Origin of the sequence: Methylobacterium sp. WL119 (assembly GCF_008039875.1) — a bacterium.
Lineage (GTDB): Bacteria > Pseudomonadota > Alphaproteobacteria > Rhizobiales > Beijerinckiaceae > Methylobacterium.
Genome location: NZ_VRUU01000047.1, coordinates 1 through 41,303, shown reverse-complemented (window position 1 = coordinate 41,303; position 41,303 = coordinate 1). Strand labels below are relative to the sequence as shown.

Genomic DNA, 41,303 nt, shown 5'->3' with positions numbered 1-41,303 from the left:
CTGGGGCGACTTTACGAAGTCGGCCAGCTCGACTGGAGCCGGGCCAGCCTGGACAGCGCGTCTGTCCCGGCGAAAAAAGGGGCTCTGCCACAGGCCCGAACCCGACGGATCGCGGCAAACCGGGCACCAAGCGCCACCTCGTCGTCGATGCCCGCGGCACGCCCCTCGGCCTGACCTTCACGGGGGCCAACCGCCACGACAGCGTGATGATGGCCCCGACCCTCGATGCGATCCCGCCCGTGGGCAGCGGCCGGCGCGGTCGCCCACGCCGCCGTCCCCACAAGCTTCATGCCGACAAGGCCTACGACGCCCGTGCCCGTCGCCAGGAGTGCCGCGCCCGTGGGATCGTCCCTCGCATCGCTCGGCGCGGGATCGACAGCAGCGAGAAGCTTGGGCGTCACCGTTGGGTAGTCGAGCGCACCCATGCCTGGTTCAACCGTTTCCGACGCCTGCCCGTACGCTACGAGCGTCGCGCCGACATCTACAAGGCCTTCACCAACCTCGCCGCCAGTCTCATCACCCTCAACCAAATCAGGCGGTTCTGTTAGGCGCTCTTACACCCGCCGGCTTGTTGAGTTGCCGGTCTCTTTGGTCCAGCTGCGCCTTCTGGCAGCAACAGACCCCTACGCTTCAGTCCGGTTCGAGGGCGCACGCACCGCCTACGGCGCAGCGCTGGCCGCCGACAAGACACAGGAAGCCCTAGCTGGCGCGGAACGCGACCGACCGCTCGCCAGCGCCCGGGCGTGGATCCCGTATGCGACCCTCGTTGGAACGATGCTGGCGATGCTGGCTGGTTTGGTCGCGCTGGTGGGCGCGGCGGCAGCAGGTCAGTGGGCACGGCGCTCGCGCGACGCCTTGCTCGCCAGCTTTGGCCTCGTGCATCGCGTGTTGCCGGTGCTACTCGGTCTGCAGATCATCGGCCTCAGTCTCGCTGTGCTGAGCACGACCCTGTTCGAGGCTGGGGGCCTGTGGTTCGTTGGGCGATTTTCGGCCGGCGAGGCGAAGTTGCTGTTTGGCGCGCTTATCATCGCCGTCCTGGCGGTTTGGGCCGCGATCGGTGCCGTACGCGGTCTGCGCGGCGTGTTCGCTCTGTTCACCCCCGAGCCCATCGATGTGAACGGTCAGGCTTTAGATGAGCGGGAGGCCCCTGGCCTATGGCGCCTCGTGCGCGAGCTCGCCGGGCGCCAGCACGCTCTCCCGCCGGACGCGGTGATCGTCGGCCTGACCGGCGGCTTCTTCGTCACAGAGGGCGCCGTACGCTTGGCCATGGACGGGACGATCCTGACTGGTCGCACCCTCTACCTGCCTGCCCCTTACCTTGGTGTGCTCGACGGGCGCGAGCTTTCCGCGGTGATCGGACATGAACTCGCGCACTTCGCGGGTGAGGACACCGCCTACAGTCGTCGGTTCACCCCGATCTACGCCGGTCTGCAACGAGCGCTGGCTGCGCTCGGCGGTTCCGGGGTCGGCGACATCCTCACGCGACCTGCAGCGTATGTCAGCCACCGCAGCCTCGGCACGTTCGATGCGGCGGTGGCCCGCTGGAGCCGGGTGCGCGAGTTCGAAGCCGACCGGCGCGGTGCCCTCGTCTCAGGCACGTCACCCGCCGCCTCTGCCCTGCTGCGCGTCGGCGCTCTCGGACCGGTGATGGGCGCGACCCTTGAAGCTGCTTTCAACGCACCGGACGCAGTGGGCAATGACTTGGTCGCAAACGTGCTCGACGCGATCCCCGCCGCCGGCTTCCTGGACCCGACGAGCCATCTCGACGAAAGGCAGGAACATCCAACCGATACACACCCGCCGGACCGGCAGCGCATCGCGGCGCTCGGCGTCGCCCTTGATGCCGACCTTATGCGCCGTGCCGCCCGGCCGCTTGGAGCGGAGGATCGCGCTTGGCCGGACGTTCTGGTGGCAAACTGGCCCAGCTTGTGCCGCACGATCAGCGCGGACTTCCTCGCCCGGGCGCGAGAGCATCAGGGTGCCGAACGAGCCTACCTGGAGGAGGCCGTAGCGGCCGTGCCAGCCGAAGAGACGCTGGTGCACGAGAACGGTGCGCCGATAGTCTGGACGATGGGCGTACTCGCTCTACTGTTTGCCGGGACCGGTGCCATCCTGCTCCTGTACCCTCGCGCGCTTGGCATTGTGCACGATACCCTAGCCCAGCAGATCCTGGCCGCTGTGGTCACCTCTGGCGTCATCGGGGCGGGGATTTACGCAGCTCTCGTCCATCGACGTAGCCGCTCGCCTCTCCTTGTGCTGACGCCCGAGGCGCTGCGCTCACCTCTGCTCGACGGCGCAATCGCCTGGCAGGACATCGCAGACTTCCAGGTTACCTACGGTAAGCGCCTCATCCTGACGCTGGCGCTTGCACCGAACGTCCTCCTGCCACGGCCGAACGGGGTGCTCTCGCGGGCCAAGGTGAGCCGACGCCGACGTCAGGTGGTGGTGCAATCCTTTGGTGCGCGCGGCTTGAAGCCTGATGTCTACGCGGCACTCATTGGGCGCTACCTCGCTGCCGCACACGCTCGTGCCCGCCTATCAGCAGCGAACACGAGGATCTAATCGCTTGCCGGCCGGGTGCACCGTGGAGGAGCGGCCGGAAGGATTGAACCGGACGGCCCTCGAACTGAACAAACGATAGATCACGGTGTCGACGGTGAGCGCCGAACTGCGGGTCGCTGTAACGCAGTGAGAAAACGACCGTTTTCTCGACGCATATCGCTTCATACGGCGGCGTCCGAGAAGGGTGGTTTTGAGATTGTTCGGTATCGTGGACGAGGCTGGAATAGCAGACGTTCCTAGGTGGCAGGATCAGTCCAGCAAATGACCGGCTGCGGTGTCGTATCTAGAGCATGGTGCCTACGTTGCCGGCCACCCGTCCCGGCCCGATCTGGACCTGAAAGGCGACAGGCTTCACAAACCAGCATCGGTGTGAGGTAGGCCTTCCTCCGTTGGGAAGAGGCCTTCGAAGGGAAACGCTGGCTTGTCTGGACGTGATTTAGCAGTCCTCTCGCGGGAGGAGCTGGAAGCCGAGGTGCGGCGACTGCGTGAGAGGGTCCGCAGCGGCAGCATGGATGCCGCCCGCCAGAACGCGGTGTTCGAAAGCGCTCTCGATTTCGCGATCGTCGTGACGGATCGCGACGGTACCATCACCGGCTGGAACAGCGGCTCCGAGCACGTGATGGGCTGGACCGCCGACGAGATGCGCAGCCAGGATGCCGGACGTTTCTTCACGCCTGAGGACCGAGCCAACGGTCGGGTCGCCTATGAGATGGCCACGTCTCTCAAAGAAGGCCGCGCCCAGGACGAACGCTGGCACCTAAAGAAGGGTGAGGAACGGTTCTGGGCCTCGGGCGAGATGATGCCACTGCGCGACGAGAACGAGACGCACATTGGCTTCGTCAAGATCATTCGGGACCGCACAGCCGAGCACCTGACCGGGGTGGCGTTGCGGGACGGCGAGGTGCGGCGCAAGGCGCTGCTGGACCTCAGTGACCAACTCGTCGAGCACGATGACGACACCGCCAGCTTGAGCGACGTGGCCAGCCGCATCCTCGGGCAGGTCCTTGGCGTGCAACTCGTCGGCTACGGGCTAGTAGACCCGGACGCCGAAACCATCACCGTCGAACGGGACTGGACCAGCGGTGGGGCCGTCTCCATCGCTGGGACGCTCCAGTTCCGGTCCTTCGGCAGCTACATCGACGACCTGAAGCGCGGGGAAATGGTCGTCATCGACGACGCCCGCAACGACCCGCGCACGGCAGGCCAGGCCGCGGCGCTGGAAGCCGTCAACGCGCGGGCGCTGGTCAACACCCCGGTGTTCGAACACGGACGCTTCGTGGCTTTGCTGTTCGTTTGCAGCGCCACCCCACGAACGTGGACCGAGGACGAACTTGGGTTCATCCGCGAGGTCGCCGCCCGGACCCGTACCGCCACCGCACGGCGGATGGCGGAGAGCGATCTGCGCACCAGCGAAACCCAGCTCCGGCTGGTCACCGACGCATTGCCGTTTCTAGTCTCGTTCGTGGACCGCACGCTGACCTACCAGTTCGCCAACGCGGCTTACCGGGACTGGTTTGGCCGGACGCCGGAGGAGGTCGTGGGGCGAACCATCCCCGAGATCGCCGGGGCGGATGGCTATGCAGTGCGTCGCGCGCAGATCGAGCGAGCCCTGGCGGGCGAGTCCGTACAGATGGACCTGGATTGGCCCCGACAGAACGGGGGGCGGCGGATCGCTGATATTCGCTATCTGCCCCGGTATGACGCCAGTGGTGCCGTCGATGGGTTCTACATGTTCGTCCAGGACGTGACCGCTCTACGCGACGCCTCGACCGTTCTGGCTCAGCGCGCTGACACACTCACGCAAGAGGTCGCCAAGCGGACCGCGGAGCGGGACGAAGTCTGGCGCCTCGCCACAGACCTGTTGTCCGTACTGCACATCGACGGTCGCATGGTCGCCTGCAACCCAGCCTGGACGACGGCGCTGGGATGGTCCGAGGCCGAACTAGTTGGTCGCTCGGTTTTCGACCTGATCCACCCCGACGACCAGGAACACTCCACCGTCGGACTAGCTGGGCTGGCGCGGGGAGAGACGGTCACCGGGTTCGAGAACCGCTACCAGCACAAGGATGGCAGCTATCGCTGGCTCTCCTGGAACGCCGTGCCAACCGGTGATCGGATCTTCTCCACGACGCGTGATGTGACGGCGGCCAAGGAGCAAGCGCTTGCCTTGGAAGCTACCGCTGAGGCCCTGCGCCAGTCGCAAAAGATGGAGGCGGTGGGCCAGCTCACCGGTGGTGTGGCGCACGACTTCAACAACCTGCTCACCATCATCCGCTCGTCCGTGGACTTCCTACGCCGTCCGAACCTGCCGGAAGAACGTCGCAAGCGGTACATGGATGCCGTGTCGGACACGGTGGAACGCGCCGCCAAGCTGACCGGCCAGCTCCTGGCCTTCGCACGACGCCAGGCGCTGACGCCGGAGGTACTCAACGTCGGCGATCGGCTGCGGGCCGTCGCCGACATGCTCGACACGGTGACCGGTGCCCGGGTCAGAGTTGTCACCCAGCTGCCGGATCACGCCTGTTTCATCAAGGCCGACCTGAGCCAGTTCGAGACCGCATTGGTCAACATGGCGGTCAACGCCCGCGACGCAATGGATGGGGAAGGGACACTGACCCTACGGCTGGGTTGTGGCGCAGCCATGCCAGTGATCCGAAACCACGCTGGCGCTGATGGCCCCTTCGCCAAGATCGAACTCAGCGATACGGGCAGCGGCATCGCCGAGGCGGACATGGGACGGATCTTCGAGCCGTTCTTCACGACCAAGGAGGTCGGCAAGGGCACAGGCCTAGGCCTGTCCCAGGTGTTCGGCTTCGCCAAGCAGTCGGGCGGCGATGTCGAGGTGCAGAGCGTGGTCGGCGCGGGTACCACGTTCACGCTGTACCTGCCGGAGGTCGCGGAGGAGGCCGAGCACGAAACTCCTGACGAGGCGAGCGGCCCAGCCCCCGGGGGTAATGGCCAGAAGGTACTTGTGGTCGAGGACAACATCGAGGTCGGCACGTTCGCGACCCAAATCCTCGAAGACCTGGGCTATCGGACGGAGTGGGCGGCCAACGCTGAGAGCGCGCTGATCCGCCTTGGTACCGACGGCGACGGGTTCGAGGTAGTGTTCTCGGACGTCGTGATGCCTGGCATGGGCGGGATCGCCCTGGCCGAGGAGTTGCGCCGCCGCCTACCTCGACTGCCGGTGGTGCTAGCCTCCGGCTACAGCCATGTGCTGGCCGAGAACGGCGAACACGGGTTCGAGCTGCTGCACAAACCCTACTCGGCAGATCAGCTTTCCCGTGTTCTACGACGCATTACGACTGGTAAACGCCGCCATCGCTAGCACTCATCACGTAGGTTGTGACGCAGAGGTGCCGAATGGTCATCGAATGACCGCTTTCGGAATGCGCCGACGACGGTCTGAACGGTTGCCATGGGTCGGAGACGGAACATTCGCTTCAAGGTAAAGGGTCAGGGTCCGATCCCCACCGTGAGCCGAATTCGCTACATATAGTCATATGCGTCGGAAAACGATCATTTTGTTGGCAGTCAGGCTGGCAGCTTCTGCCTCAACTTAGCCGAGTGCCCGGTAGTACGATGACACGACGCGGTTGTTCACTCGGCGGCGCGAGCGACACCTTCAGCCTCTAAAATCGATTATCGCCTTTCTGCAAAGATGCGATCCGCGGTGCGCAGCGCGACTGCCTGAATGGTGAGGGACGGATTCACTCCGCCCACCGTCGGGAAGACCGAACCATCGCAGACGTACAGGTTCGGGATGTCCCAGGACCGGCAATCGGCATCGACCACGGAGGTGCGAGGGTTGGCACCCATGCGAGCCGTGCCGTTGAGGTGGCAGGTGTCATCGCCCTGGTCCCAGACCTCGCGGCCGCCTGCGGCCGACAGGGCCTCCCGCATGAACTTGAGGGCGTGCCGGTTGAGCGCCTTGTCGTTCTCACACCAGGAATAGGTGATGCGGGCCACCGGCAGCCCGTACTGATCCTTCACGTCGGCGAGCGTCACCCGGTTACGCTCCTGCGGCATGTACTCGGAGACGACCTTCAGACCGGCGACGTGGTTGTAGCGCTGCATCTCGGAGACGAGTGCCTCGCCCCACAAGCCGTGCGCGGAGGCCTGAGTGTTGGCCCAGAGCTGCGGCAGCGGACCCTGGCTCATGTAGGAGTAGCCGCCGAAGAAGTCCTTCGCGAAGGGACCATAGCCCTTGTCGTCGTAGTTCCAGTGCTCGCTGATCGCCAGTGAGGGCGGCCCCTTGTAGCTGCGGATCTCCTCGTCGAGGACGCCCCAGACCGCTTGGTTACCCTGAACCATCAGGTTCTTCCCGACGAGGCCCGAGGAGTTGGCAAGGCCGTCCGGGAACTCCTGGTTCGCCGAGTTCAGGAGCAGGCGTGGAGTCTCGATGGCGTAGCCCGCCACCACGACGTTCTTCGCGCGCTGGAACCGCCACTTCCCTTCACGGAAGTAGTGGACGCCGGTGGCGCGCCCGTTTTTCGTCTCGATCCGCCCCACCATCGCGAGGTCGCGGATCTCGGCACCGGCTTTCAGGGCGCGGGGAAGGTAGCTCACGAGCACGCTCTGCTTGGCGTTGGTCGAGCAGCCGAGCGTACAGAAGCCGCGGTAGACACACGGGGGTGCATCTCCGTGCGGGGCCGACACGGTGGCGAGCGGCGTCGGCGTCCAGTCGATGCCCATCGCTTCCGCCCCCCGCGCCAACACCTTGCCGGCCGCGTTCACCTCGTGAGCGCGGCGGTGGTAGCGGCGTCGGTGTGGCCCCCAGGGATAGCTGCCTTGTCGGATTTCAACAAGTTACCGGCCTTTTCCGATTGCGCGGCGCGGGCTTTGGCATTCCGGGCATGCGCCTTGTCCTCGACCGGGAAACGCTGCTCGTCGGGTAGGGCAAAATCCTTCTTCGGAAGGGCTGTGCGGTCTTTGGTGGTCAGCTTCGACGTCGCTTGCTCCTATGGCCGCACAACTCCCTTCTACCGAGTCAGTTCTATGGAGACCGCAGGCTTCAGATGGCGATCACAGGCATGCCCTCGGATCCTCCTAGACGGTCGCATCTCGCCTGTTGGGAGGGCGGTCATGGAAATGCGCTACCGCTTCTGCAGTTCGGAAACACGTCGTCCATGCACCCTCCCCGGACTTGCGCGCTGAGTTGCTGGAGCGTCCGCTTCGGAGAAGGCGCCAAAGTGGGCTGAATGGCCAGGTTGGGTCGTATCCGGGACGGCTGCTTAGGGAGGAAATTTGCCGCCTACCTATATCCTAAAAAATCGTAGGATACCCGACATACGAATCAATGGGATTAATATCTTTTATATGCGAGTGATCGTTAAATTTAGTACTAATAGGCAAATACAGAGTCTGTCACGATGCAGACGAGACGTGCGACCGCAATGGGTCGCACGTCTCGTCTGCTTTTCATGCGGAAGCGGCGACCGTGTCAGCCACCTTCGCTTTGCGTGCACCAAGCTCCTCCGGCCGACCGGTGGTCGTATCGGTGACTGTCTGATGTTCCATCTCGGCGTTCAACTCCGCTCCGAGCAGGACGATGGTCGTAGAAATCCAGATCCAGGTCATGAAGCCGATGATGGCTCCGAGGGACCCGTAGGTTTCATTGTAGTTGCCGAAGCTTGACACATACCATGAGAACAGCGCTGACACGACAATCCAGAGAACACCAGCAACGCCACTTCCCCACGTGACCCAACGCCACTTAGCAGCTTCCCGACTCGGACCGTATCGGTACAAAAGCGCCAGGCTGCCTAGGACAACGAGGAGTAGGATCGGCCATCGTGCCAAGGCGATGACCCACTCCATCGAACCCAAATTCAACAAGGCTAGCGCAGCCGGTATCACAACGATACCAACAAGAGCTAGAACCACAAATAAAAGTGCCCCGGCTGTGAAAGTCAAAGATCTCAGGTTTAACCAGAAGAAGTTGCGCTTCTCTTTCTCGTCGTAGACAATGTTTAGTGCATCGAAGATTGCCTTCATGCCGCCGTTGGCGCTCCAGATCGACACGACGATGCCGAAGGCCGCGGTGAAACCGAGGGTGCCGCCTCCTTTTGCTGCGATGCGCTTGACCTGCTCGCCGATGATATCGAGGGCACCGCCCGGCATGACGCTTTGAAGAGAGGCCAACTGTTCATTGATGGTCGTAGGGTCGGCCACAAGGCCGTAGATCGAGACAAAGGCGCCAATGGCCGGGAACAACGCCAGGATGGCGTAGAATGTAACTCCTGCCGCAACCAGCAGCACACGGTCGTTTCCGAACTCTTGGAACAGGCGCTTGCCAATATCGAGCCAACCTTTGGCCGGGATCTCGGATGGGGTGGACGCCTTACGGCCTCGGTCAACCTCTGTATCTGCGACCTGGGAAGCGGCCGCTCCTTCGTGGGTTCTTGAGCCTTCCTCGGCGCCTAGCTGACTCGATGCGCCTTCTGGGCGCGAACTGAGTCGGCGATGTGGTAGAGCCACCAATCCAAGAAGCGCGGTTCCAAGAAAGAGGGTCCAGACTATTGGGGAGGTCTCAGTCCGTGGCTGCGGGGTCAGCTGTTGGATAGGGTCAGTCATGGGGCATCTCGGGAAGTAGGCTCAAAAAGGGGGGCCTCGGGTCGAGGCAGCGTACGCACATCTGCGTCAGTCTTGCGACCCATTCCATGCGCTCAGACAATTTTTCCAGCCGCTGTGATCAGAAGCAGGTCGATTGTGGACGATATTAGGTCATGAGGGAGCGCCAGATCATCGCAAAGCCAGTGAGGATCATCGCGACCAAGATCAGGCTTGCGGATGGGGGCGTACGCAGGTGCCTTAGCCGTGCGATGAAGATGCCAATGAGAAGGTTTAGAACGACCACCAGGCAGACTTGCTCGATGGTCATGCGAGAATCCTTCCAATACTTTTAACTCGACGCAATGGGTATATGATTGAGAGAAAGAAGTGCTTTAGCCGCAGTGTTTTCGCTATTTCATCGAATTAGCGAGCTGCAATTAAATGCGTTTCTCTGGGTGGGGAGTCAGCGCATTGCCATTATTTGGGCTTAGGCGCCGTACTTGGTCCAGCTAGAACAGGTGCTGACTGGACGGAAAGCTGCTGCCGAATATCCCAAGCTTGACCAGTGTCGCGGCGAGCTCATATCGCCTCGTCCCAGGGCTGTTTTCGACGCTGGCCATTTCTGCGTCGTGGACTGTCATTGTCTCGGTCACGGGGAATTTTTCGATGTCGTAGCTGGAGGCTTCGAGGCAATGGCAGTGCTCGGTACGGCGAACCGATCCGGATCGCGTATGGCTCGGTAGGCAGCGCCTCCAATGGGACCCTTGCCCTTGAGGAGCATCACGGTGCCGAGGCACATCATGAGGACTGGCACCGGGTTGCGGCGGACAGCCTCCAGCGCGCCGTCGTAGAGGACGGCCCCGGTCGCGTCGTGGCGGATGCTGCCGAGCATGTCCTCGACGATGCCGGTGGGGGTGAGGCGCTGCGTAAGACTGTCCAGCGTCCGGCCCAGGCGGCCGCGGCTTGCCTCGATCTCGTGCTCCAGTGCGTCGGCATCACTCATCATGCGTCTGCGTGCTCCTTGATAACGTTGGCGTCCTGCCGAAGCTGGCGGCCTGTCCGAGTCGGCATGAGCCCCTTGAGCGAGAACCGGCTCCTGGCGGTCAGCGCCAGGACGACGCCGAGAACGAGGAAGACGACACCGACGATCAGGGCGGAGAGCGCCTCCGAGCCGACGACAGCGGCGAGCCACTTCATCAAAGCGTCGACCAGGACCAGGAAGCCGACGATTGCGAACACCGCTGCGCCAGCCATCGCCGCGAGGCCGATGACCACGCTTCGCAGGCTGTCGATTATTTCCTGGCGGAACAGGGCGATCTCGCCCCGGACGACGTCGCCTGCACCCCGGAGCGCTTCGGCGAGCAAACTGGGAATGCCATGAGGAGACGTGGGTGGCGGGACGGCGCTCAAGGGTACCCGCCCCACGCCTGCCTGGGTTCACCGGGGGATTTGCCAGCACCTCCTTCGCCGGACCGGATGACGTGGAAAGCGCCGTACCCGAGCGCCCCAACCACCAGGGCCGTCGCCAACGGGTGGCCTAGTGCGCCCCCCTCGGCGTCGCGGTAAAGCTCACGCCAGCCTCGGCGTATGATACGGTCCGAGAACGCGTCGAGGTTGTCGGCGACGGCGTGGACGAACGGCTTTACCTGTGTTTGTCCATTGAGTTGGCTACCGCCCGAACGCAGCGCGCCGGCGAGCTCGGAGAGGAAGCCTGCAGCCTCGATCTTGTGCCGGTCGGCATAGCCGCTGGCTTGGTCGCGCACGGCATCGGCCAAGCCAGCCGGTGAGCGTGGCGCCTGCATCGGGCCATCGGCGAGGGGCGGACCCGCAAGTCGGGTGGGATCGCTCATGGTGCTGCTCCTGACCTGCGGGACGATGTGGGGACGGGCCTAGCGGCGGCCGTGAACGACCATGGCGAGGAGGTAGCCGAGCGCGCCCGCCATCGCGGCCATCATCAGCGGGGACTCCTTGGCGTAGGTCGTCACCGTATCGGCGCCCTGGCGGTAGGCGCGCTCGGCGTCGGGGAAGGCGTCGCGACCCTGCTTCATGGCACCCTGCGCAAGGTCGGAGGCCTGGTCAGCCACGTCGCGCACCGCGTCCTTGGCCTGCCCGTACAGGTTCTCGACGTTGCCCTTGGCCTCGTTGGCCGCACCCTTGGCCTGGGTCTCGCGGTCTCTGGTCACGTCGCCGACAGCGCCCTGGACCTTGCCGCCGAGTTCCCTAGCGGCGCAGGTGATGCGGTTCTCGTCCATGTTCGTTCTCCTCGGTCGGGGCCGGACGCGCGAGATGCGCGTCCGGGGATTGGGTCGGATCGGTTACTTTTTGGCGCTCTTGCCGTGGGCCTTGGTCGAGCTCTCGTGCGCCTTCTCGGAGTGGCCATGGGCCTCCTTCGAGTGCTTGGCGGCGGCGGTCTCGTCGCCCTTCTCGTGGTGCTCGGCGGCGGTCTTGTGCGACTTGGCAGCGGCCTCGTGGTGCTTGGCAGCCTCAGCGTGCGCGGTCTTGGCCATGGTGGGTTCCTCGGGTGGCACCGTCACGGTGCTCGTTGCGGTCATCTCGACCGGCGCGTCCGGACGGGAGGGATCCCGACCGGCATGCGGGATGTCCTCAGGTGCAACGCCTCAATGGGCGGGCAGCCTGCCGTCGGGGGTGTAGCGGTCCACCGCCGAAGGAAGCTCTGATGAGAGCCAGGAAAGAAGCTCGTTGCGGGAGAAGCCGGCCTGTCTCGAATGAGTATCGAGCTTGTCCAAACTAATCGATAGTTAGTGGTTGGCTTCGGTGCTGCCGACCATCAGAAAGGCAAGCGTTGTCGTCAGGAGCCAAGGACGAACACCTCTGTGCTGATCCAATTGGAACGGCAAAGCTCGTTTTGTCCTGGGTAGGCGCAATAAGAGCTACCAGTGTGCGTGCTCCTGCTCGGTCGGCATCCGGCCTTGCGGGGTGAGCTGGTCGATCACACCTGGCAACAGGTGGGAGAGCTGCGACAGCAGGTCGGAGCTTCCCATGCCCGTCTGCTGTGAGAGCTGCCCCACCGTTTCCGGACCGAGCGCCGCTCCGAGATCGTGCGGAGCGATTGGCTGGTTCTGTCCTTGGCCGATCCACGAGTTGATTGCCCCACCATGGCCGGCCTGGGTAAACTGCTCGACCAGGGCACCGAGACCTCCGGCTCCGCCACCGAGCAGACCCCCGAGGCCACTCCCGAGACCGCCGCCTGCGTTGCCCAGCATGCCGCCGAGGCCGCCGCCTCCAGCCCGTGCGGCCAGAAGGCTCATCAGGACGCCTACAAGGGGACTGGCGCCGGCGCCCTGCTGCTGACTGGCGTTGCCACCGACCACACTGCCGATGATACTGTCGAGTAGGCCCATGATCTGGACTCCTGAAGCGGCCTTTCGACCAGGTTGATCGGATTAGTCGATGCCGAGGCTGCGCTGGCGCGCGGATCCCGATGATCAGACCGGGTGATTGTAGACACGCACCCGGCGAGCACCGGACGTCCGTGTATCCGGGCTAGCCACGGGAGCGCCGACCGCATCGTTCTCGCGCACGATCGAGCCTGCGGCTGCGTCCGAACCGATCAAGGTCGAAGTATCGCTTTGCGACGCGCCAGCCGTCTTGCTGCTCCAGCCCTCGCTTTCCCAACCCTGCGTACGCGCGTCGAGATCGACAGCGCCATGCTCCTCCAGGATGCGCATGGTTACAGCGGCGTGGGCCTCATCCACCTTCGCGGTCAGTAGCGAACCACCCCGGCGCACGCCTTCAGCGTAGGCATGCGCATCGGTCTCGCTCACGCCGGCGCTGGTCAACGAACCGGTCAAACCACCTGCCGCGGCACCGAGGCCGGCACCGGTCAACGTTGCAACGAGCCAGCCCGCAGCCACGACCGGACCGACGCCCGGGATGGCCATCAGCCCGAGGCCAGCGAGGAGACCGGCACCGCCACCCAGGATCGTTCCAAGCGTTGCACCGGTCCCTGCACCGTTGGCGGCATGGTCCACCGGATCGCTGGTTCCAGTGGTGGTCGTCTCCGTCTTGTTGCCGACGAGACTGATGTCGGAGTGCGGCACACCGGCCGCCTCCAGCTTCGTCACGGCCGCGGCAGCGTCGTCGTAGCGATCGTACAGGGCCGAGAGGGTCTGTGTGGGCATGGAAGCACTCCGAAGGGTTTGAACCGGATGAATCGAACGCGGAAACCGGCTAGCGCACCGCGACGTTGCCTTTGAAGTCGAGGCCGACGCTGGCCGGCTTGCTGCCCATCAGCGCATCGCCGCGCCAGATGCCGTCGCCGTCCATCTTGAGGTTCTTGACCTCGTGGTAGCCGGCCTGATCGAGACGCCGGCGGGCCTCACCCTCGGTGAAGCTGTTGGCGCCCCGCTCCAGTTTGACGTTCGCTCCCGTCCCACTGGCCCTTGTCGTGTTGGCGTGATCCGTGTTCGGCCGTGTCACGGCGTTCTGACCACCGGAGGTCGCACTAGAGACCCCACCTGCTGCCGGCTGCCCGGTGACGGTTGTCTGTGCCGATGCGGGTGCTGCCGCGAGCAGCGGCAAGAGGAGAAGAAGCGAGCGGTTCAGGAACATGGCGGCGCCTGTTTGACGGGTTGCAGTCGAGAACGGGCCGACCCGAACTCGGATCTCGGCATCATGCGCTGCCTGGTGCATCAAAGCTCCAGGCAGCGCTTTTCGGATGGATCAGACCGGCTTGCGAGTGCCGGGCGCGGCGTCCGTCGTGGTGGTGCCGGTCGTGCCAGTGCGACTGACGTTGCCGCGCTCGTCCTCGACCTCGACCTCGGTATGGCGCACCTTATCGGTCACGGTCTCGACGCGCTGAGCCGCATCCTTGCGGATGCCGACCTCGCCAACGACCCGGGCTTCCTTAGACACCACTGCCTCTTCGCGCATCTCGGTGGCCTCGATGACCTTGTCCTCGAACAGGGCCATGTCGCCAGGCGTCACCGCTCGGTCGACCACACGTCGATCGACGTGCACGGTCTCGTCATGCAAGGTGACGTTCTCGCTTACCGCCTTCTCAACGGCGTAGGAGCGCACCCGCACCCGGCCGCTGTCGACCATGCGCTTGCCGACGTTGAGCCGCTCCTCAACAACCGGGATGTAGTCCGACTCGCCCGTGGTCGTGCCGGCGGCCTTCAGCGCCGCGGCGCCCGTAGCCGTCGTTCCGGTCGCCGTCGTACCCGAGGTCGAGCTAGCTGCCGTTGCTCCACTGGCCGAGTAGCCGCTCCAGCCTTCCTGGCGCCAAGCGCTTTCACGCTGGTCGAGATCAATCGAACCGTTCTGCTCCAGGATGTCGTAGGCTGTGTCGGACTGCGTCGGCTCGACACTCACGGTCAGCAGCGTGCCGCCTCGGCTCAGACCCTCGCTGTAGGCGTAGCGATCCTCCTCGGGCATGAAGAAGTCTTTGAGCGAGCCCCAGAACCCGCCCTCGTCCTTGCGGTAGTCGTAAGAGCCGCTGGTGCGCGCCGTCTGCGCTCCCTGCACCAGCTTAATCGCCGATTGCGGGATGCCGGCGGCGACGAGCTTGGCTTGAGCGGCCTGTGCCTCGGTGGGGCGATCAAAGAGTGCGGTGATCGTCTGCGTCATAATGTTTGCTCCTGAGCTGATAGGGGATTGATCTGCTCGCTGGCGTGGCCTTCCGGATCCACGCGTTCGACCACGGCGTGCTGCTTGCGCAGTGTCACCGGGACCTCGACGTCTTCGTCCGCTGTGGTCTGGCGAACATGCACCTCCTCCCGTAGGACGAGGCGCTTCTCGACGACGAGGATCTCTTCCAGGACCGGGATGATGGTCACCCCGTTCTCCTCCCGGACCAACGGGGGCGTCTCGCCCTCGGCCAGGGTCCGGTTGATCGGCACCCGAGTAACCCCAACCATGTCGCTGCGCAGGGTCTCGCGCAGGACCTGATCGACCGCCTCGGTTCGGGTCGAGACCCGCACCCGCCCGGTCTCCACCGCCCGCTTGTCGATGCGGGCGGTCTCGGCGATCAGCGGAAGCGTCACGCTCTCGCCGACGGCGACCTCCGCCGCCTGCTTGTCCTGCGTCCCGGGGAGACGCGGCTCGGTGGCGGCGGGGTCGCTCACCGTCAGACCCGACGCTGGGTCGTGACGACGGGGGCGGTGCGGGTAAGCACCGGGTCGACGGCGGCACCACGCCCGGCGAAGAAGGCCGACAGTGCACCGAGGACCAATGCCAGGGCGCCGTAGAGCGCTCCCTGCGAGCCGACCCGTGCGGTGGCATCCGCCGCCTGCTTGGCCTGCTCCTTGGTCTGGGCGACCGTGTCGTTGAACTGCTTCACATACTGGGTGACCTGGGTCCGGGCCTGATCGACCGGGATGCCCTGAGCCTTGGCCAGTGCCTGGGCGGCCTTCTCCTGCGCGTCCTTCTGTTGGGCGGCGTCACCGGTCACGGCAGCGCGCATCGCGCTGACGGCGGCATTCTTCAGGGCCTCCGGATCGTTGCCGGTCGTGCCACGGATCTGGCCCTCGATGTTCGAGAACGGGTTGTTCATGCCCTGCAGCGACGGGGCAGCCGCCTGTGCCGCAGTCTTCACTGAACCACCGACCAGGTTGCCGGCACCGCCAAGCGTGCTCGACACCGCGCTCGACGCGCCGCTGACGATGCCGCCCACCGCCGAGGACAGCAGGTACACGACGACCAGCGTCGAGACCGCCCAGGCGAGCAGCCCATGGTAGGCAGTGGTGGTGTTGGCGGGCTTGCCCGAGAGGCGCCCGGCGAGCCAGCCGCCGGCGGTGGCTGCGAGAATGCCGGAGATCACGAACCAGATGCCGGCGCCGGACGAGAGCGACCCGGCGGTGGGCGTGCCAGTGCCGGCCGGGTCGATCGTCGAGAGGCCGATGCCGAGCCCGACCATGTTCAGGATGATCTGGGCGACGAGCGCAATCACCGCACCGGCGATGACCGCTCCCCAAGAGACCGAGTGCAGCGCCATCGTGCGCATGTCCTCGGCCGGGGTGGCCAAGCTGGCGGTCGGGAAGTCGTGGTCAAGAGTCGAACGGGTGGTGTCGGGGGACAACGCCATAGTTGGTATGCTTCCGTTTTGTGAGATCGGGTCGGTCTTTGGCCTGTATCGGCGAAGAGGGTTCGCCTGGATCAGAGCACCCGTCGGCGGCCCATCAGGGTGTGGTAGATCCACAGCACCACCACGGCGCCGACGACGGCGACGAGGAGGCTGTAAAGGTTCACGCCGGACACCCCGGGCTGGCCGAACTGGTTGAACAAGAAGCCGCCGACGACGGCGCCGACGATGCCGAGCAGGATGTCAACGACGAGCCCCTGGCCGGTGTTGTTGACGATCTTGCTGCCGATGAAGCCGGCGATCAGGCCGAGCACGATCCAGGCGAGGAGGGACATGGTTCAGTTCCACTTCATGCAGTTGGGTCGGGAGGCCTGCCTCTGCAGATGTGCTGACGGTGTGCAGAAGATGAGTGCAGCCCGCGCGCCTACTCGCCGCCCAGCATCACCTGTGGGTCGAGCGCTTCGGTCTTGGCTCAGGGGTCGACGACGTGTGTGCAGCTTCGATGGCGGCGATCTCAGCGGCGGCTTCCGCCTGGATTGCCTCGTCGCCCTCGACGATGCCGATGGCTTCCTTGATCAGCGCCCGGATATGGTCGGGAGAGAGCACCTTCCGACGCCCAGCCAAGCAGATCTCCTCATATCAACCCAGGGGGATGATCTTCCGAGATGCTCGCATGAGCAGAGCTACCACTGCGTAATAAGGAATTCTACTCGAAGTTCCGACAATTTACATAAAGTACATTTGTACCAAACCGACTTGGTAGTTCCGTCACGGTTTCCCCCGCTTCAGCGTAGGTGCCGGGTGTTCGGGCCGATCCCACGCTCCTGCGCCCACACCACAACGGCGCTGCGGCGGTTGACCCCGAGCTTGCGATAGAGCGCTGAGACGTGATTGCGCACCGTGTTCGGCGACAGCTTCAGCTCGGCCCCGATCTCCTGATCGGTGGCCCCCTGACAGATCCGCGTGAGCATGTCCCGCTCCCGGATCGTTAGGTTCTCGATCCCGACCGACGGCCGGCCGGAACGGGTCGGGTTGCGTAGAGTCGCCAGCTTGTCGATCACCCCATGGCTGAACCACGACGCGTCGGCCATCACCGCCTCGATCGCGGTGATCAGTTCGCGTTCCGAGCGCTTGCGGGCGGTAATGTCCTGCAGGACGCACAGCACGCAGGCCTCACCGTTGATGATCACCTTCTCGGCCGAGATGAAGCAGTCGATCTCGGCGCCTGCCGCATCCTGCAACACGGCCTCGAAGCCTCGGACGCTGCCGAGCCGCTTGAGATCGCGTGAGAACTTGCGCTGCTCGGCGCGATCGACCCAGAGCGCAAGGTCCGTGAGCGATTGGCCATCCGCGGCCTCGGGGGCATGCCCGAACGCGGTGACGAAGGCTTGGTTGACGCTGGTGATCTCCAACCCGTCCGCACTCATCAGCGCGCTCGGCACGGGCGAGAGATCGAATGCCTTGGCGAAGCGCTCCTCGCTGTGGCGCAGCGACATCTCGGCTTTACGGCGATCCTCCAGGTCAGCGAAGGTGAACAGCATGCACAGCTCGATGCCGCCCGGGCCCGGCATCTCGATGGCGTGTCCGGCCACGATCACATAGCGGCCCTTCCCGCAAGGCGTGGCAAGTTGCGCCTCCATCTGCGGAATCGTGTGGCCCGCGTGCAGGCGATGGATCGCCATCTCGCGACGCTCGGCCTCGCGCAGCAGATCGATTTCGCAGAACGTCCGACCGAGCACGTCATCACGATGGTAGCCGGTGAGGTCGAGGAAACCATGGTTGACCCGCACGAAGCGCAGATCGCTGATCCGGCAGATGATCGCTGGGGCCGGATTGGCGTTGAACATGCGCTCGAACCGAGCCTCGGCCTGGTAGCGTTCGCTCACATCTTGCATGACCAAGGCAAGTCCGCTCGGCGTGCCATCCGCATCCGTGGTCACCAAGCTACGGATACGGTGCATCCACTTGTGTGACGGATCCCGGGTTGGGACCAGCTCAACCACGACGTCGCGGAACACCTCGCCGGCAAGCACCCGGTCAAGGGGATGTTGTAGCGGGCCGATCTCCCGGTGATTGCGGTAGTGCAACTTGAAGTTCGCGCGGTACTCCGACACGGTGGCGCCGAGATCGTCGGCATCGGCAACCCCATGCATCGTCACGGCGGCGGCGTTCGCGTAGGAGATCGTCTGATCCGGCTCAATCAGGATTACACCTTCGGATAAGCCGGCCACGATCTGCCGCATCTGCGTGTGACGCGTTTCGTCGATCATCGGCGTATCTCCTCACCGAACACCAACGTTCGAATACGCGAAAATACGTTATGCAAAAAGTCAGTGTCAGGAAAACAGTTCAATTCCTGACATAGCAGCGGATAGGACATATGTCTGAGTTCAGTGGTGACATCTTGCAGCCCACGCTCCAGGGCATGAAGACCATCGTGCGCCTCGGCGAGCCGGTGACGCACGCGTCTGGTAGTTGATCTCTAGGGAAAGACACTCCCGGGTCACCGATGCAGTTCCTACGGGTTGGAATGAGGAACCTGAGGGCCGGGTGGAATGGTTCCGGTTGTTGGTCGCACCCGCGGCCAGGGTATCAAGCGATGAGCCATGTTCCGGAATGGAAGAGACGATCAAAACCTTCACCGTGTGGCTCGCCATCGGCACGGAGGCCGCAGCGGCCCTGATCATCGGGTTTGCGACGCTGGAGGCTACTGTCTTCGCCCTCCTACTGTTTTTGCCTGCTTCGTTGCGTCGTTCGGATGATGATGGACCGCAGGCAGCCAAGGAACAGGTGCGGCTGAGGCTCGGTCGCTGGCTTGCCGTGGCGCTGGAGTTCGAGCTTGGCGCCGACATCCTGCGCACGGCCGTAGCACCGACCTGGTCCGAGATCGGCCAACTCGCGGCCATCGCGGCGATCCGAACGCTGCTGAACTACTTCCTGCAGCAGGAAATCGACAAGGCCGAGGAGCGGTCGCACTAGGCGCCTGGATCAGGTTCGCCGATGGCCGATCAGCCAAGAAATCGCACGGAGACTTGCGCGGTGCCTCTCATCGACCAGTGGATACGTGCTCTTGCCGCGCTCATCGAATTTGGCGGTAGCCTTCTCGTCGTGTTCGGTTACGTTCGCGGCGCACTGGAACTCGTGCGAGCGCGCGGTAGCCATCATGGTATCGTTGCGGCGCGCCTCGCCGTCGCCGATGGCGTCGTGGCTGCGCTTGGATTCAAGACAGCGGCTACGCTGTTGAAGACCATCGAACTCCGTAGCTGGAATGCCATCCTAATCTTCGTGGCGGTTTTTGCCATTCGCACAATCGTCAAGCAGGCGCTTGCCTATGAAGAGACGTCACTTAATCGTCCCTCGCACAGCACAAAGTAATTTATGGCAGTGTGTTATATCGATTAAAATTACTCAATCTATTCTGTATAAGTGTTATTGATAAAATTAGGGGCTTAGCGGCGATCCATCTCATAAGCCACTGTTCTCAATCGCAACTGGCGTCCAAGTTTCCACACTGATGCACATTGACCGCCTCACTGCTTGTTGTGATGTACAAGAGACGAGTGTTAACTATGTTATGCTGCAAGAATCTCCGATTGATCACGATTTGAGCAATACCAGGTTTGGAACGCCTTAGCCGTCATGGGTCGTCCGAAGAAATAGCCTTGGCTCTCGTCGCAGCCCATGCCGAGGATCAGACCGGCTATTTCCTGCGTTTCGATGCCTTCCGCCACAACGCGGTAGCCGAGATCATGGGTCAGCGTGATCATCGTCGCCACGAGGCTACGCTGCCGAGCATCCTCTGCGCAGCCAGTGATGAAGGAGCGGTCAATCTTGACCACGTCGAACGGAAGCGCCTGAAGGTAGGAGAGGGAGCTGTAACCCGTCCCAAAGTCGTCGATGGCAAGGCGAATGCCAGCGGAGGAGAGCCGTTGAAGCTGCTCCAGAGCATGGCCAGCATCTTCCATCACCGCACTTTCCGTTACCTCAAGCTCGAGACGGTGCGGCGGGATACCGTGTCGAACCAGAAGGCCCATGACGCGCTCGACGAAGTTTGGCTCACTCAGGTTACCAGCCGAAATGTTCACCGAGAGAACGAGATCCATGCCCTCGGTCAGCCAGGTTGCAAGCTGAGTCAGAGCGGTGTTGAGCACCCAGGTCGTCGTGGGCTTGGCAAGCGTCATACGTTCGATGAGCGGGATGAACTCGCTCGGGGAGACGCTTCCCAGCTCGGGATGGGTCCAGCGCAGGAGTGCCTCGGCACCCAGGCAAAGCCCCGTGTCTAGGGCGACACGGGGCTGGAAAACCAGATGCAGCTGAGACGACTCCTCGAGAGCTTGGCCAAACCCGTTCAGGAGTTCGAAGCGCCGCCGATGCAGCGCATCCTGCTCGCAAGAGTAGAGGCTGACTCTGGTGTCCGTCAGGCGGGCGTCATCGGCCGCACAATGCGCACAACGTAAGACGTCACTTGGATCGGTCTGACCGAGCTCGAAGGGGGCAACGCCGATTGCAACCGTTGTGACGAAGCGCGAGCTGGCGTTCGCGCGGATCGCGCCGAGCATCGCCGCGAGCAGCCTGATGTAGGCGTCCTCGACGACATCCCGCGGGGCCAGAAACGCGATCTGACTCGTGCCGATCATGTAGGCCGTACGTGTCGGTCCGAGGGCTGAGCGCAGCACCTGCGCCGCCTCTTGGACGAGTTCGTCGAGGAAGCTCGCGCCTATCACACGTGCGGCGTGGCTGAGCTCATCCGGGGATGCCAGATCCACGAACACGACCAAGCGCCGCGAGCCCCGTGGGTCCGTCAGGACGAGATCGTTCAGGTCCTCGACGAACTGGGTTCGGTTTGGAAAGCCGCTGAGAGGATCAATGCGGCCATAGGCGTGCTGCAGCTCAACCTGCGCCATCACCATGGCAGCCATGTCGCGCAACATCGCCGTCTCCGCAGCCGAGAAATCTCGCGGCTCGGAGCCCGCGACGCAGAGGGCACCGATGGCTAAGCCATTCTGCGTTAGAAGTGGGACTCCTGCGTAGAAACGGGCGCCTGCCTGCGCCAAGGGCGTATCGCAGTACACAGGGTCCTGCGCGATATCGTGTAGGACGAGAATGTCGCGGGTATCGGTGACTTCCGCACAGGGCGCTCCCTCACGTGGCATTGAAGCCACGTCGATACCGACGCGAGACTTGAACCACTGGCGATCGCGATCGGTCAACGAGACGGCTGCGCTCGGGAGGCCGAAAAGCTGACTCGCCATCCGGGTGATACGATCAAAGCTCTCGCTTGCTGGCGTATCGAGCAGACACAGCTCTTGCAAAGCGGCGAGCCGCACAACTTCAGATTGAACGCCCGCCATTAGCTAACTCATGTTAGTACAGCGACCATGATGATGGGTAAAAACGAACAGAAATATAATCCCCCACTCTAATTCCGATATATCGGTTGTCCTGCGTAGCTCTGACACACCAGACAACGATCCGCGTTAACGATTGCCAAGAAAACGGTCGTTTTCTCGGCGCAGAAAATCCAAACGCGTTTGCGCTCGACGTGCATTTCGTGAGCGCGTTCCAGCCCGGCGACGTTGCGGGCTCACCTAAGCTGCTAGTGCTCTAAGGGGGATCGTTTGGGCTATTGAACGTGCAGGGTGAGCTTCATCTTTGGATGGATGCCGCACTGAATGATGAAGTTGCCCGGCTCTTTGAGCGTGAGCGTGGCCCGATTGCCGGGCTCTTGATCCCCAGCATCGAATGCGAACCGATCGGCCTCGATGAAGGCGTGATGGATCGTGCTGTCGTCACCATTGACGAGGGTGATGGTGTCACCTCGACGCAGGAACAGATCGGTAGGATCATAGTGACGGCCCTTCTGAAGCACAATCCTGATGGCACTGGACAGTTCTGCGTGAGCCGCTCCGACCGCGGCGAGCGCGGTGGTCAAGGCGAGGACGGACATAGCGGTTCTGTAAGCGTGCATATCTCGCCTCGTACTGCGGCAGGACGCATGCACGCAAGATGGTAAGAGAGCAGCCGTAGAATGCATAAAATCCAAATTATCTCAGCTGTAGCAGGTCTCGTTTGAGCAAAGCGTTAAGCAGGCGTCCTTATGAACGGGCGCGCAATCATCAGCGCTTGGTGAGAAAACTCTGTGCCCTTATTCGATGCCGATCTGCGCTCGCTCATGGCGGCAATCGACAGGTCCAGGGCTCGGATCGAATTCGCCCCCGACGGTACGGTTCTAGCCGCCAACGTGCTGTTCCTCGACCTGACGGGGTACGCCCTCGCCGAGGTGAAGGGACAACATCATACGCTTTTTGTCTCCACTGGTGAGAGCGATGGCGACGCTTACCGCGTGTTTTGGGAGGGGCTGCGCCGTGGTGAAGCGCAGACCTGCGAGTTCAAGCGCATCGCCAAGGGGGGTCGCCAGGTCTGGATCCAAGCGACCTACAATCCTGTGCTGGATCGCGCGGGACGTGTCACCCGGATCGTCAAGTTCGCGACCGACATCACTGCGCAGGTGCTTCGTAACATCGACCACGATGGCCAGCTCGATGCTCTGCACCGCTCCCAAGCCGTGATCGAGTTCGCCCTCGACGGCACGATCCTGACTGCCAACCAGAGCTTTCTCGATGCGGTGGGCTACAGCCTCGACGAAATTCAGGGCCGCCACCACGGGCTGTTCGTGGATCCCTCCGAGCGAGAGGGCGGGGCCTACCGTGAATTCTGGGCGAAGCTCGCCCACGGTGAGTTCGCAGCCGGTGAGTTCCGGCGAATCGCCAAGGGCGGCCGCGAGATCTGGATCCAGGCCACGTACAATCCGATCTGTGATCGAGACGGCAAGCCGATCAAGGTGGTGAAGTTCGCTACCGACATCACTGCGCAGAAGTTGCAGACAACTGATGCGGCGGGTCAGCTGGCGGCCGTCAACCGGTCCCAGGCGGTGATCGAATTCGCTCCCGACGGTACAGTGCTGGATGCCAACGCAAACTTCCTCGCGACGGTCGGTTATCGGATCGAGGAGATCCGTGGGCAGCACCACGCCATGTTCGTCGAACCCGGCTACGCGCAGACTCCGGAATATTCAGCCTTCTGGGATCGCCTGCGCGGCGGCGACTTCTCCTCCGGCATGTTCCAGCGCTTCGGCAAGGGCGACCGCTCAGTGTGGATCCAGGCAAGCTACAACCCGATCTTCGACCCCAACGGCCAGCTGACCAAGGTCGTTAAGTACGCCACTGACGTCACAGCTAACATGGCAGCGCGTTCCGTCGCGGTGCAGGCGGCCGAGCGAACCCTCGACAACGTGCAGGTGGTGACTGACGCCGCTGAGACCATGAACGCCGCCGCGCAAGAGATCTCGCGTAGCATGACGCAGTCCAAGACGGCTGTAGATGACATCCACGGGCGAACTGGTGAAGCGGACGCTGCGACCGAGCGGTTGCGTGCGGCGGCGAGCGCGATGGGTGGCGTCGCCGCCGTGATCGCGGGTATCGCCCAACAGATCAACCTACTGGCACTGAATGCCACCATCGAGGCGGCGCGAGCGGGAGCTGCCGGACGCGGCTTCGCAGTTGTGGCGGCCGAGGTGAAGGATCTGGCCGGTCAGGCCGCTGCGGCCACGAACCGGATCAGCGGCGAGGTCACCAGCATGCAGACCGTGTCGGCGGAGGTCGCCACGACGCTGGCATCGATCACCGCGGCGATTGGAACGATCAGCGCGCATGTCGACGGCGTCAGCGCATCGATGGACGAGCAGACCCGGGCAACCGGGGAGATCCTCGCTAGCATGCGGCATGCGGCCGAAGGCGTATCGAGCATCAGTACGAGTCTAGATAACTGGACGGTGGGGATGGAAGAGCGGCGCAACGAGCGTCGGACCCGTGTCCTGCTACCAGCCAGCATCCATGTGCCTGGCAGCTGTATCGCCTGCTCGATCCGCGATTTGTCTGACGGTGGTGCGCGATTGCATATTCGGATGCACGCGCAAGTCCCCGAGCGGTTTGAGCTGACTGTTGATAGCGACGGACGTAAGTTCAGCTGCGAAGTCCGACAGCGGTCTGGCGCCAGCGTGAACGTACAATTTCTGCAGACCGTAGAAACTCGGATCTCACGTGTGGCTTTGTAAGGGTGTCGCACGATCGAGTTCGGCGGGAAGCCTGCTACCGCCGTTGCCCTACGCGACCTCACCCACCGCAGGCGCGACGATGCGCGTATCTGCCACCTCGCCTTGCACGACGCCCTGGCAGCACCCGGAGCGTGGCTTCATCTCTCTGGGGAGTTCATCCCGGTGGCGGAACAGGCCAACCTCATCGGGCAGATCGGGGAGTGGGTGATCGACACTGCCTGCGCGGCGGCGGTGGCTTGGGCGCAGCCGTGGCCCGTCTCGGTCAACGTCTCGCCGACCCAGTTCCGACGTGCCGGCGATCGTCGCGGCGGCGCTAGCGTAGCACGGGCTCGACCCGGCGCGACTGGTGGTCGAGATCACCGTGGGCGTGTTCATCCAGGATGCAGCGAAGGCCGTGCAGGTCCTGACCGACCTGCGCGGGCTCGGCGTCCACTTGGCCCTCGACGATTTCGGGACCGGTTATTCCTCGTTGAGCTACCTGCAGCAGTTCCGGCTGAACAAAATCAAGGTCGATCAGTCGTTCGTGCGCCGCCTCGGGCAGAACGTGGACACACTCGCGATCGTGCGGGCGATCGTCAACCTCGGGCACAATCTCGACCTGCAGGTCACGGTCGAGGGGGTCGAGACGATCGAGCAGCTGGCGATCCTGCGCGAGCTGCGCTGCGAACAGATGCAAGGCTACCTGTTCGCGCGTCCAACCCCGGTGCTGGCGACGACTGAGCTGGATCGGGCACGGCTTCGGGCGCTGTTTGCTGCCCCGTCGATCAAGGCGCACGCTTGAGACTGCGACGAGCCCCCGAGGCGCATCGCCATGACCGATCCGGAGCCCATCTCAGCGTAACGCCCAATCGGCCTCAACCGGTCGTGGAGGATGCTGCGACGCCGCTGGGTGCAGCCTCAGCGCTGTGTCGGACGGGAGTAATCCGGGCCATCGACCGCACGAGCTGAATGCTGCGTTGACGGGTCACCCTGTCGCCGATCGCAAAGTAGGCTTGCACCAGTGCCATCACGGCTAATGCTTCCTCCCCGGGGGCATCCGCCGGGCCAAGCGAGCGATACGAGGTGTAGAGCTCGGTGATCGGCACGCCGAGTTGATCGGCGATACGCGCGAGCAGACGCGACCGGTCCGTTATGTCTTGACGGTGATCATTAGCCATCAGGCGAGCCTAAAGCGACCTAAAAGTTGCATGGTTTACCCATAAAACACAACCTATAAGGGAAGTCGCCTCGCTTTAGGGTTGTCTCCTTTTCATCGTGCGCGTGATGCTTCGGGGCCACACCGATCCGGTGTCCGTAGGTGAGACGGAGCCATTTCTGGCTAGGTTTGAGTGGCGCCTCAATGCGAAGGAAAGCCTTATCGTGATCGGACAGCGCTTGAAGCCGTCTGGGACGTCGAGCCGAAGGAGAGCCACCGGTACTCGCTCGGGGACAACCCATAGTGGTCACGGAAGCGGCGACTGAAGTGCGATTGGGTGGCAAAGCCGCAGCCGTACGCGAGCGCTCCAATCGTCAGATGGGCATGGCCGGGATCCATGAGCCGCTGCGCCGCGACTTCCAGACGTCGGCGCCAGATCCAATCGGCGACGTTGCGGTCGTGCTGGCGAAACAGTTGCTGCAGGTAGCGTAACGACACGCCTACGGCGGCTGCAAGGGTGGGCGGATCCAGGTTCGGATCGCCGAGGTGGCCCTCGATGTAAGCCATGGCACGCTGGACGATGAGCGTGCCTTGCAGGTCTTTGGGCGTTTCACGGGCAAGACGCTCCGCAAGGCTGGCAATGAGAAGATCGACCCCGATCGAAGCCATCCGTGCCGTCGTATCCGACGGGAGTCGTGCGTAGGTGCGAACCAGTTCCTGGAAGAAGGTGGTGACCAACGAGGTGCTGGCTTGATCCATCCCAAGGGTTAGCGCCGTGTAACGACGTGTCGATCCAAGTGCCTGTTCCAAACGTTCACGAGGCAGCTCGACAAACAATGTCCGGCTCTCGGCGTCGGTGGCCATGACGGTCGGGCGCCGATCCAGCACCACAATCTCACCGGGATGCTGGACTGAGGTGCGATCATCCTGCGCGCTGAACACTACACCGTGCAGCGCAATCGCGACGTTGAGCGTATCGTGCTTGCCGTGCCGGCGGATCGTATCCGCCGTCGCCTCGGTCCTGATCGCGCTTTGCGTCAGGCGGGTGATCACCAACGGACCGACGTCGGCAGCCTCCATCGTACCCTGGAATGCCCCAGCATCGGCGGGCGTCAGTTCGACCGGGACAATCCGCTCGAAGACCGTTTCGCGCCAGCGCCGAAATCCATTCTTGGGCTCTTCGTCTGCGGTCGAGAACAAAGTCCTCATGATTTGACCAAACGAATGCTTCTATACACACGTGAAAATAAGCACCGATGCGCGCTCATGCAAACCGTAGCACGCTCTCAGGCAAGCGCAATGCGGCGTATCAACCTAAGAGTGTATTTCGGCCTCCGAGGAGCTGTGTGCGTGTACCCACCAATCTCCGCCAACGCCCCGTCTGCGATCGAGCTGACGTCTGAACTCGTTGCTGCATACGTTGCGAACAATCCGGTTCCATCCGCCGAGCTTCCAGGATTGATCGCGCGCGTGCACGTTATGATCGCTGGTCTGGCGTCCGGTATGCACACGGTCGAAGACGGGGCGCCTGCCCGTGATGCGGTTGAAACACCGAACTCGGCCCAGATCCGCGAATCAATCCAGCACGAAGGCCTTGTGAGCTTTATCGACGGCAAAACCTACAAGACGCTGAAGCGGCATCTGACCGCGAATGGGTGCAATCCGCACAGCTACCGCGCCCGGTATGGCCTGCCGGCGGACTACCCGATGGTCGCTGTGAGCTACGCCGAACATCGCTCCGCCCTCGCCAAGGCGATCCACCTTGGCCGATCCGGCCCCTTGACCGAGCGCGAGCGGAAAGACCGCAGGGTTGCCTGACGCGAGCTCCTCCACGGACAGGTCCAGTGGAATATCATGAGTGAATTCGAAGAGCAGCGTGATACCTTGCTGAGCAACCTCGCGAAGCATGCTTGTACGGCGCGAAGCCGATTGAGGTTGTCCCTAGCTGACGCGGCACGCTTGGCTGACCTCACACCTGACGTCGTCGGAGCGATCGAGACCGGTGCTGATTGCACACTTCCGCTCCCTGCGCTCAGGCAGTGGGCTATGTTTCTCGGTCTTACCAAGTGTGGCCTCCCGCGCCCGCGTCCGGCCGGGATGCAGTAGCGTCCGATCACGAGGCCTCGACCCAAGAAACTTCCGCTGGCGCACCCGCGTAGAACGCGGTGATGAACACATTCGATGATGCCCCCCGAACCGCGGAAGCGACGTTGGCCGCTGAGGTCCGTGCAGCCCGTAGCCGCGGGGCCTATGCGATCGAGACCTTGGCGGAACTCGCCCGGGTCAATCCCATGGTGATCCATCCGCTGGAAGACGGCGCGACGATTACCGACTCATTGGCTCGGGATCGCGTGCTGGACGTGCTCGGCCTGCGACAGGGCAACCCGCGACGCGCGAAGATGGTACGCGATCTTACCCGCCCCCGGGGCAGCGCGGGATAAGTCCCTGCCAGTACGATCGCGACCGGAATCGCTTGTTTTGAATTGTACACAATGGGTTGCGACCGGCTGGAGAACGCGCGCTCTATTCCGTAACGCGCCCGACCCCGACAGTTCAGATATCGAGCCTGGCTCACTGTGTGGTTAGCTGTCGCGGCCTATGCTGGCCCAACCTCTTTTCAGACAGACGGCTTACAGAAACCCGCTGCCCGAGTGCCCTTTGAAGGCGTCGCCCGCCTCCGACCCCCAGGAAGCGGGCGGAACTTTCGGACGGCCGGGCGTGGAGGTATCGCCCCGTCGTCGCGACGCTGGCGTGACGGCCCAGGTCGTCGCCGACCGCCGGCCGGCGCATCACACGGTCGGCGGTCTCTCTGAAAGTCGCAGCACGCTCTTTCAGGGACGGGCGCTCGGCGCCCCGGCGGAAGGGATTGGACAGTCTGAGAGAAGGCACAGGCGTGCTCCGGGGTTTGGAAGGGAAGGGATGGCGGGGGGCGGGGACGGGAGACTAGGCGCCCTCGTCGGCGTCGGCTTCTGCCTCGGCGATGGCCCAGACCGGAAGGCTGCCCTGCGCCGCGAAAAGCGCGTCGTCCCGAGCAAGGCAGTCCGCCTCGTCGCCGAACCCGGAGAAGGCCAGCGGTAGCGGGGTTCCGGTGAAGGCGAGCACGGCACGGGTCAGGGCGCCGCAGCAGACTCGGGCGTCGTCGGCGTTAGGGCGTAGAGGTCGAGGCGGGCCAGCCGGCGGACATAGGCCAGGGAAGTACGGTAGGCGCGCCACCCAGCGGGCATGGGCTGGCCGCTGGCAGCCAGGTCGGCCACGACATGGCCCGAAGCGGAATGGGCAGCGTCGGTGGTCTCGGCCCAACGGATCGCCGGTAGCACGCCGTCAGAAGCGATGGCTGGCATCCGTGCGGCCGCGAGGACGAGGGAGGCGCCGAGGACGCCGCGGCGGGACAGGGCGACCATCAGTGCACCCCGCCCAGTTCGACGGCCACGAGGCGAAGGCGGCGAGCGTTGCCAAGCGCCCAGGCATGGGCCTCGCGCTGGTCGGTTTCGCCGGCCGCAATGCGGTGGCGGTAGGAGGCGGCGAGGCGGAGGCAGATCGCGTGATCCTGCCGGGCGTGCAGCAGGCGGACAGCGGGGGAGCGGATCAGGTCGGCGGCCATCGGTCCGACCCTCAGTGCGCGCGGACGAGGCGGGAAGCCTTGGCGGCGGCCCAGGCGCCCTTGAGGGCGTAGGACATGCACACGCCCCAGGCGTCGCCAGTCACTTCCATGCGGGCCTGAGCCGAGAGGATCGCAGCGCGCATGATGGCGGAGCGGTCGAAGGTGCCATTCCGGTTGACGAGGGGAGTGGTGCGGTTGAAGCGCTTGGCGCTCTCGGTCGAGGCGACGATGGCGGCCTTCGCGGTTATGACGGCGCGACGGGCATCGGCGGTGAGGCGCGGGTCGGCGCTGCGGGCGATGTGCAATTGGGAATGAGGTTGGCGTAACGCATTGGGAACCCCAAGTAATTAGGGTCTATACCGAACTCGTCATGCGCTACACATAATGGAACAGGTCTGAGGCGTCAAGCTCTACATATAACGAAAGATGCGCAGAACATGAAATCGGCCGGCATGGTCAAGGCGGGGCGAGATTTGGTCGGTTGGTCACAGGCCGACCTTTCCTCGAAGTCAGGGCTATCCCTGCCCACGATCCAACGGATGGAAAATCCTGCGTTCGGGCCTCTGCGCAGTTCCGGCGCCAACATCGAGAAGATCAGGGCCGCATTCGCTGCGGCCGGCGTCACCTTCATAAGCGACGGAACTCGGGAATGCGTCTGCTACGACGCTTCACCGGCCCAGACTCAAGAGGCTTGATCGCCCGTACTTGAATTCATCCCCGAGAACGGGGGCGGCGCCGGCATCCAGTTCCGGGAGCGGAAATCTCAACCATGAGCGTCGGCGTTATCTCCCCCGAACGGCTATCCGAGGTCCTGCGCCTCGCTACGGCCCTCGCTGATCGTGTCCTCGACGCACAGATCGCAGGCCGCCCGGTCCCCGCCGACCAAGCAGGTGCGCTCGCGAAAGCCGCCGGACTGCTGCATGACTATGGCGTCGACTGGCCGCCCCTTCTGACGCAGGCGCTGTATGGTCTGGCGCCCGACACTGATGCTGCGGTGGTGGAGCCTAAATCCGCGGTGGCATTACCGAACGCCGACCTCGACGGCCTATCGCGCTTCTTCGCCGGCTTCCGCAAAGGCACGTCGAAGCCGTGACCGATCCCGCCCGCCACGTCGTTCCATTCCGTTCGATCGCGGAGCGCGGATGAACCTCATCAAGGGCCGGCTGCTAGCGATTGCAGTGGCTGTCGTACTCGTCACAGCCAATTGGCTGCTTGAGGCTGCCGGGCTGGAGTACGCCTTTGAGGACTGTGCGTTCGCCGCTCTGTCGGCGATGATGGTTGTCGTAGCTGCGGACCGTCGATCATGACTGCTGGCGTTCAATTCACCCCCAAGAATGGCGGAGGGCCCGGCATCCGGGTTCGGGAGCGCAAGGCACCCTGAGTGCCGAGTCGGCGCCTGACTAAAGACGAGGCGTTCCAGGCATCCATAATGGCTTGCACCAGCGAGACGACGGGGGCGTCGTCTGCGCGGATTTGCAGGCTGCGGCGCTGGAGGCCAAGCGCCTGCTGCCGGCCATAGCGGTGTACGAGATCCCAGAGGATGGTGAGCGCCAGATCATCACGGTTGTGGTGACGGATGAGGACGGACACGCCGTCTACTCGGCAGCTCTGACTTTCGTCGGTACATGACTGCTACGGTAGGAGCTAAGGCACATGATCCGGCATTTATTATCGCTACTGAGGCGAAATGAAGAAGTTGCGGCCCAAGAAATCACTTTAACGTGCGGGCTATATAATGCTTGTTATGGGGTGAGGCAGGAACATTTAAGCTTTTCAGCCCCTTGCCAGGTATCGCCAGCTGATCACAGGCACTTGCGACTGAGAGCCCTGTATGCTCACGCCTATCACTGCTGAGCGCCCGATGCCCCATTATCACTTCAATGTCCATGACGGCGACGGTACTCTGGATCGAGATGGAATGTTTCTCGCTGACATTGGTGCAGCGCGTCGGCAAGCCATGCTATTAGCAAGCGCTTTGCTTGAAGCTGATGCTGATCGGCGGCGTGATGGGAAGCCATGGCTGATGGAGGTCACGAACGGAGCCGGCGAGGCGCTGTTTCGGCTCGACTTCAAGCTTACCACGAATGCCCTTGGGGCGTTTACTCCATAAGGCCGGTCTCTGCTAGCTGAGCCATACCTGAGGCCCGCCAGCATCTGCTGCGCTAGTTTTTTCTTGCTTACAGCTTCTCAGCGTCTATCTTGGCGATGATCGAGTCGAGTTCTTCGATCGATGATCGTTTGGCGGCCATCATCTGCAGAGACACATCGAGCAATTCGCCGCGTGGATCAGTGGCATATGTCCGTATCTCACCCTTCTCCATCCGAGCTAATATGGCCGCCGAGGAGTCGCGCTCGGTACGACACCACTCCTCGAACCAAACCTGCGGCTCCATCCAACCCTCCATCTAATCCGGTTGGAGAACCGCGCGTTAGGCTTCTTTGTTCTCCGTTAACCAGTACGCCCTACGACCCAGCCATCGAGGGGGTTCCTCTGGCCCTGACATCACCTTAGCCCGCCCGGCACCAGCCGCGGCGGGCTTCTTCGTGTCCGCACCCTACCGCCTGACATTCCACACCGGCACGCCGACGGGGCGCCCCGGCCTGTCCCGGCGGAAGGTCTGGTTCCCGTACCGGATCCAGGTGTCGCCGATCGCCGCGACACGGCGCGCGTTGATCATCAGGGCGACGCAGCGGTACCCGAGATCATGCCAAGCAGTCGGTATGACCGCTGGACCGGTCCAGACGCTCACTGCAAGGGAGCACCAGATCCCGGCACCCAAGTAGCCCCCGCAGCCTCGTCGCGGGTGCCAGGTTCCAACGGCAGGCTTCGAAACGAATTCGGGCCTATGGTGTGGGTAGGATCGCCGATGGAGGCGGTAGTCACGCCGTGGCTTCGGAGCCATCCCTGCATCTGATCAATCTCGCGCTGTTGCTCCACGATGATCGACTCGGCGAGCTGACGGCTCCAGGGGTTCTTGGCGCGGCGCATCGCGACCTTCGCCATATCGATTGCGCCCTGATGATGAGGGATCATCTGCAGGCGGAAATCCACGTCCGGGTCGCCCGTATACGGTACGGCCATGTTTTTCATCATCTGCTGATGCGACACCTTGAACTCGCGCGTGGCAGGTGTGTCGGCGCTATCCTTCGAAGAATGACCCATGTGCATGTGATCGTGACCCTGGGCCATCGCGTTTCCAGCTAGTGCCACCGCGAACGCTGCCACCAACAGTCCGGAAGCGTGCCGCATGTTGTTCTCCTACCCTAACATCATCCTGATGGAGGCCGGGCCTAAACGTTCCAACAGTGGGAAGGTCAAGGCGAGCGGAAGTCGGATTGGTGCAGGTGATGCCATGGGTCTCGCCGGAGGTGAGCCGGCGGGGATAGGGGCACGAGCGGGCGGCGCAACCCGGCTGTCGGCCACCGCCAGCGTCCTACCAGCTATCCGCGATCCCCGCCTCCTAGCACGGCCAAGAGTTCCCGCCCGGTGTGGGTGATGAACCATGCATGCTCTAGCGGCTTCGCGCCTGGCCACCGAGCGGGTCGTTCCTCGACATAGCCGAGATCAGCAAGAGTGTGCATCGCCTTCGGATGGGCCGTGAGACGCATCCCTTGCGGGTAGAGGGCAACGGCTCGAAGGGCTTCGAGTGCTCGGCCGCCGACGGACGAGTTGCCGTGTCTGCCACTCACTGGATCGTCACCGACCCGGGGACAAGGCTCAGCAGCGTGGCAAGCTTCATTAGACCCGCATCGGTCATCTCCTCGCCATTCACGAGCCACAGGCTGAGGTCGTCGCCGGTTGGCTCGACATACAGGCCGAGCGCTCGGAGAGCTTCGACGGCTTCGTGGAAGGGGTCGTCGCTCACGGCGCCACCAGCCGCGCCTTCGGGTTGAGCCGGTCTCGCATCTCTTTGCCGGTCTTGAAGACCAGCTTCGACTTCGCCTGGACCGAGACGAGCGCACCGGATCTCGGGTTGCGGCCCATCCTTGCCTGCTGCTCAACGATGGTGAGAGACCCGAACCCGCGCAACTCAACCCGATCGCCGGCCACGATGGTGTCCGCGATCCGGCCTATGATGGCATCGACCACGGCCTCGCAGTCCTTCGCGTAGAGTTGCGGGTTCGCAGCGGCGAGGCGCTGGACCAGTTCGGATCGGATCATGCCGGTGCGGCCGCCCTCGCTACCATGCCGTCAGCGCGGCTTCGCCGGTCCGGCCGATCCCCACCCGTGGGCCTGGATCGCCTTGGTCAGCTTTCCCTGCATCTCAGGTGTCACCGACTGCATCCACTGCTGCGTTCCTACGAGCTGGGCTTGTGCGAGTTGGGGCTGGGCAGCGACCAGGCGCTTGCCGGTTGGGGTAGCGTAGAACGCGGCGATAACCTGCAGGTCGTCCTTGCCGAGGGCCCCAGCGAAGCCGCGTGCCTGGATGTCCAGCAGCTCGTCGAAGTGTGCCGTGAGGGTGGGCAGCACCACCTCCTGGACCAGGGCCTGGGCCTGATCCTGCTGTTTGACCCCGATCTGCTGCATCATGCCGACCATGGGTGCCGCCATCGCGTTCAGCAGCGCGGTACGATCCCCCTGCATCTGCGCGACGACCTCGCGCGCCGCCTTCAGCGTCGCAGGATCGAGCGTGGCAGTCGGGGCAGCTGGCTTGGCTGCTGACTGCGCCATTGCCACGGTCGGGACGGAAACGGAGAGGCAATAAGCGATAAGGGCTAAGCGGCGCATTGGCTGATCCGATCGCGATTAGGGACGACGCAGCCCTGCGGCCGGACGCCTGCTCTCGTACCATGCTCGATGTCGGCTGCATCAACCCTCAACGACGCCAGTGACGATCCACTCCGCAACGTTGACTTAACGGTGTCACCCGGCCGACATGCCATGTCCGGCTTCTGCGCGCCCTGTGGCGAGTCGTGAGCCGGCAGAGACAAGGGACCAAGGCCGCGAGAAAGACCTAAGCCCAAAACGCCAACGGCCCCGCATCGCCAAATGCAGGGCCGTCGAAATCGAATGGGGTCCGGGGACCGCAGGTGTGCCCCCCAGACATCATAGCTCCCGCCGGGAGTCAATCGGGATCGCTTCCCGAAACGATGGCGCTTTGCCTTTTGCCGGGGACGGTTCACGCCGAGCCCCCTGCTTTGACGCGGCCCGAGCAGGGCTGTGACTGATGAACTATGCCTACGAGATCCGCCGGCAGGCGGAGGCGGCTCCGCGCGCCGCGTTGCCGGCCGTCGCGTCCGCATTGTGGAAGGCGTTTGGCGAGGGACACCTGTCCGAAGCCGAGGTGGAAGCGCTGGCCACTGTCATTGAGGCTCGGAGGGTTTCCCCCAGATTTGAGGAAAACCTGCCCGAGGCGCGCGCAGGAGGCCCCAGGAAGGCCGTAGGCTCCCGGCCGCGCACGGATGCCTCAATGGCCCGCCGACGGCGCTGGGCGGCCTCCGGGCGATTTCCACCGGGCATTGCGGCACGGTTTACCCTGGCTGAGCAGGCGGTGCTCGCCGTGATCGCAGTGGAGGTGGCGAAGCGGGGCGACTGTCGTCTAGCCGTCGGACACATCGCCGCGATTGCGGGCGTATCCGAGACGATGGTGCGGAATGCGATCCGTGAGGCTCGAACGCACGGCCTCCTCACCGTCGAGGAACGCCGCCTCGCTCGCTTCCGTAGCGATACCAACGTGGTCTGCATCGTGTCGCGGGAGTGGTGTGCCTGGCTGCGGCTCGCCCGATCCCCCGAGCGCGGTGCCGCGCCGCGTCAATCAGGGGGTGGGTGCAGATCCCCGCAGGGCACGAGTACTCCTGTTCCTTACCCTGTGAATTTAGAGGGCCGGAGAAGACAGAAGGGCTGCCGACAGTTGGCGAATGGCGCAGGCGATAAAGCTGCGTCTGACATCCGAAAGCTAAGCAGGACCGGTTGAGCCGTGTCGTGGAAGGACGAAAATGGACGACAAATCGACCGTGGCAGCGATGCAAGATGACCTGTCGGCGAAAGTCGCGAAGTTCAGCGCTTGGGCTCGGCGCTCGCTGCACGTGTCAGATATGCTCAAGTCGGAGAATACCCCATTCCGGCCGAGAAGCTTACAGCTCTGATCCTCGTGGTGCGATTGCTCAAAGAATACGATGCGCCATGGCCGCTATTGATGAAACAGGTTTCAAATTAACTCATGTTGCATTATCAATAACTGAAAGTTATTAAATCTGCTTTGAGTAAGGTATAAGCGGCTAGTGTGCTGTCTGGGAAACACCCTCTCCGCTTTTCATTTTGCCTCCAGAAGCCCATCGCTGAAACGTTGATTGAATGGTAGTGCGCCTAACCAAGTCGTTAATCGAAGGCCTTCGTTCGAATTAGGCCTCAAGTGCCTTTAGAAAGGGAGGATCATGAACCCGGCAACGAAGTACCTTTGGCAGAATTTGTCAGCTCTAGACGCTCCTGTTGAAGATCTTGAACCTAAAGCAAGTCCAGCCAAAGTGGTGCGGCTTGTTGAGCCCGTTGAAGACATCAGCGACGGATCACTGCCGACGCCTCTCTCCTCATCAAAGGACTGGTCGAAGCTGATTGAGCGGGTTCGGCATGCGGCCAACCATGCTCGCGAAATCGAGGCTCAGGCTCAAGAACAGGAACTGCGCGTTCAGGAGGTGCTCGATCGCGTCCGCGAGGATGTCCGCAACGCCGCTGAGCGGGTTCGGGCTGCTGAGGCGCGCACTGCTGAAATTCAGAGCCGTGCCGACGCCTTGCTGAAGGCGGCAGACGAGAAAGTGAAGGCGGCTGAGGAACGGGCACGGATCGCGGAAGATTGGCTGACACGCGTCTACGACACGATCGCAAGCGAGTTCACTATAGAGCCTGATGTGAAACGGACACCTTGAACCGATGCTGCGGAGCGGCTGATGATCTGATATACGCCAGGCCTCTCGACGTTTGCGCGACAGCGGCGGTCGCGAACGCCGACAGGTAGCCCAGCACCGAGAGCACATGACGACAGGCTAGTGCGGGCCAGTTCCCTGCGCCTTGCCCGTGAAGCCTCGGGCCGGGTGATCGCATGAAGGTCGGATGCAGCGGGGAACAGGAACCGCCGGCGCCGGCTTATGGCCTGCTTGAAGGCCTACCACATGCGCGCGCTGCTTCTCCTTACTGCCCTGGCCATTCCAGGTTTTGCCCGCGCCGAAGAGGCGCCTCTTGCCGTTCCAATCGTCATCCCAGGAGAGATCGGCAAGGACGCTTGTCCAACGCAAGGGCGCGTAGCGGGTCTGACCGATCAGGTCGAGGGAACTATCTCTGTCCGAAATGGGCCGGGTGAAAACGAGCCCTTCAAGGAAATTGACCGCCTTCGCGAGGCTGAGCCCGTCCTAGTTTGCGAACGTCTCGGAGGATGGTCCGGCATTGTCTACGGCTCTGATCTGCTCGGCTGCCGTACCACCGCCGTTCTCCCGGTAAGCCGGGAATACACCGGCCCCTGTCAGCGGGGATGGGTCCCATCGCGCTTCGTTAGCACTGGTACGCCCTGAAGATCGATCGGAACGCTGCCGATCACCTCGCCGTTACCGAGCGCTTTGATCCCACCTTGGGTTCACGCGATGGAGGATGGAATGAGCATTTTCGGTTCGATCATGTCGAAAATCTTTGGTGGCAGCGCGAGTGCGCAGGCTGCAGAACCTCATGCTTCTGAAACCCCAAACGTATCGGCGGCTTCGACCGGCGCTAGCGGCGCCGGATCTTCCACTAGCAGCGCGTCAGCTCCTGCGATGGCTGGTGCGCCCTCACCGGTCGCTGCAGGTTCGTCGAGCAGCCCTCAGACGAGCGTCGACGTCGGCCAGGTGCTGAGCGATATGGCGGCCAAGAAGGGTGAGACCCTCAACTACAAGCAGTCGATCGTGGATTTGATGAAGCTGCTCGACCTCGACAGCAGCCTGACCGCCCGCAAGCAGCTCGCCGACGAGCTGCACTACACCGGCGACAAGGACGACTCGGCCACGATGAACGTCTGGCTGCACAAGCAGGTGGTCCAGAAGTTCGCTGAGAACGGCGGTAAGGTGCCGGCCGACTTCCAGCACGCCTGATCGCCGCGTTTCGGCTTAGCCTTTCGCAACCAGGTCCGATGTGAGGTACGTGCGAGGTCGACCCGGCATCGGAACCGGAGGGCACGCTGTAGGCGGATCGACGGGTCTGTGGGAGGCGGCCCTGCTGTGGGGTGGGAAAGCAGGGCCGCCGCAGCGGATCGGGGGCGACCTGCTGGCTGCGGGTGCAGCGGCGCCCATAGTGGATCAGGTAGGTTGCAGAAGGATGAGCGACGACACGGCGGCGGTGATCCTGGCGCTCGCAACCGAGAACGCGGAACTGCGCGCGCAGCTTGCCGAAGCGCAGGACCTCCTCGTCGAGGTGGCAGTGGATGCTGGCGTGATGCACGCCGAGGTCGAGGCCCTTCGTACGCAGATCGCAAATCTCGTGATCGGTAAAGTTAAGTCCACAACCCAAGCTTGACGGCTTGGGCCGTCCGCGCTCGACCCAGGCTGTATGAAAACGCGCCACCCTAGAAGTGTGAATGCCGATTGGGGGGAGGTCGGAATGTGGATGAGAACTCGCCTCGACGGCCTGTCATGCTACCCAATGATCGAGAGGCGTGAGCTTCAGGTGCGAAACGGTTTGGTGTGCGTTGAAACGGAATGACGATCTTCGCAAAGCCACACAGCGCCGAGTGGTTCGAGGCGCTAGAGCGCATCAACCCCCGACAGGCTGCCGTGACACGACAGGCACTGACCGCGGCCGGCCGTGAGGACGGGTGTAGCGTTTGCGGGGATGATCCTGCGACCGACTGCAAACTGGTGAGCCCACCTCCACCCCCCGGCGTAGTGGCGACACTTCGGCTCTGCGATGATTGCCGCACCATCCGGATCATGACGCGGAACGAGCTGTACGAAGCGTTTGGGCCGAGCTAGCAGGATCGTAAACGGGGCATTAGCCACCCGCGGTGATGGTGGATCTGATAGGGGGGCCGATCCCCCATCGATAGTCCTAGAAGTTGTAGGAGAAGCCACAAGGGTAGTGTGGCTGCCGCAATTGCAAATTGGGTCCAACCCCACGATAGAACAGTTCGGTGGACTAGGCTAAACTAGCCACGGTGCTCGCAGCAGGACATTGCCGTGGCGGGGCAGCCCGACGATGCAGTGCGCCGGGGAATCGATGGATCGAACGAACCAACCTCAGCCGACCACTGAGACCCGTACCTTACCCGACAGTCCTACGCTCGAACTGTTCGAGGCTACCCCGAACCCGTATTTGCTACTCGCCCCTGACGGCCCGATTTACACGATCGTTGGGGTCAACGAGGCCTACCTACACGCCACCATGACCAAGCGTGCCGCGATCATGGGGCGCTCGATCTTCGACGTGTTCCCCGACGATCCAACAGCACCGGAGGCCTACAGCACCCGCGACCTGTGCGCGTCATTCGACCGAGTGATGCGGACCGGCCAGCCCGACCGTATGCCTGTGTTGCACTACAACATTCGTCGCCCGGACGGTGTGTTCGAGGAACGGCATTGGCGCCCCCTTCAGGTGCCAGTGCTCGGGCCCGGCGGTGAAATCGTCAGCCTAATCCATTACGCCGAGGACGTGACCCAGGGCGTCCTGGCCGCGCGGGCCGCGCGGACGGCGCTCACCGCCAGCGAGGCTCGCTACCGGGCGATCGTGGAAAGCTCGACCGATTACGCGATGATTGCTACCAATCTCGACGGTAAGATCACCACTTGGAACGCGGGCGCCGAGCACATTTTAGGTTGGTCGGCCGACGAGATGGTCGGCCAGACTGTTGACCGGTTTTTCACCCCGGAAGACAGGGCTGACCGCATACCTGCCCAGGAGATGCACAGCGCCCTGACAGTGGGGCGCGGCATCGACGAGCGCTGGCATGTGAGAAAGAACCAGGAGCGGTTTTGGGCAAGCGGCGAGATGGCACCGCTCAAGGACGAAGCAAGTGCCGTAATCGGCTTTCTTAAGATCCTGCGCGATCGCACCCCGCAGCGGGAGACCGAACTGGCGCTGGAGCGGCAGAGTGCGTTGCTGCGGACCGTGACCGACCACGTCAGCGAGGCAGTGTTCCGGCTCGACCCAGATGGTACGATCGTGTTCGCCAACCCGGCGGTCGAGCGACTGTTTGACTGGACGCCTGACGAGCTGTGCGGCCGCAACTTCCACGACACGCTGCATCACCACCATGAGGACGGCGCGTTCTTCCCGGCGGAGGCATGCGTGTTTGTCAACGCCCTTCGTGAGGGCACCCCGCTGCTGGGCGAGGCGACCGTATTCTTCCGCAAGGACGGGGAACCGGTGCCGGTGGAATGCACCAACATGCCGTTCCACGCTGGGGGGGTAGTGTCTGGCGCGGTTATCACCGTCACCGATGTGACCGAGCGCCGGCGGACACAGGAGCAGCAGCAGACGATCAATCACGAGCTGAGCCACCGCATGAAGAACGTGCTGGCGATCGTGCAGGCGATCGCCGCGCAGACGATGCGCTCGGCTCCCGATCTAACCTCAGCGAACGAGACCCTTGGAGCGCGGCTGATCGCGCTGGGCCGGGCACACGACATCCTGATCAACACCAAGTCGGGTGGCGCAGAGATGCGCGCGCTAGCCGAGGCGGCGCTCGGCTTGCACGACGACCGGCAGCCAGGAAGGTTCCGCATTGAAGGACCGCCGGTCGCGGTCGGTGAGACGGCGATGATGTCGCTCACGTTGATGTTGCACGAGTTGGCAACGAACGCGGCCAAGTACGGGGCGCTGTCGGATCCGGCGGGCTCCGTGCGGCTGTTGTGGCGGGTCGCATACGAGGCGGGACCACCGACTTTTCATCTACGCTGGGAAGAGCGGGGTGGGCCTCTCGTCACGCCCCCGAGCCGCGCCGGGTTCGGATCGAGACTGATCCAACGTGGGTTGTCGGGCGGTAGCAGCGGCCGTGTTGAATTGAGCTACCAACCGGACGGTGTGGTGTGCACACTGGCCGCCCCGTTGGCGGAAATTGAGGGGGGATGAAGCTTGACCAGCATCAGGCCTGAAGAAGCTAACGAGGCATGCTATCATCTGATGTCGTTGCCCGGGCGAACTCCATTCATCTGCTTCGGATAAGTTTCGAACAGTAAGAGATCTTGTATACTAAAAAAAGTAATTGCGACCTGATGGACGCGCTTCTTGTTTGCATCGCAGTGAACGAAGGCTTTGCCTGTGAGTTCGCCGAGATCGCGGAGCAGTGCGAATTGGACGGCAACCATGCCATTGCTGCCACCATGCGAGATATTAGCCGCAACCATCGGATCGGGGGTATGGAGAGCCGCGCTAACCTTGCCGTACTTCAGGGGTAGTATGCCGACACCTTCGAAGGCGACGGAGGTTGAAGGGTAAGCTCCCACGATCGGCATCAGGAGCCGCAGGGCACAGAGGCTTCACGGGGCCTAGGGACGCCGCAGCCTTGCCCTGGACAGCCACCGAATGCCGATCCGCCCCGAGCACCGCTTCTTCTACCCGATCGACTGGCCACAGCTCTCGGCCACAATCCGCTTCGGGCGGGCAGGTGGAGCTTGCGAGGGCTGCGGACGGTCGGAGTATCAACGGCGGCGGTGGCGAACGCTTTTCCAGCACAGAGCACTGGGAGACCTGTTTCGGGGGATCTATCCGCCATGACGGGAGCCGACCCGGCGACCGCCTGAAACGACGTCTCAATGCGCATGCCTCTCGGTCATCAGGTCGGGCGTTAACTCTGGGGGTAACGCCTGTGGCGCAGCCTGAGAAAGCCACGCCCGAGCGACAAGCTCGCCCTCGCATCAAAGGCTTATGAGAAGACGCGCTCAAGAAGGACACGCCCCAATGATGAGAGAGCATGTTTGGATAAGAATATAGGGATCGTCGGTGTGTCCTGAACGCTACATCTACTCGCTGAGAAAAGGGTAGTTTGTCCGTCAACCAGACATACCGATCGGTACCCTAGATATGAACAAGATCCTTACGTCCCTCGCAGCCTTCACGGCTCTCACCGCTGCCGCTTCGGCCGCCGACCTTCCGCGTCGCGCTCCGCCGCCGGTGTTCACCCCGGTTCCGGTGTTCACCTGGACGGGCGCGTACTTCGGTATCAACGCCGGCTACGGCTTCGATGCCAACGACAACCGCGGCGCCACCGTCGTCGGCGTCTCGCCGCAGAACGCGATCTTCGCCGGCCCGGCCGGTGGTAACCGCGCTGGCGTGCTCGCCTTCGGCGGCAGCCGCGGCAACGACGGCTTCACCGGCGGTGGCCAGGTCGGCTACAACTAC

Annotated in this window: 49 protein-coding genes and 4 pseudogenes; 20 read left to right on the top strand and 33 right to left on the bottom strand. The window is 63.3% G+C overall.

Annotated features, from left to right (window positions below; all coding sequences use genetic code 11):
* The 3 genes and pseudogenes from FV227_RS16975 to FV227_RS16965 all read left to right on the top strand — a co-directional run.
* A pseudogene (locus FV227_RS16975) lies at nt 1-548 on the top strand (IS5 family transposase); the annotation flags it as partial.
* A gap of 40 nt (nt 549-588) precedes the next feature.
* A complete protein-coding gene (locus FV227_RS16970) occupies nt 589-2,562 on the top strand; it encodes a M48 family metallopeptidase (RefSeq protein ID WP_147859520.1) in 1,974 nt (657 codons plus the stop codon).
* Between the two features lie 421 nt (nt 2,563-2,983).
* A complete protein-coding gene (locus FV227_RS16965; protein WP_147859519.1) occupies nt 2,984-5,890 on the top strand; it encodes a PAS domain-containing protein in 2,907 nt (968 codons plus the stop codon).
* A 314-nt stretch (nt 5,891-6,204) separates the two neighbouring features.
* On the opposite strand, the pseudogene FV227_RS16960 reads toward FV227_RS16965, so the two are convergent.
* The 18 genes and pseudogenes from FV227_RS16960 to FV227_RS16875 all read right to left on the bottom strand — a co-directional run.
* Nucleotides 6,205-7,350 (bottom strand): annotated as a pseudogene (locus tag FV227_RS16960) (GMC family oxidoreductase); the annotation flags it as partial.
* A gap of 633 nt (nt 7,351-7,983) precedes the next feature.
* Nucleotides 7,984-9,138, bottom strand: coding sequence for a YihY/virulence factor BrkB family protein (locus tag FV227_RS16950; RefSeq protein WP_147859518.1), 1,155 nt, complete (start codon nt 9,136-9,138; stop codon nt 7,984-7,986).
* A 145-nt stretch (nt 9,139-9,283) separates the two neighbouring features.
* Nucleotides 9,284-9,445, bottom strand: a complete 162-nt coding sequence (locus FV227_RS29120; protein ID WP_187274856.1) for a hypothetical protein — start codon at nt 9,443-9,445, stop codon at nt 9,284-9,286.
* Nucleotides 9,446-9,766: 321 nt separating this feature from the next.
* Nucleotides 9,767-10,123, bottom strand: a complete 357-nt coding sequence (locus tag FV227_RS16940; RefSeq protein WP_147859517.1) for a DUF3618 domain-containing protein — start codon at nt 10,121-10,123, stop codon at nt 9,767-9,769.
* A complete protein-coding gene (locus FV227_RS16935) occupies nt 10,120-10,482 on the bottom strand; it encodes a phage holin family protein (RefSeq protein WP_246687859.1) in 363 nt (120 codons plus the stop codon). The genes FV227_RS16940 and FV227_RS16935 overlap by 4 nt, the downstream gene beginning before the upstream one ends.
* 41 nt (nt 10,483-10,523) lie before the next feature.
* Nucleotides 10,524-10,967 carry a hypothetical protein gene (locus FV227_RS16930; protein ID WP_147726152.1) on the bottom strand — a complete coding sequence of 148 codons (444 nt, stop codon included), beginning with the start codon at nt 10,965-10,967 and terminating at the stop codon, nt 10,524-10,526.
* 39 nt (nt 10,968-11,006) lie between these two features.
* Nucleotides 11,007-11,369, bottom strand: a complete 363-nt coding sequence (locus tag FV227_RS16925) for a CsbD family protein (protein ID WP_147859516.1) — start codon at nt 11,367-11,369, stop codon at nt 11,007-11,009.
* A 63-nt stretch (nt 11,370-11,432) separates the two neighbouring features.
* Nucleotides 11,433-11,624, bottom strand: coding sequence for a hypothetical protein (locus FV227_RS16920; protein ID WP_147726154.1), 192 nt, complete (start codon nt 11,622-11,624; stop codon nt 11,433-11,435).
* Nucleotides 11,625-11,735: 111 nt separating this feature from the next.
* Nucleotides 11,736-11,864 (bottom strand): YidB family protein, encoded by a 129-nt coding sequence (locus FV227_RS29905; RefSeq protein ID WP_348642518.1) that lies wholly within the window; start codon nt 11,862-11,864, stop codon nt 11,736-11,738.
* Between the two features lie 144 nt (nt 11,865-12,008).
* Entirely contained in the window at nt 12,009-12,479 is a 471-nt protein-coding gene (locus FV227_RS16915; RefSeq protein WP_147859515.1) for a YidB family protein, read from the bottom strand.
* 84 nt (nt 12,480-12,563) lie between these two features.
* Nucleotides 12,564-13,259 (bottom strand): hypothetical protein, encoded by a 696-nt coding sequence (locus FV227_RS16910; RefSeq protein ID WP_246686664.1) that lies wholly within the window; start codon nt 13,257-13,259, stop codon nt 12,564-12,566.
* A gap of 49 nt (nt 13,260-13,308) precedes the next feature.
* Entirely contained in the window at nt 13,309-13,770 is a 462-nt protein-coding gene (locus FV227_RS16905; RefSeq protein ID WP_246686665.1) for a hypothetical protein, read from the bottom strand.
* 30 nt (nt 13,771-13,800) lie between these two features.
* Nucleotides 13,801-14,706 (bottom strand): YsnF/AvaK domain-containing protein, encoded by a 906-nt coding sequence (locus tag FV227_RS16900; protein ID WP_147726156.1) that lies wholly within the window; start codon nt 14,704-14,706, stop codon nt 13,801-13,803.
* Nucleotides 14,703-15,203 carry a YsnF/AvaK domain-containing protein gene (locus tag FV227_RS16895; protein ID WP_147859514.1) on the bottom strand — a complete coding sequence of 167 codons (501 nt, stop codon included), beginning with the start codon at nt 15,201-15,203 and terminating at the stop codon, nt 14,703-14,705. Before FV227_RS16895 ends, FV227_RS16900 begins: the two co-directional genes overlap by 4 nt.
* A 2-nt stretch (nt 15,204-15,205) precedes the next feature.
* Entirely contained in the window at nt 15,206-16,162 is a 957-nt protein-coding gene (locus tag FV227_RS16890; protein ID WP_147859513.1) for a PhnA-like protein, read from the bottom strand.
* Between the two features lie 71 nt (nt 16,163-16,233).
* A complete protein-coding gene (locus FV227_RS16885; protein WP_147859512.1) occupies nt 16,234-16,494 on the bottom strand; it encodes a GlsB/YeaQ/YmgE family stress response membrane protein in 261 nt (86 codons plus the stop codon).
* A gap of 106 nt (nt 16,495-16,600) precedes the next feature.
* On the bottom strand, nt 16,601-16,765 hold the full coding sequence (locus FV227_RS16880) for a hypothetical protein (protein WP_246686677.1): 165 nt from the start codon (nt 16,763-16,765) through the stop codon (nt 16,601-16,603).
* Nucleotides 16,766-16,944: 179 nt separating this feature from the next.
* Entirely contained in the window at nt 16,945-18,429 is a 1,485-nt protein-coding gene (locus FV227_RS16875; protein ID WP_147859510.1) for a helix-turn-helix transcriptional regulator, read from the bottom strand.
* Nucleotides 18,430-18,775: 346 nt separating this feature from the next.
* On the opposite strand from FV227_RS16875, the gene FV227_RS16870 reads away from it, so the two are divergent.
* A complete protein-coding gene (locus FV227_RS16870) occupies nt 18,776-19,138 on the top strand; it encodes a DUF1622 domain-containing protein (protein ID WP_147859509.1) in 363 nt (120 codons plus the stop codon).
* A gap of 60 nt (nt 19,139-19,198) precedes the next feature.
* On the top strand, nt 19,199-19,534 hold the full coding sequence (locus FV227_RS16865; RefSeq protein ID WP_187274854.1) for a DUF1622 domain-containing protein: 336 nt from the start codon (nt 19,199-19,201) through the stop codon (nt 19,532-19,534).
* Nucleotides 19,535-19,731: 197 nt separating this feature from the next.
* Here the strand turns inward: FV227_RS16865 and FV227_RS16860 are convergent, their stop codons facing one another.
* Both FV227_RS16860 and FV227_RS16855 read right to left on the bottom strand, forming a co-directional pair.
* The gene (locus FV227_RS16860; protein WP_147859507.1) at nt 19,732-21,510 is read right to left on the bottom strand and encodes a sensor domain-containing phosphodiesterase; all 1,779 of its coding nucleotides are present in this window, start codon (nt 21,508-21,510) and stop codon (nt 19,732-19,734) included.
* A 272-nt stretch (nt 21,511-21,782) separates the two neighbouring features.
* Nucleotides 21,783-22,106 (bottom strand): hypothetical protein, encoded by a 324-nt coding sequence (locus tag FV227_RS16855; protein ID WP_147859506.1) that lies wholly within the window; start codon nt 22,104-22,106, stop codon nt 21,783-21,785.
* A 225-nt stretch (nt 22,107-22,331) separates the two neighbouring features.
* Here FV227_RS16855 and FV227_RS16850 point away from each other — a divergent pair, with 225 nt between their 5' ends.
* Together FV227_RS16850 and FV227_RS16845 are read left to right on the top strand one after the other, a co-directional pair.
* The gene (locus FV227_RS16850; protein WP_147859505.1) at nt 22,332-24,272 is read left to right on the top strand and encodes a PAS domain-containing protein; all 1,941 of its coding nucleotides are present in this window, start codon (nt 22,332-22,334) and stop codon (nt 24,270-24,272) included.
* 337 nt (nt 24,273-24,609) lie between these two features.
* Nucleotides 24,610-25,053: pseudogene (locus tag FV227_RS16845) on the top strand (EAL domain-containing protein); the annotation flags it as partial.
* A gap of 73 nt (nt 25,054-25,126) precedes the next feature.
* On the opposite strand, the gene FV227_RS16840 reads toward FV227_RS16845, so the two are convergent.
* The gene (locus tag FV227_RS16840) at nt 25,127-25,429 is read right to left on the bottom strand and encodes a hypothetical protein (protein ID WP_147859504.1); all 303 of its coding nucleotides are present in this window, start codon (nt 25,427-25,429) and stop codon (nt 25,127-25,129) included.
* Between the two features lie 197 nt (nt 25,430-25,626).
* Entirely contained in the window at nt 25,627-26,616 is a 990-nt protein-coding gene (locus FV227_RS16835) for a helix-turn-helix domain-containing protein (RefSeq protein WP_147859503.1), read from the bottom strand.
* Nucleotides 26,617-26,757: 141 nt separating this feature from the next.
* On the opposite strand from FV227_RS16835, the gene FV227_RS16830 reads away from it, so the two are divergent.
* Nucleotides 26,758-27,225: a MucR family transcriptional regulator gene (locus FV227_RS16830; RefSeq protein ID WP_246686680.1), complete on the top strand. Its 468-nt coding sequence runs from the start codon at nt 26,758-26,760 to the stop codon at nt 27,223-27,225.
* A 350-nt stretch (nt 27,226-27,575) separates the two neighbouring features.
* Nucleotides 27,576-27,848: a hypothetical protein gene (locus FV227_RS16825; RefSeq protein ID WP_147859501.1), complete on the top strand. Its 273-nt coding sequence runs from the start codon at nt 27,576-27,578 to the stop codon at nt 27,846-27,848.
* Nucleotides 27,849-28,350: 502 nt separating this feature from the next.
* Here FV227_RS16825 and FV227_RS29115 read toward each other — a convergent pair.
* The 4 genes from FV227_RS29115 to FV227_RS16805 are packed head-to-tail and all read right to left on the bottom strand — an operon-like array spanning nt 28,351 to nt 29,313.
* Nucleotides 28,351-28,509 (bottom strand): hypothetical protein, encoded by a 159-nt coding sequence (locus FV227_RS29115; protein WP_187274853.1) that lies wholly within the window; start codon nt 28,507-28,509, stop codon nt 28,351-28,353.
* Between the two features lie 8 nt (nt 28,510-28,517).
* Nucleotides 28,518-28,808, bottom strand: a complete 291-nt coding sequence (locus FV227_RS16815; protein WP_147859499.1) for a hypothetical protein — start codon at nt 28,806-28,808, stop codon at nt 28,518-28,520.
* Nucleotides 28,808-29,008, bottom strand: coding sequence for a hypothetical protein (locus FV227_RS16810; RefSeq protein ID WP_147859498.1), 201 nt, complete (start codon nt 29,006-29,008; stop codon nt 28,808-28,810). The genes FV227_RS16815 and FV227_RS16810 overlap by 1 nt, the downstream gene beginning before the upstream one ends.
* 11 nt (nt 29,009-29,019) lie before the next feature.
* Nucleotides 29,020-29,313 carry a hypothetical protein gene (locus FV227_RS16805; RefSeq protein WP_147859497.1) on the bottom strand — a complete coding sequence of 98 codons (294 nt, stop codon included), beginning with the start codon at nt 29,311-29,313 and terminating at the stop codon, nt 29,020-29,022.
* 132 nt (nt 29,314-29,445) lie between these two features.
* Here FV227_RS16805 and FV227_RS16800 point away from each other — a divergent pair, with 132 nt between their 5' ends.
* The 3 genes from FV227_RS16800 (at nt 29,446) to FV227_RS29110 (ending at nt 30,315) form a co-directional block, all read left to right on the top strand.
* Complete coding sequence (locus FV227_RS16800; RefSeq protein ID WP_147859496.1) at nt 29,446-29,703, top strand: helix-turn-helix transcriptional regulator; 258 nt, start codon at nt 29,446-29,448, stop codon at nt 29,701-29,703.
* Between the two features lie 74 nt (nt 29,704-29,777).
* Nucleotides 29,778-30,101 (top strand): hypothetical protein, encoded by a 324-nt coding sequence (locus FV227_RS16795; protein ID WP_147859495.1) that lies wholly within the window; start codon nt 29,778-29,780, stop codon nt 30,099-30,101.
* Nucleotides 30,102-30,150: 49 nt separating this feature from the next.
* Nucleotides 30,151-30,315, top strand: a complete 165-nt coding sequence (locus FV227_RS29110) for a hypothetical protein (protein WP_187274852.1) — start codon at nt 30,151-30,153, stop codon at nt 30,313-30,315.
* Between the two features lie 10 nt (nt 30,316-30,325).
* On the opposite strand, the gene FV227_RS30455 is transcribed toward FV227_RS29110, so the two are convergent.
* Complete coding sequence (locus FV227_RS30455; protein ID WP_187274851.1) at nt 30,326-30,598, bottom strand: hypothetical protein; 273 nt, start codon at nt 30,596-30,598, stop codon at nt 30,326-30,328.
* 271 nt (nt 30,599-30,869) lie between these two features.
* Here FV227_RS30455 and FV227_RS16785 point away from each other — a divergent pair, with 271 nt between their 5' ends.
* Nucleotides 30,870-31,118 carry a hypothetical protein gene (locus FV227_RS16785; protein WP_147859494.1) on the top strand — a complete coding sequence of 83 codons (249 nt, stop codon included), beginning with the start codon at nt 30,870-30,872 and terminating at the stop codon, nt 31,116-31,118.
* A 67-nt stretch (nt 31,119-31,185) separates the two neighbouring features.
* Here FV227_RS16785 and FV227_RS16780 read toward each other — a convergent pair whose 3' ends face one another.
* The 5 genes from FV227_RS16780 to FV227_RS16755 all read right to left on the bottom strand — a co-directional run bounded on the left by FV227_RS16780 (nt 31,186) and on the right by FV227_RS16755 (nt 33,737).
* Nucleotides 31,186-31,401, bottom strand: a complete 216-nt coding sequence (locus FV227_RS16780) for a hypothetical protein (protein WP_147859493.1) — start codon at nt 31,399-31,401, stop codon at nt 31,186-31,188.
* 353 nt (nt 31,402-31,754) lie between these two features.
* Nucleotides 31,755-32,258, bottom strand: a complete 504-nt coding sequence (locus FV227_RS16775; protein ID WP_147859492.1) for a DUF305 domain-containing protein — start codon at nt 32,256-32,258, stop codon at nt 31,755-31,757.
* Between the two features lie 436 nt (nt 32,259-32,694).
* Nucleotides 32,695-32,874, bottom strand: a complete 180-nt coding sequence (locus FV227_RS16765) for a hypothetical protein (protein ID WP_147859490.1) — start codon at nt 32,872-32,874, stop codon at nt 32,695-32,697.
* Nucleotides 32,871-33,170, bottom strand: a complete 300-nt coding sequence (locus FV227_RS16760) for an HU family DNA-binding protein (RefSeq protein ID WP_147859489.1) — start codon at nt 33,168-33,170, stop codon at nt 32,871-32,873. Before FV227_RS16760 ends, FV227_RS16765 begins: the two co-directional genes overlap by 4 nt.
* 30 nt (nt 33,171-33,200) lie before the next feature.
* Nucleotides 33,201-33,737 (bottom strand): DUF2059 domain-containing protein, encoded by a 537-nt coding sequence (locus FV227_RS16755; protein ID WP_147859488.1) that lies wholly within the window; start codon nt 33,735-33,737, stop codon nt 33,201-33,203.
* A 439-nt stretch (nt 33,738-34,176) separates the two neighbouring features.
* Here FV227_RS16755 and FV227_RS16750 point away from each other — a divergent pair, with 439 nt between their 5' ends.
* The 5 genes from FV227_RS16750 (at nt 34,177) to FV227_RS16730 (ending at nt 40,034) form a co-directional block, all read left to right on the top strand.
* A complete protein-coding gene (locus FV227_RS16750; protein WP_147859487.1) occupies nt 34,177-34,923 on the top strand; it encodes a helix-turn-helix domain-containing protein in 747 nt (248 codons plus the stop codon).
* Between the two features lie 460 nt (nt 34,924-35,383).
* Nucleotides 35,384-35,872: a hypothetical protein gene (locus tag FV227_RS16745; RefSeq protein ID WP_147859486.1), complete on the top strand. Its 489-nt coding sequence runs from the start codon at nt 35,384-35,386 to the stop codon at nt 35,870-35,872.
* A 720-nt stretch (nt 35,873-36,592) separates the two neighbouring features.
* The gene (locus tag FV227_RS16740; RefSeq protein ID WP_147859485.1) at nt 36,593-37,063 is read left to right on the top strand and encodes a DUF3597 domain-containing protein; all 471 of its coding nucleotides are present in this window, start codon (nt 36,593-36,595) and stop codon (nt 37,061-37,063) included.
* A gap of 223 nt (nt 37,064-37,286) precedes the next feature.
* Nucleotides 37,287-37,484 carry a hypothetical protein gene (locus FV227_RS16735; protein WP_147859484.1) on the top strand — a complete coding sequence of 66 codons (198 nt, stop codon included), beginning with the start codon at nt 37,287-37,289 and terminating at the stop codon, nt 37,482-37,484.
* Nucleotides 37,485-38,183: 699 nt separating this feature from the next.
* Complete coding sequence (locus FV227_RS16730; protein WP_187274850.1) at nt 38,184-40,034, top strand: PAS domain S-box protein; 1,851 nt, start codon at nt 38,184-38,186, stop codon at nt 40,032-40,034.
* 44 nt (nt 40,035-40,078) lie between these two features.
* On the opposite strand, the gene FV227_RS16725 is transcribed toward FV227_RS16730, so the two are convergent.
* Entirely contained in the window at nt 40,079-40,417 is a 339-nt protein-coding gene (locus tag FV227_RS16725) for a hypothetical protein (protein ID WP_147859482.1), read from the bottom strand.
* 70 nt (nt 40,418-40,487) lie between these two features.
* Here FV227_RS16725 and FV227_RS29895 point away from each other — a divergent pair, with 70 nt between their 5' ends.
* Together FV227_RS29895 and FV227_RS16715 are read left to right on the top strand one after the other, a co-directional pair.
* The gene (locus FV227_RS29895) at nt 40,488-40,679 is read left to right on the top strand and encodes a hypothetical protein (protein ID WP_147859481.1); all 192 of its coding nucleotides are present in this window, start codon (nt 40,488-40,490) and stop codon (nt 40,677-40,679) included.
* 306 nt (nt 40,680-40,985) lie between these two features.
* Nucleotides 40,986-41,303: pseudogene (locus FV227_RS16715) on the top strand (porin family protein); the annotation flags it as partial.

Coding starts and splice junctions, on each gene's coding strand:
- FV227_RS16785 (WP_147859494.1), top strand. CDS start 30,870: ATGCCCCATTATCACTTCAATGTCCATGACGGCGACGGTACTCTGGAT.
- FV227_RS16900 (WP_147726156.1), bottom strand. CDS start 14,706: ATGACGCAGACGATCACCGCACTCTTTGATCGCCCCACCGAGGCACAG.
- FV227_RS16850 (WP_147859505.1), top strand. CDS start 22,332: ATGGCGGCAATCGACAGGTCCAGGGCTCGGATCGAATTCGCCCCCGAC.
- FV227_RS16730 (WP_187274850.1), top strand. CDS start 38,184: ATGGATCGAACGAACCAACCTCAGCCGACCACTGAGACCCGTACCTTA.
- FV227_RS16875 (WP_147859510.1), bottom strand. CDS start 18,429: ATGATCGACGAAACGCGTCACACGCAGATGCGGCAGATCGTGGCCGGC.
- FV227_RS16740 (WP_147859485.1), top strand. CDS start 36,593: ATGAGCATTTTCGGTTCGATCATGTCGAAAATCTTTGGTGGCAGCGCG.
- FV227_RS16795 (WP_147859495.1), top strand. CDS start 29,778: ATGAGCGTCGGCGTTATCTCCCCCGAACGGCTATCCGAGGTCCTGCGC.
- FV227_RS16760 (WP_147859489.1), bottom strand. CDS start 33,170: ATGATCCGATCCGAACTGGTCCAGCGCCTCGCCGCTGCGAACCCGCAA.
- FV227_RS16860 (WP_147859507.1), bottom strand. CDS start 21,510: ATGGCGGGCGTTCAATCTGAAGTTGTGCGGCTCGCCGCTTTGCAAGAG.
- FV227_RS29120 (WP_187274856.1), bottom strand. CDS start 9,445: ATGACCATCGAGCAAGTCTGCCTGGTGGTCGTTCTAAACCTTCTCATT.
- FV227_RS16940 (WP_147859517.1), bottom strand. CDS start 10,123: ATGATGAGTGATGCCGACGCACTGGAGCACGAGATCGAGGCAAGCCGC.
- FV227_RS16725 (WP_147859482.1), bottom strand. CDS start 40,417: ATGCCGATCGTGGGAGCTTACCCTTCAACCTCCGTCGCCTTCGAAGGT.
- FV227_RS16920 (WP_147726154.1), bottom strand. CDS start 11,624: ATGGCCAAGACCGCGCACGCTGAGGCTGCCAAGCACCACGAGGCCGCT.
- FV227_RS16780 (WP_147859493.1), bottom strand. CDS start 31,401: ATGGAGCCGCAGGTTTGGTTCGAGGAGTGGTGTCGTACCGAGCGCGAC.
- FV227_RS16745 (WP_147859486.1), top strand. CDS start 35,384: ATGAACCCGGCAACGAAGTACCTTTGGCAGAATTTGTCAGCTCTAGAC.
- FV227_RS16930 (WP_147726152.1), bottom strand. CDS start 10,967: ATGAGCGATCCCACCCGACTTGCGGGTCCGCCCCTCGCCGATGGCCCG.
- FV227_RS29110 (WP_187274852.1), top strand. CDS start 30,151: ATGAACCTCATCAAGGGCCGGCTGCTAGCGATTGCAGTGGCTGTCGTA.
- FV227_RS16750 (WP_147859487.1), top strand. CDS start 34,177: ATGAACTATGCCTACGAGATCCGCCGGCAGGCGGAGGCGGCTCCGCGC.
- FV227_RS16855 (WP_147859506.1), bottom strand. CDS start 22,106: ATGTCCGTCCTCGCCTTGACCACCGCGCTCGCCGCGGTCGGAGCGGCT.
- FV227_RS16910 (WP_246686664.1), bottom strand. CDS start 13,259: ATGCCCACACAGACCCTCTCGGCCCTGTACGATCGCTACGACGACGCT.
- FV227_RS16905 (WP_246686665.1), bottom strand. CDS start 13,770: ATGCACCAGGCAGCGCATGATGCCGAGATCCGAGTTCGGGTCGGCCCG.
- FV227_RS16840 (WP_147859504.1), bottom strand. CDS start 25,429: ATGGCTAATGATCACCGTCAAGACATAACGGACCGGTCGCGTCTGCTC.
- FV227_RS16835 (WP_147859503.1), bottom strand. CDS start 26,616: ATGAGGACTTTGTTCTCGACCGCAGACGAAGAGCCCAAGAATGGATTT.
- FV227_RS29895 (WP_147859481.1), top strand. CDS start 40,488: ATGCCGATCCGCCCCGAGCACCGCTTCTTCTACCCGATCGACTGGCCA.
- FV227_RS16915 (WP_147859515.1), bottom strand. CDS start 12,479: ATGGGCCTACTCGACAGTATCATCGGCAGTGTGGTCGGTGGCAACGCC.
- FV227_RS16800 (WP_147859496.1), top strand. CDS start 29,446: ATGAAATCGGCCGGCATGGTCAAGGCGGGGCGAGATTTGGTCGGTTGG.
- FV227_RS16825 (WP_147859501.1), top strand. CDS start 27,576: ATGAACACATTCGATGATGCCCCCCGAACCGCGGAAGCGACGTTGGCC.
- FV227_RS16810 (WP_147859498.1), bottom strand. CDS start 29,008: ATGGCCGCCGACCTGATCCGCTCCCCCGCTGTCCGCCTGCTGCACGCC.
- FV227_RS16885 (WP_147859512.1), bottom strand. CDS start 16,494: ATGTCCCTCCTCGCCTGGATCGTGCTCGGCCTGATCGCCGGCTTCATC.
- FV227_RS16890 (WP_147859513.1), bottom strand. CDS start 16,162: ATGGCGTTGTCCCCCGACACCACCCGTTCGACTCTTGACCACGACTTC.
- FV227_RS16870 (WP_147859509.1), top strand. CDS start 18,776: ATGGAAGAGACGATCAAAACCTTCACCGTGTGGCTCGCCATCGGCACG.
- FV227_RS16755 (WP_147859488.1), bottom strand. CDS start 33,737: ATGCGCCGCTTAGCCCTTATCGCTTATTGCCTCTCCGTTTCCGTCCCG.
- FV227_RS16735 (WP_147859484.1), top strand. CDS start 37,287: ATGAGCGACGACACGGCGGCGGTGATCCTGGCGCTCGCAACCGAGAAC.
- FV227_RS16950 (WP_147859518.1), bottom strand. CDS start 9,138: ATGACTGACCCTATCCAACAGCTGACCCCGCAGCCACGGACTGAGACC.
- FV227_RS16775 (WP_147859492.1), bottom strand. CDS start 32,258: ATGCGGCACGCTTCCGGACTGTTGGTGGCAGCGTTCGCGGTGGCACTA.
- FV227_RS16925 (WP_147859516.1), bottom strand. CDS start 11,369: ATGGACGAGAACCGCATCACCTGCGCCGCTAGGGAACTCGGCGGCAAG.
- FV227_RS16815 (WP_147859499.1), bottom strand. CDS start 28,808: ATGGTCGCCCTGTCCCGCCGCGGCGTCCTCGGCGCCTCCCTCGTCCTC.